The organism is Elusimicrobiota bacterium, assembly GCA_041660925.1.
Lineage (GTDB): Bacteria > Elusimicrobiota > Elusimicrobia > UBA1565 > UBA1565 > JBAZUV01.
In genome coordinates this window covers 457,155-513,563 of record JBAZVI010000002.1, presented here as the reverse complement: position 1 = coordinate 513,563, position 56,409 = coordinate 457,155, and the positions used below count along the sequence as shown (strand labels likewise).

The following is a 56,409-nucleotide window of genomic DNA, read 5'->3' as shown; positions in this document are numbered from 1 at the left end:
TCCTCCGATATCCTTCTCAGACGGCTTCAGTCGCAGGAGCGGGCCCGGCGACGCATCCAGAAAGCGGCCGCCGTTCCCAGCCCGATCGCCAGGGCTTTCGCCCAGCCCGAGCTCGCGAGACCCGCGAACTCGCTCAGGCGGTCGGTGGCTCCGCGCAGCCGCCCGAACTGGTCGCGGGCGGTGTAGGCGAGCGCCTCGACCGCCGCCGCCGCGCGCCGCACCTGCCAGAAGACGTACAGGGCGAAGCCCAGGAGGGCGAGGACGGCGAGGGTGATGACGCCGAGGCAGACGGCGATGAACGCCATGAGTATGTGTTCCACGGGTACGATGATAGCCGAAATCGGCGAGGAGCGGCAAGCCTTTTGTGGCGGGCCGCTCCCGCCGGGGGGGGCGCGGGAGGACTCTTCCGTCCCTTCGCTCCGCGGCGCCCGTCCAGGGCCCAGTCTCGTCCTGGGCCGGCGGCCCGGGTAGGTCCAAGGGCCTATAAAAGCGACTAGGCCCTTTGGCCCTTGATTGGGGACCCCCCGACCTACTATCCTGAAAGTGCCATGAAACCCTTCGGCCGCCGCAAGCACGGTCATGCCGCCGGGCCCGAGGCCTCCGTTCCCAAGGCCCCGGTTCCCGAGGCCCCGCCTCCCGCGGAGCCCGACATCCCCGTCCTCAAGAAGAAGGAGGAAGAGCGCAAGCGCGGCGGCGCGCTCTGGAGCGGCAGCGGCGCCTCCGGCGGCGCGTCGGGCCTGGGCGCGGCGGGCGTAGAGGTCGGAGCGGGCGCGGCGGCGCGCGCCGGCTTCCTCGGCTCCCGTGCCGTGGCGGCGGCCCTCTCGAAGCTCCTCGGCGGCCCCGGGACCGTGCTCGGCGGGCTCTTCGCGGCCAAATACGGCTCGAGCATCGTCCTCGGCGGCATGATGCTCTGGGCGGCCCTCGTCAGTCTCGCCGGCCTCGCCATGCTCGGCGGCGGTCGAGGAACCGTCGAGAGTCCGGCGGTCTCCCTCTCCATGGGGGGCTCCGGCATCGTCATCGATTCCGCCCGCGACAAGGCCCTGGGCATGGTCGCCAGGGCCAACGAGGGCGAGTTCGCCTGGGACGAGACCAAGCCCACAGCGCCCAAGGTCGAAGAGAAGAAGGATGCCGTCCAGGCCGATGGGGAGCAGACTCCTCCCATGCCGGACGTCAGCGAGATGATGAAGCAGCAGGGCATCCAGGGCGACAAGGGCGCCCTCGCCGACGGCTTCACCAAGCGCCTCGCGAAGGGCCTTCCCGAGGGCAGCATGCCGTCGATGATGGGTTCGGCCGGGCTCGCGGGCGGCAACAAAGGGCTCAAGCAGGGCGCGGGCGGCTTCAATCTCAAGTCGAACATCGGCGGCAAGCCGGCGCAGGGCAAGCTCGCGACCTTCGCCCGGGGCCTCTTGAAGCCCGCCGTCGGGAAGCTCAGCTCGCTGCGCGGGCGCTCGAACCGGGCGATGGGCCAGCTCAAGATGGCGCGCACGATGTCGAGCGCCGGCGCCGCCGCGGCTCCGGATTCGCAGGCGCACCAGTACGCGGCCAACGCCTTCGACCAGCAGGGGACGCAGGGCGGTCAGATCTCCGGCATCGACGACACCTCCGCGGTGGTCCCGCCGAGCGCCGGCACCGGTACCGGCACCGGGGTCGACAACACCCTCCCGACCGTCCCGGAGGTCCCGCCGGGCGGCAACGTGACGCCGTATCAGCCCACCCTGGACGCCGCCAAGGGCATGGGGAACATGGCTTCCATGCTCAAGCTCCTCAGCCTCGTCCTCATCGCCGCGGGCATCGCCATCATGGCCATGGCCTCCGGCCCGTGGGCGTTCATCCTCATCATGATCGGGCTGATGCTCGTCGCCCTCGGCATGATGATGCTCTCCATGGCCGGCGCCATGGCCGGCATGGCCAAGAACATGGGCAACATGATGAAGAACATGTACGGCCAGCAGGACCAGGGACAGATCGTCGACGAGTGCGCCGACCAGGCCTACTCGAAGGGCACCAAGATCGCCAACTGCAGCCCCGCGACGCAGCCGGAGGAGAACAAGCGCAACACCAGCGTCCAGCAGGCGGTGCAGGACGAGTCGAACGCGACCTATCAGATGGACGGCGGGACGCAGAAGGTCCAGACGAAGGGCAGCAACACTCAGTAAGCACGAGACGCAAAGAGGAGGGCCGCCCTTCGTCGAGGGCGGCCCTCCTCTTCGTTGGGGTTCAGGAGCGGGAGGCTTGCTTGACCGCCTTTCGGACGGCGCGGGCGTAGAGCCAGCGCACCGGGACGAGGAGGCTCAGCAGCTCGAGGGGGGCGCGGAACATCACCGCGAACACCTCGGCCTGCACGCGCGTCCCCTTCGCGGGCGCCTCCAGCAGCTCGAGCGAGCAGATGAACTCTCCCGCGTCGAAGAAGCCCTTCTCCTTGCGCACGGCGAGTTCCAGGCGGTACGGGGGCTCGCAGGTCCGGATGTCCCAGGAGAAGCTCTCGCGCCCTCCCCGTGCGTCGAGCACCGCGACCCGGGCCCCGGCGGCGAAGGCGGGGGGGGAGCCGGCGCCGTGGAGCTTGACGGACGCTCCGCCCCGGCAGGCGCGCAGGGCGTGCGAGAGGGTCAGGCAGAACTCGGGCCGCGCCAGGCGCTTCCAGAGCTCCGCGGGGGACTGGGACAGCAGGACCTCGGTCTTCACGGGTCGCATGCGTCTTGTATAACAGACCGCGCGCGGCTTGTCAACGCGATGAATCCCAGGTGCCTGCCATATAACGTTATACGACGTCGGACTTCGTCGAGTCTCGACATGACCGGCGAATCCGGCGATGTATAACGTCATATGGCAGGCACCCGCATCCACGCGCGACGGGAAGTCGCGAAACTGCTAGAATCGGCTTCCGATGAGCAAACCCGAAGGCAAGAGCTGGTCGCACACCGTCCACCTCCCGCAGACGCAGTTCCCCATGAAGGGGGACCTCCCCAAGCGCGAGCCGCCGACGCTCGCGTTCTGGGAGGAGAAGAAGGTCTTCGAGCGCATGCTGGAGGCCGCGAAGGACGGCTCCTTCGTGCTCCACGACGGTCCGCCCTACGCCAACGGCCACATCCACATGGGGACCGCCCTCAACAAGGTCCTCAAGGACCTCGTCGTGAAGTCCCAGTCCATGCTCGGCCGCCGCACGCCCTACGTGCCCGGCTGGGACTGCCACGGCCTGCCCATCGAGCACGCCCTCCTCAAGGAGAAGAAGGCGAGCAAGCGCGACGTCAAGGACCTCGTCGCCTTCCGGCACGAGGCCCAGGCCTTCGCCGAACGCTTCATCGGCGTCCAGCGCGCGGAGTTCAAGCGCCTCGGCGTGCTCGGCTCCTGGGACGCGCCTTACACGACGATGTCGCGCTCCTACGAGGCCGGCATCCTGCGCGCCTTCCGTCGTCTCTACCGCGACGGCTACATCTTCCGGGGCCTGAAGACCGTCTCCTGGTGCGTCTACTGCGAGACCGCCTTGGCCGAGGCCGAGGTCGAGTACAAGGACAAGACCTCCCCGTCGGTGTATGTCGCTCTGCCCATGAAGGGGCAGAGCGAGCGGTTCGGGAAGGACGCCTCGGTCCTCGTCTGGACGACGACCCCGTGGACGCTGCCCGCCAACCTCGCGGTGGCCTTCAACCCGACGATGTCGTACTCGCTCCTGCGCCTCAAGCTCCCGGGCGTCGACGCGCCCCGCGCCCTCCTCATGGCCGACTCCCGCGCCGAGGCCGTCTGCAAGGCCCTCCACGCGGAGGTCGTCGGCAAGGTCGGGACCTGGTCGGGCCGCGAGGTCGTCGACTCCGGGCTCGTCTGCGAGACGCCCTTCGGGCACCTCGCGGGCTTCCCGACCAAGGAGTCCCGCACGGTCCTCGCCGACTACGTGAGCGCGGAGGACGGCACGGGCATCGTGCACACCGCGCCCGGACACGGGCTCGACGACTTCCACACCGGGCTCAAGAACAAGCTCCCCATCCTCTGCCCCGTCGACGGCAACGGCCGCTTCACGGCCGAGGCCGGGCCGTTCCAGGGCCTGCAGATCTTCAAGGAGGGGAACCCGCAGGTCGTCGAGCGCCTGCTCGCCGACGGCCGGCTCCTCGCCCATGAGAGCATCGCGCACAGCTACCCGCACTGCTGGCGCTGCAAGAACCCCATCGCCTTCCGCGCCACCGAGCAGTGGTTCCTCGGAGTGGAGAAGAACGGCCTGCGCGAGCGCCTCCTCAAGGCGATCGACGAGGTCCAGTGGGTCCCCGCCGCCGGCAAGGAGCGCATCTCCGCGATGGTCACGAACCGTCCCGACTGGTGCATCTCGCGCCAGCGGCTGTGGGGCACGCCCATCCCCATCCTGCACTGCGCCGCCTGCGGCAAGCTCCACGACGACGAGGCGACCCTCGCCGCGATCGAGCAGCGCGTCGCCGAGGCCGGCTCCGACTTCTGGTTCGCGGAGCGCGAGGCCCCCGTGGCCCTGCCCGGGACGAAGGAGGTCCCCGCGGGCGCCCAGACCTGGAGCTTCCTGCCGGCGAAGCCCTGCGCCTGCGGCTCGACGCTCTTCCGCCGCGACGCCGACATCCTCGACGTCTGGGTGGACTCGGGCGCCTCCTGGCTGAGCGTGCTCGGCGAGAAGGCCGTCCCCTGCGACCTCTACCTCGAGGGCTCCGACCAGCACCGCGGCTGGTTCCAGAGCTCCCTGGTGATGGCCGTGGCCTGCACAGGGAAAGCGCCGTATAAGGCGGTGCTCACCCACGGCTTCCTCCTCGACGAGAAGGGTCATGCGATGCACAAGTCGGCCGGCAACACCGTGAGCCCGCAGGAGGTCATCGACAAGCTCGGCGCCGACGTCCTGCGTCTGTGGGTCGCGCTCGCCGACTTCACCGACGACGTCCGCATCTCGAGCAAGCTCCTCGAGGGGCCGACCGAGTCCTACCGGAAGCTCCGCAACACCTTCCGTTTCCTGCTCGGCAGCGTCTGCGACTTCGACCCGCTGAAGGACGCCGTTCCCTTCGCGAAGCTCCCCGAGCTCGAGCGCGCCATGCTCGCGCGGCTCTCGGCGCTCGAGGACGGGGTCCGCCGCGACTGCGCGGAGTACGCCTTCCGGCGCAGCGCCATCGCGCTGCAGGACTTCTGCAACCTCGACCTCTCGGCCTTCTACCTCGACGTCCGCAAGGACGCGCTCTACACCCTCGGGACCGACGACCCGGTCCGGCGCGGGGCGCAGACGGTCATGTGGGAGTGCCTCACGCGCCTGCTGCGTCTGGCCTCCCCGATCCTCTCGTTCACCTGCGAGGAGGGCTGGCAGGAGCTGCGCCGCCTCCTCGCCGAGAAGGGCTCGGCCTGGCCCGCGGCCGAGAGCGTCTTCCTCCAGCCGCTGCCTCCGTGCCCGAAGGAGTGGGCCGACGAGCAGCTCCAGCTGCGCTGGGCGGACCTCCTGCGCGTGCGCGAGGCCGCGCTCAAGGTCCTCGAGCGCATGCGCGGGGCCAAGGCCATCGGCTCCTCGCTGCAGGCGCGGGTCGTCGTCTCCGCCGGCGGAGACGCCTACGAGTTCCTGCGCACCCTGAGCCCCGAGGCCTGGGCCGAGCTCCTCATCGTCTCCGACGTCGAGCTCAAGCGCCTCACCGACGCCGCCGAGACCGAGGCGGCGGTCAAGACGGGCGAGGCGAGCAGCGAGAGCGCCGTGCTCTCCGTCGCTCCGGCCGAGGCCGTGCAGGTTCACGCCGAGCGCTCCGCGGGCACGAAGTGCCCTCGTTGCTGGCGCTACCGCAGCGACCTCGGACTCTCCAGCGAGGACCCCGCCCTGTGCGCACGCTGCGTCCAGCAGCTCTCGAAGCGCTGAGCGTCCTCGCCGTCTTCGGCGCGGACCGCGCCACGAAGGTCTGGGCGCTGCGCGCCCTGCCTTCCGACTCCTCGCTGCACGTACTGCCGCTGCTGCACTTCACCTACGTCGAGAACACCGGCGCCGCCTGGGGGATGCTGCGGGGGGGGAACACTCTCCTCATCGCGGTCTCGCTCGTACTGCTCGCCGCGCTCCTGCAGATGCGCCGGCGCTGGGCCGTCGAGCAGGTCGGGGTCCGCTACGGCGCGGCGCTCGTCGTCGGCGGCGCGCTCGGCAACCTCTACGACCGGCTGACCCTGCGCTTCGTCGTGGACTTCCTGGAGTTCACCGGCTTCCCCTTCCCCGTCTTCAACGTCGCCGACTCCGCCATCACCGTCGGAGCATGTCTTTTGGCCTGGGGACTCAAGGATGAGAAGGACGAGTCCGCCCCCGCGAACCCCTCGCCGAAGTAGTCCCGCCTCATGAACGGCCGGTCCCCCTCACCCCTGTCCCCTCTCCCCCCGGTGGGGGGAGAGGGATGAAGGGAGAGGGGGGCTCCAAAAAACGGACACCGGCGGAGGGGTAACTCGCCGGTGTCCTTTCAATCGTGCGGCGCCGACGGCGGTGCGCCGTCGGCTACTTGCCTATGGGGTTGTTGTTGAGGTGCGTCACCGCTCCCATGAGGCCGAAGCCGATCGCTCCGCCGATGAGGGCGCCGATGGGCCCGCCGAAGATGAAGCCGAGGATGCCGAAGCCGACCGCGCCGAAGGCGCCGGCGACGGCGTCCTTCTTGAGCTCGGTCATGAGCGCCTTGTTCTTGGCGTCCTTGTCGGCGGCGGAGGTGTCGCGCTTGTCGCCGGTGATGGCCGGCACCTCGGCGACGACGAGCCCTCCCGGGGTCCCGCCCGGCCGCTGGAGCTGGCTCGTGCCCTGGCGGAGGCGGTTGAGGTAGGGGGCGCAGATGTCGTCGGTCGGCGTCGCGGTCCCGTCGATGGCCTGGTCGGTCCCCGCGCGGGCGGCGTCGTCATCGCCCTCTTTGGCCGCCTTCTGCATCTTGCTCTTCGTGATGCCGAGGCGCTGCAGGAGAGACGGCTTCTCCTCCGTCGTCGCCGCGGCCGCTTTCGGGGCCTTGCGCGTGCAGTAGTAGTCCTCGAGTTTGACCTGGTCGACGCCGCGCGCGGCGAGACCGGGCGGCACGCCCTTCTTCTCCTTGAGGATGGCCTCGGCCTTCGCGAAGGCCTTCTGGGTCCATTTGACGGAGAACTCCTTCTTCGCCTTCTCGAACTCGGCCGTCGCCTTGGCCTTGTCCTCGGCGCTCAGGTCCTTCTTCTCCATGGCCGCCTTGAGCCCCTTGAGCTTGAGGAGGTCGGCGTCCATCTCCTTGGCGGTCTCGGGGTTGTCCTTGGCGTCGGCGAGGAAGAGCACGAGCGCGAACTCGGTCGCGTCGTTGCTCCCGAGATAGTCCTTGATCTCCTGGTCGCGGGGAGAGAGCTTGGTCTCGACCTTGGACGGCGGCTGGTCCTTGGCCGGGGGCTGATCCTTCGCCGGGGGCATGGTCTGTCCGCCAAGGATCGGGTCCTTGGCCGGGGGCTGATCCTTCGCCGGGGGCTGATCCTTGGCCGGCGGCTGCGTCTTGCCGGCGGGCTTGCCGGCGACGGGCTTGGTCGTCGGCTTCGCCGAGGGCTTCGCCGCCGGCTTTGCCGCAGCCTTGGTCTTCGTCACGTGGAGCACGGTCGAGGGGTCCCTGGCCGAGAGGGAGAGCTCGAAGCGCGCCGGCGAGGCCTTGTTGGTCTTCGTGTCGCGCGCGGAGAGGACTCCGTCCTTGCGCTCGAGGACGTAGGTCGTGGGGCTGGCCTTGACGTCGGTCTCGGGGGCTTTGCCGGCCTCGACCTTGCGGTTGGTCCGCTTGACGAACTTGTAGAGGGGGACGCCCGAGAAGTCCGGATGCGCGGGGTCGCGAGTCAACCCGACGGCGCCTTTGAACTTCTCTCCGGTCGTCGGCTTGTGGTACGCGCCGCACTTGGGGGCGTAGCAGAACAGCTCGCCGGCTTCGGTGGTGACCGACTGCCAGCTGCCCCAGCCGGTCGGGGAGTTGAACTCGTCCTTGGGGGCGGGCTTCGCCGGTTTCGCCGGCTTGTCTGGGATGGCGCTCACCTTGTGCTTCGGGTTTCGGGGGTCGGTCGAGCCGGAGGCGGTCGACTCGCCCGCGGCGAAGGCCGGCAGCGGGAGGCTGTTGCCCAGGAGGAGGATGGCCATCAGGACGCGCAGAGTGGTTTTCATGGTCGCACCTTTCCCATAAGGAATGGAGCCGGCTCCGTGATTATACACGCAGGACTATAGAGGAGTCAGCGTCCAAGGGCCCATTATACACTAGGACGAAAGGCCTAGATAGTCGGCGAGGCGGGGGCGTCGCGCTCGAAGACCCCGACGGTCTCGATGTGAGAGGTCTGCGGGAAGAGGTCCACCGGCTGCACGCGGCGCAGGCGCCAGCCGCCGCGGGCCAGCCGGGCCGCGTCGCGCGCGAAGGTCGCGGGGTTGCAGGAGATGTAGACGATGCGGCGCATCGCCGGGGAGTTGAGGGACTTGAGCACGGACTCCTCGCAGCCCGCGCGCGGCGGGTCGAGCAGCGCGGCGCAGGAGAGCGGGGGCTTCTTCTCGAAGGAGGCGTGCAGGCGGCCCAGCGCGGTCTCGACGCGGCCGGGGACGAACTCGCAGTTCTTGACCTCGTTGAAGCGCGCGTTGCGCCGCGCGTTCTCGACGGCGTCGCGGTTCTCCTCGATGCCGACGATGCGCTCGGCCGCGCCCGAGAGACAGAGCGCGATGGAGCCGACCCCGCTGTAGAGGTCGAAGAGGAGCTCGGGGCGGAAGCCGTCCGCGCACAGGAGCGCGCGGGCCGCCTCGTAGAGGACGAGGCTCGCGGGGGTGTTCACCTGCATGAAGGCCGCCGGGGCGGCGCGCAGGCGCAGGGTCCCCAGTCGCTCCTCGAGCTCCGATTCTCCCCAGAGGGTGCGCCAGGCCGAGCCGAGCGCGACGGAGGTGCGGTGGGGCTGCACGTTGTGGAGGATCGCGACGATCTCGGGGAAGCCGACGAGGATGCGCTTGAGGAACTCGTCCTTGCGGGGGAAGGTGGAGTCGTTGGTGACCAGCGCGATGAGGGCCTTGCCGTCCTCGTTGGTGCGCACGAGCAGGTGGCGCAGCCAGCCCTCGTGCGCGCGCACGTCGTAGGGGCGCCAGCCGAGCTCGGCGCAGAGCGCCTTGACCCTCAGCGCGATGCGCACGGAGAGCTCGGGCTGCACCGGGCAGTCCGTGAAGTCCACGATGGCGTTGGTCCCGGGGGAGAAGAAGCCGGCGACGACGCGGCCCTCGCGCGCGCCGAAGGGGATGAGCACCTTGTTGCGGTAGCGCAGGACCTTCGGGGAGGGGAGCGCGGGCTCGACCGGCGGCTCGGGGATGCGGCCGATGCGGCGCAGGCAGTCGACGACGATGTCGCGCTTGGCCTCGAGCTGGCCCTTCGCGGAGAGCTGCTGCCAGTTGCAGCCGCCACAGGGGAGGGGCCCCCCGGGACGGAAGTGGTGCGCGCAGACCGGCTCGACGCGCTCGGGGCCGGGGGAGAGCACCTCGAGGAGCTCGGCCTCGGCGAAGCCCTTCTCGACCTTGCGCAGGCGCACGCGCAGGCGGTCGCCCGGGGCGGCGTAGGGGACGAAGATGACGCGGCCCGCGGTCGTGCTCCCCTCGGGCCGTGCCGTGGGGGCTGAGCGGGGCCCCGCGGCGCTCCCGCCCGCCCCTTCCGCCGCGGGCGCCGCGCCGGGGACGGAGCGTGCGATACCCTGCCCTTCGGGGGCGGGGCGGTCCACGCGGACTTCGAGCTCTTCGAGCGCCGTTTCCATGGGGACAGTGTACCAATTTAGTAGAATCCCCGTCGGAATATGAGACATCTTCTCCTCGCCGCCCTGCCGCTCCTCGCGCTCGGGGCCGCTGCCTGCGTGGACCTCCCGCAGGCCGGGGGCGCCCCCGCGGGCTCCATCTCGCGCACGAGCTTCGCCGACCTCGACCCCGGCGCCAAGACCCAGATCTCGCTGCACTTCGAGGTCCGCGCCTACGCCGTCGACCGCGCCGCGGCCGTCTCCGAGCTCGCCGAGCGCTCCTACGAGGGGATCATGCGGGACACGGGGCTCATGTCCTTCATGCCCCGCGGCCTCTACCCCGTCGTCATCTACGGCTCGAAGGAGGAATACCTGCGCAAGACCGGCATGCCGTCCTGGTCGGGAGGCGCGGCCGCCGGAAACTCCATCTACACCTTCGAGGGCCCGCAGCTGCCGGCCGTGCTCGCGCACGAGATGACGCACCTCGTCTTCAACGAGTACATGGGCCGCGACCGGACGGACCTGCGCTGGGTCAACGAGGGCCTCGCGGTCTACGAGGAGCGGACCCTCGCCAACCTCTCCTACCCGCAGCTCGACGGGAGCCATCCCCCGCTGCCTTTCGACCGCATGTCCGACGTCGCCCCGCTCAGCGAGGGGGCCTTCGACGCCGGGGCCTGGTACGCGCAGGTCACGAGCGTCGTCCGCTTCATGATCGAGCGCGGCGGCCGCATCGGCTTCGGCCAGTTCCTCGCCTCCCTCAAGGACGGGCGCACGATGGAGGACTCCGTGCGCGTCGGCTTCCCCGGGATCTGGACGTCGACGGGCGCGCTCGAGGCGTCCTGGCGGCGGACCCTGCAGTGAAGCGGAAGATCGCGGCCGGCCTCGCGTTCCTGCTGGCCTTCGCGCTCGGCGGGCCGCTGGCCTTCTCTCCCTACACCGCCTGGCTGCTCTCCCTGCCCGTCCTGCTCTGGTGCGCGGGCGGCTTCCACGCCGGGCTCCTGCGCGGCCTGCGCGACCGCCGCTTCGGCGTGCACCTGCTGGCCTCGACGAGCGCCTGGGCGCTCTTTCTGCTGAGCACCGCCGCGGTCTTCGCCGGCGAGCACCTGCCCGCGAGCCTGCGCGAGCCGCGCTTCCTCTCGTTGACGGGGATGGTCACGCTCGTCAACCTGGGGCTCTGGTTCGAGGCGCAGTACCAGAAGAAGAGCCCGGGCGCGATCCTGCGCCTCTACGGCCGCATCCCCGCGGCGGCGCGGGTCCTGCGCGAGGGCCGAGAGGTCACCCTGCCGCTCGGCGAGACCTCCCGCGGCGACCGCTTCGTCGTGCGCCCGGGAGAGCCGATCCCCGTCGACGGCGTCATCCTCGAGGGGACGTCTCTCGTCGAGGAGGGCCTTCACACCGGCGTCACGGAGCCCGTCGAGAAGCGCCCGGGCGGCCGGGTGCGGGCGGGCTCCGTCAACAAGTCCGGGCGGCTCGTGCTGGCCGCGCGCGGTCCGGGCGCCTCGGCGCTGCGGCGCCTCACCGACGAGGTCAGCACCTCCGCCGCCGCGCGACAGACGAGCGCGCGCGCCGTCGACCCCGTGGCCCAGGTCTTCTTCGTCGTCGTGCTGGCGGCCGCGGGCGCCGCGGCGGCCGCCGGCGCGGCGCGCGGGCCGCACCCCCGCCTCTTCTTCGCCGCGGCGGCGTTCCTCTCCGTGCTCTCCTCCGCCTGCCCCTGGGCCGTCGGGCTCGCCTCACCGCTCGCGCTCTTCTTCGGCGCGCTGCGCGGCGCGCGCCTCGGCATCGGCATGCGCAACCCGCGCCTCCTCGAGTCCTTCCGCAAGCCCGACGCGGTGCTCTTCGACAAGACCGGCGTGCTCTCCGAGGGCCGTCCCTGCCGCGTCGAGACCCTGGCCTTCGCCGGCTGGAGCGAGGCCGAGGTCGTCTCCGTCCTCCTGAGGGCGGAGCTCCACGTCGAGCACCCCTTCCTCAGCGCCCTGCGCCGGGAGGCGCGCGTCGAGGGAGCGGCGCGCGACTCCTTCGAGTTCTTCCCGCGCCGCGGCGTCTGCGTCGACCTCGACGGCCGCCGGATCCTCGCCGGCAGCCTGGCCTGGATCCTGCAGCACGGCGTCGAGCCCACGGCCGAGGAGGCGATGCGGCTCAAGAGCCGCTCGGATTCCCTCATCGCGCTGGCGGCCGACGGCCGCCTCGTCGGCGCCGTCGCCTTCGCCGACGAGCTGCGTCCCGAGGCCCGCGCCGCCGTCGAGCGCCTGCACGCGCGCGGCATCGAGCCGATCCTCGTCTCCGGCGACGACAACGCGGCCGCCTTCCGCGCCGCCGAGCATGCGGGCGTCGCGAAGGTCTACGCGGAGGCGCAGGAGGACGAGAAGGCCGAGCTCGTCGAGCGCCTGCGCGCGAAGGGGCGGCGCGTCGCGGTGCTCGGCGAGGGCTTGAGCGACTGCCTCGCCCTCGTGCGAGCGGACCTCGCTCTCTGCGGGGCCGGCTGCCCGGCTCCGGCCGAAGCGGCCGCGGATTTCACGCTCGAGCGGCGCGACCTCGACGGCTTCCTCCAGGCGGTGCTGCTCGGCCAGGACGTGCGCCGCGCCATCCGCCGCAACGTCCTCATCATGTTCGCCGTCCACGCCCTGATGATCCCGGCCTCGGTCTGGGCGCTGCTGCGCGGAGTCCGCCTGGGGCCGTCGTCCTACGCGCTGACCGCCGCCGCCGCGACGGCCGCGGTCCTCGTGAACTCGGCGCGGCTGCTCAAGACGCAAAAGGAGAAGAGGGAACCCGCATGAAGAACCGAACGACGAGACTCGGATATTCCGAGGCGCAGGCCCGCTCCGGAACGCGCGGCGCGATGCCGGCCATCGAGGCCTTCCCCAACCAGTATCCGGGGCGCGGCTTCGTCATCCGCATCGAGTACCCCGAGTACACGGCGGTGTGCCCCAAGACCGGACTGCCGGACTTCGGGACCATCGTCATCGAGTACGTCCCGGCGAAGCTGTGCCTGGAGCTCAAGAGCCTGAAGCTCTACCTCCTCGCCTTCCGCGACAAGGGGATCTTCTACGAGAACGCGGTCAACCGCATCCTCGACGACGTCGTCGGCGCCTGCCGTCCCGTGCGCGTCACGGTGACGGGGAGCTTCACTCCCCGCGGCGGGATGAGCTCGAGCGTCGTCGCGGCCTGGCCTCGGCCGAAGCGCTGAATTGAGGTCCCTCGCCGACGCGCTGGGCGCCGCGTCCTGCGGCTTCGTCGCCGAGGCGCTCCCCGCGCCGCTGCCGGCGGGGCCGTGGGTCCGGGTCCGCGCCGGCGCCGCCGCCGAAGCGGCGTACGCGGCGCTCGGAGCCGGCTTCGCCGGGCTGCGCGCGGCCGCCGCGGTGGACGCCGCGGCCCTGCCGGCCGCGTTGGACGCCCTCGCGCTCGCGGCGGAGGCCGAGGTCCCGCTCGTCCTCCTCGTCCTCGGAAGCGCGCCCGACGCCCTGCGCCTCGAACCCGGCCCCGGCTGTCCGGCCCTCGTGCTCCCCGCCGGCTCGACGGACGCGCGCACCGCCTTCGTCCTCGCCGACGCCTGGCAGGCCCCGGTCGTGCTCCTCGGCGCCGAGCGCGCCGCGCCCGTGCCCTTCACTCCCGATCCGGGCCGCGGCTTCTGGATGCCGGAGCTCGCGCCGGGGACGGACTACGACCGCTACGCCGACCTCCCCGACGGGGTCTCCCCGCGCGCGGCCCCGGGCATGGCCGGCCGCGCGTTCGCCGCGCCGGACCCTTCCGTCGACCCCGCGCGCGCGACGATGCTCGCGGCCAAGCGCCGGCGCAAGGCGGCGAACGCCCTGCGCGCGCTCGCGCAGCGCAGCTACCCTTCCCGCCGCAACGCTCCGCCGCTGCCGCCCGAGACCGATCCTGTCGTCGACGCCGAGCTCCTCCCTCCGGACGCCTACCTGCGCGCCGGCGCTCCCGAGGAGCCCGCGTCGCGCGCGCTGGCCGGGGCGCTGGCCCGCGCCGGGACGCGGCCCAAGGACGTCCTCCTCGTCTGCGGCGGGGAGGCCCCCGCGGACTTCGCTCCGGCCCTCGGCGTCTACCGCCTCCACGCCCCGGGCGGCGCCCTCGCGGCCGCGGCCGGCGCCAAGCGCGCGAACCCGGGCCTGCGCGTCCTCGCGAGCGGCGCCGCGCAGGGCGCCGACCTTCGCGCATACGTCGAGTGCGCGCGCGACGCGGTGGACCTCCTCTATATCTCGCGCGGCCCGGCGGTCCCGCTCTCGTCGGTCTCCGTCGAGTCCTTCGCTCCGCGCGCGCCCGGGGCCGAGGAGTCCCTCGCGGGAGCGCTCGCGCGAAAGGGCTTCCGCGTGCTGGAGCATATGTGAGCGGGGAGTGGACGGAGGTGCCCTTCGACGTGCACCTCGAGCACGCGGGCATGCGCGTCGACGCCTTCCTCGCCGCGCGCCTGCACCGCTATTCCCGCATGGAGGTCCGCCGCCTCGTCTCGGAGGGGCGGGTGCTCCTGCGCGGCCGGGCCGTCAAGCCCGCCGCGCGGGTCGCCCAGGGAGAGACGGTGCTCGTGCGCTATCCGCGCCGCCGGGAGGAGCCCGCGCGCTACGCGTCCCTGCCGGTGATCCACCGGGACGCGGAGCTCCTGGCCGTCGCCAAGCCCGCCGACCTCATCTGCCATCCCACCGACCGGGTCGTCGCGAACACCGTGGTCTCCGTGCTCGCCGCGCAGTTCCCCGGAGAGCGTCTCCACCTCGTGCACCGGCTCGACCGCGAGACGAGCGGGACGCTGCTCCTGGCCCGCAGTCGCGAGGCCGCCCGGGCCCTCGTCGAGGCCTTCACGCGCGGAGAGGTCCGCAAGGAGTACCTCGCCCTCTGCGCCGGGCGCTTCCCGCTCCCGCGGCTGCGCGTCGAGCTCCCTCTCGGGAGGGAGGGCGGCGACATCAAGGTCAGGCAGACCGTCCGCCTGGATGCGGCGGACGGTCTGGAGCTTGGGGATGACGAGCCCATCCAGGAAGCCGTCACGGAGTTCGAACGGCTCGAGACTGACGGCCGCGCCTCCCTCGTGCTGGCGCGGCCGAAGACCGGACGCCTCCACCAGATCCGGGTCCACCTCGCGGCGCTCGGGTGCCCGGTGCTCGGGGACAAGCTCTATACGGGCGAAGGCGAGGGCTACCTCAAGGCCGTGCGCAAGGAACTCGTCGCGGAGGACCTCCGGGCTCTCGGGGCGCCGCGCCAGATGCTCCACGCCTTCCGACTCCGCCTCCGCCATCCGGCGGGGGGGAAAGAACTGACGCTCTCCGCCCCCCTGCCGGATGATTTCCGCGCATGCGCCGACTCCCTGGGTCTGAGAATCCCTAAGGGGGATTCTCAGGGGGAATAGGCAGACTCGGGCGGGAAACCCCAGCGGGGCTTCCCGCCGGATACTTTCCGTTTGTAATGTTGTAAGATAAGGGCATGCTGCGGCTGCAGTCGAACTCCTTCCGCATGCTCTGCGAGTTCACGCCCCATCCCATCTGGGTCGTGGACCCGGTGAGCCAGTACTTCCTCGAGGTCAACGAGGCCGCCCGCGAGAAGTACGGCTACAGCCGCGACGAGTTCCTCTCTCAGAAGGTCCAGGCCGTCCATCTTCCGGAGGACGCCGCGCGCCTGCAGGAATGCCTCTCCTCGGCGCAGGGCCCCAAGCAGCGCAGCGCGTCCTTCCGCCAGCGCACGAAGGACGGCCGGACCCTCGACATGGAAGTCATGTTCCGGCCCATGGAGTTCGACGGCCGCCGCGCCGTCATCTGCGTAGGCAGCGACGTGACCGACAAGGTCCGCTCGGAGAAGGACCTTCAGCGCCACGCCCTCGCCATGGAGAGCTCGCTCGACGGGATGGCCATCCTCGGTCCCGACGAGACCTACGAATACGTCAACACCGCCCACGCGAAGGTCTACGGCTACGACGCTCCCGGGGACCTGATCGGGAAGTCCTGGAAGATCCTCTACGACGCCGACGAGCTCAAGCGCTTCGAGACCGAGGTCATGCCGGCGCTCTACCGCGAGGGGCGCTGGATCGGCGAGGCGGTCGGCCTGCGTAAGGACGGGACGCGCTTCCGCCAGGAGCTCTCCCTCTCGAGCATCGCGGGCGGCGGCCTGGTCTGCGTCGTGCGCGACGTCGTCGAGCGCGTGCGCTCCGAGCGGCTGCTCCAGCGCCAGCGCGTCTCCATGGAGACGGCCGTCGACGGCGTGGGCATCCGCGAGGGCGAGCGCATCGTGTTCGCCAACGACTCCCTCGCCCGCATGCACGGCTACGGCAAAGGGGAGGAGCTCATCGGCCGGGCCTGGCAGGAACTCTATCCGGAGGCCGAGGTCCAGCGCCTCGCGCGCGACGTCGTCCCCTCCTTCCTGCGCGAGCGGCGCTGGCGCGGCGAGGCGGTCGGGCGCCGCCGCGACGGGACCACCTTCCTCCAGGACGTCTCCATCACGATGATCGAGGACGACGTCGTCGTGTCCGTCATGCGCGACGTCACCGAGCAGAAGCGCGCGGCCGAGCAGCTCTCGCGCTCGCTCTTGAGCGAGAAGGCGGCGCGCCTGGAGGCCGAGCAGGCCAGCCGCGCGAAGGACGAGTTCCTCGCCATCCTCTCGCACGAGATGCGCACGCCGATGACGGCGATGCTCGGCTGGACCTGGCTCATGAAGACGGGCGCGCTCGACGGAGAGGCCCGCGAGAAGGCCCTCGACACCGTCCACCGCAACATGCAGCAGCAGTCCCAGATCATCGAGGACCTCCTCGACGTCTCCCGCATCGTCACGGGGAAGCTCAAGCTCGAGACCTGCATGCTCGACCTGCGCGCGGCCGTCGAGGCCTCCCTCGACGCCGTGCGGCCCGCCGCGGAAGCCAAGTCCATCCGCCTCTCGCTCAGCGGCGAGGACGGGCTCCCGCCCGTGCTCGGCGACCCCGACCGGCTCCAGCAGGTCTTCTGGAACCTCCTCTCCAACGCGGTCAAGTTCACCCCGGAGGGCGGGGAGGTCCGCATCGAGCTCGGCCGGGCCGGTTCGCGCCTGCAGGTGCGGATCACGGACAACGGGCAGGGCATCGCCTCCGAGCACCTCGGCCTCGTCTTCGACCGCTTCCGCCAGGCGGAGGAGCCGCTCACCCGCAAGTACCGCGGTCTCGGCCTCGGCCTGGCCATCGTGAAGCTCCTCGTCGAGGCGCACGGCGGGGTCGTCGAGGCGGCGAGCGCCGGCGTCGGCCGCGGCTCCTCTTTCAGCGTGCAGCTCCCCGTCCCCGCCCTGCGCGTGGACGCCCTCCCGCCCCGCCCGCGGACGAGGGGCGAGGCCCGGGCGAAGCTTCCCCGGCTCGAGGGTCTGCGCGTGCTCGTCGTCGACGACGACGAGGGCTCGCGGGAGATCATCGCCGCCGTGCTGCGGCAGTGCGGCGCCGCGGCGAACCTGGCCGGCGGCGCGGAGGAGGCGTTCACGGCCTTCACCCGGGAGAAGCCCGACGTCCTCGTCACCGACGTCGGCCTCTCCGACGAGGACGGCTACGCCCTCATCCGCAAGGTCCGCGCGCTCGACGCCAAGAAGGGAGGGCAGGTCCCGGCGGTGGCCCTGACCGTTTCGAACCGCGGGGACGAGCACGCCCGCCTCCTCCTCTCCGGCTTCCAGCTCTACGTCCGCAAGCCCGTCGAACCCGTCGAGCTCGCCGCGGCCGTTGCGGCCCTCTCCGGCCGCTCCCTCACCGACTCCGCCAAGAAATAGCAGGGAGTCCCTGCGGGGATCCCTGAGGGCTTGAGCAAACCCCATGGCGTCCCGGGCATTTCGGGGCGCCATGCCTTTGTAACATCGCGCGCGTATAATGGAGATATCGCATGCGCGCGCTTGAAACGCACTCCTCGTTTTGTTATCCTTCTTCCACGATTTCTCCCCTGAAAAGCAGGGCAATTCGGCGGGGAGATCGCGACGCCGCGGCCGGTGGTGGCCGCGACACTATGAAGCGCGGCGGCATGGTCCGCCGCACCCTAGTGGAGGGTGACAGCCGTCCTGGCGCGCGAATGCGCGCCGACGGCGCCAGAGGGGGGAACCCCCCATGGGGAGCACCCGAGCGAGCAAGCTCCCTCTCTCGCGAGGGCATCAGTCCCGAGCGGAGCGAGGGATGCGACAGAGGCCCAGTTGGCGCAGTGGTAGCGCGCTCCCTTGACATGGGAGAGGTCATAGGTTCAAATCCTATACTGGGCACCATTTATCGTGAACGGGCCGGCGATGCCGGCTCGTCTTCTATGAGGCGGTTCTGCATCGTCCGCAACGGAGAGTGCACGTGAGCCCAGACGCGAAGACCTCCACCGCTCCCACCGAGACCCCCGCCGACCTCCACGCGCTCCGACACTCCTGCGCCCACGTCATGGCCCAGGCCGTCGTCGCGCTCTGGCCCGGGACGAAGCTCGGCATCGGTCCCGCCATCGAGCACGGCTTCTACTACGACTTCGAGAGCGAGCACCACTTCGTCCCCGAGGACCTCCCCGTCATCGAGGAGCGCATGCGCGCCATCGTCAAGGAGCGCCAGCGCTTCGTGCGCACCGAGCACCCCCGCGCCGAGGCGCTCAGCGACTTCGGCTCGAAGGGGGAGAAGCTCAAGGTCGAGCTCATCGAGGACCTCCCCGCCGGCGAGACCATCAGCTACTACACCAACGGGGACTTCACCGACCTCTGCCGAGGACCCCACGTGGACAACACGGGGAAGATCCGCCACTTCAAGCTCATGTCCATCGCCGGCGCGTACTGGCGCGGCGACGAGAAGCGGCCGATGCTCCAGCGCATCTACGGGCTCGCCTTCAAGACCAAGGAGGAGCTCGACGCCCACCTCGTGCAGATCGAGGAGTCCGCCAAGCGCGACCACCGCAAGCTCGGCAAGGAGCTGCGCATCTTCACCTTCGACGACGAGGTCGGCCCGGGCCTGCCGCTCTGGCTGCCCAACGGCGGAGTCCTCATCGAGCAGCTCGAGACCTTCGCCAAGGAGACCGAGGCGGCCGCCGGCTACCTGCGGGTGAAGACCCCGCACATCGCCAAGGAAGCCATCTACCTGCGCAGCGGGCACCTGCCCTACTACAAGGACAGCATGTTCCCGCCCATGGAGCTCGACGGCGTGAAGTACTGCCTCAAGCCCATGAACTGCCCGCACCACCACAAGATCTACGGCTCCGAGCTGCGCTCCTACCGCGACCTGCCCGTGCGCCTGGCCGAGTACGGCACCTGCTACCGCTACGAGCAGTCCGGCGAGCTCTTCGGCCTCATGCGCGTGCGCTCCATGCAGATGAACGACGCGCACATCTACTGCACCCTCGAGCAGTTCGAGGAGGAGTTCCTCGCGGTCTGCCGCATGTACCTCGAGTACTTCCGCGTCTTCGGCATCGAGAAGTACGTCATGCGCTTCAGCACCCACGCCGCCGAGGGCCTCGGCAAGAAGTACGTGGACCAGCCCGAACTCTGGCTCAAGACCGAGGAGCTCGTCGAGCGCGCCCTCATCAACGGCAAGATCAACTACGTCCGCGTCCCCAACGAGGCCGCCTTCTACGGCCCCAAGATGGACGTCCAGGTCTGGAGCGCCATCGGCAAGGAGTTCACCCTCGCCACCAACCAGGTGGACTTCGCCGTCCCCGCCCGCTTCGACCTCTCCTACAAGAACCGCGAGGGCAGGTCGGAGACCCCGCTCTGCATCCACCGCGCCCCGCTCGGGACCCACGAGCGCTTCATCGGCTTCCTCATCGAGCACTACGCCGGCCGCTTCCCGCTCTGGCTCGCCCCGACCCAGCTCAAGATCCTGACCCTCACGGAGAACGAGGCCCCCGCCGCCCGGGCCCTCGCCGCGCGCCTGCGCGCGGCCGGCCTGCGCGTCGCGCTCGACGAGAGCAACGAGAAGCTGGGGCACAAGGTCCGGGAGTCCTCGATGGAGAAGGTCCCGTACATGGCGGTGCTCGGGCCGCGCGACGCGGCCGCGGACTCCGTGATGCTCCGTCTGCTCGACGGCAAGCAGGGCGCCGTTTCCTACGACGCCCTCGCCGAAAAACTCGTCCGAGAGGTCCGGGAGAAGCACCCGGCCCCCACCCTCCCATGAAAAGATCCCTCATCGCCGTCCTCATCCTCGCCGCGTCGGCCGCCTCCGTGCGCGCCGCCGACTACGGCCGAAAGGAGTTCGCCGGCTCCGGCCTCGACGAGGAGGAGATGTTCCAATCCGCCTCCTCGCTCTACTCGGACGCCGGGCGCGCAAAGAACGCGTCCGTCGACGCCTTCCAGCGCTTCATCTCCCGCTTCCCCGACAGCCCCCGCGCCGCCGACGCCCAGTTCATGGCCGGCGAGGCGTACATGGAGGACGCGCTCACCATCCTCAAGGCCGAGGCCGTCTCGAAGAAGCAGTCGGCCGCGCGCCTCCTCGCCCCCAAGAACGTCACGGCCGTCGACCTTCTGACCCGCGCCCGCGAGGCCTTCACGCAGGTCGTCTCGCGCCACCGCAAGAAGCAGTCGGGACTCAGCGCCTCCGCGCAGTACCGGCTCGGCGAGAGCGCCTATAACGCCAAGGACTGGGGCGTCGCCATCGAGGAGTGGCGCAAGGTCGAGAAGGACTACAACAAGAGCTACATCGTCCCCGAGTCCTGGATGGGCATCGTCTTCGCGAACCTCGCGCTCGAGCAGTTCAGCCAGGCCGAGGCCAACCTCTTCCTCCTCGGCGAGACCTACCCGAACTACCTGAAGGTCCCCGAGGTCCTCTACGCGCAGGGCATCGTGAGCCTGCACAAGGGGGACTACGCGAACGCCGAGAAGGCCCTCAAGAGCGTCAACAGCCCCGAGGCCCTCTTCTACCTCGGCAAGACCTATCTCCTCTCCAAGCGCCCCTTCCTCGCCGCCGCCACCTTCGAGAAGCTCATCCGCGACTTCCCGGAGTCCGTGCTCAAGGAGGAGACCGAGTTCTTCATCGGCGACTCCTTCTTCCTCGCCAAGGACTTCGACGGCGCCATCACCAAGTACGAGCGCTTCCTCTCGCAGTACCCGGACTCGAGCCTCAAGGTCTCGGCGCTCTTCCGCATCGGCTCGGCCCAGTTCCAGAAGAAGAACTACGTCGAGGCGCGCGCCCACTTCCAGTCCGTCATCGACCGCTACGCGCGCGACTTCTTCGCGCCGCTGGCCCAGTACTTCATCGCCGAGAGCTACCTCGTCGACGAGCAGTACCGCGAGGCGCTCTTCGCCTACACCCGCGTCATCACCCAGTATCCCGACACCATCAAGATCTCCCCGCTGGCCTACTACAAGCTCGCCTGGTCGCAGTACCAGGTCGGCGACTGGGGCCAGACCGCGCAGACCTGCCGGAACTTCCTGCAGCTCTACCCGACGAACTCGCTGGCGAAGAACGTCTACCTCCTGCTGGGCAACGCCCTGCTCCAGCTCAAGCAGACCAACGAGGCCATCACCGCGCTCCAGCGCATCATCGACCTCGCGCCGACCTCGGACGTGGCCGAGCAGTCCCTGCTGACCATCCTCAAGACGCAGTACCAGCAGAAGGCCTTCAACTCGATCTTGACCTCGTATCAGTTCATCTTCCGGCACCTGCCGCCCTCGCAGTCGAAGTGGCGCCCGCTGAGCTACCTCTACGCGGCCGAGGCCTACCTCGCGATGAACCGCGTCGACGAGGCCAAGGCCATCTATGAGATGGTGCTCAAGGTCTATCCCAACGACTTCGCGTCCTTCTACGCGCTCGACGGCCTCGCCTGGACCCACACCTTCCTCAACGACGACGCCGCCGCGCTGGAGGACCGCCGAAAGCTCAAGGACATGCTCCAGCTCGCCAAGTCCTCGGAGACCTTCACGGGACTCAACGAGCTCGGCATCGCCGACAGCATGTTCAACCAGAAGGAGTACGAAGAGGCGCAGGAGCTCTACGCGAAGTTCGCGCGCGAGAACCCGAAGGCCGCCGAGGCGCCCCAGGCGCTCTACCGCGCGGGCATGAGCCTCTACCACCTGCGCTACTACACCGACGCCATCGAGAAGTGGAAGCTCCTGCGCGAGAAGTACCCCGAGGCCCCGGAGACCCCGAAGGCCGAGTACCAGATGGCCGACACGCTCTTCCGCGCGCAGAAGTACGCCGAGGCCGTCGCCGCCTACCGGCGCATCCTCGAGGCCTACCCCGATTCCAAGGAGCTCCCGCTCGCCCAGCTGCGCATCGCCCAGGCCGCCTTCAACTCGAAGGACGACGCGGGCGCCGTGCGCGAGTGCCAGGCCCTGCTCTCCCGCTTCCCGGCCGCCCCCGAGTCGACCGACGCGCTCGACCTCATGGAGGCCGTCTTCGACCGCGCCCCGGGCCTCGACTTCAAGGCCGCGCTCGACGCCGTGGGCAAGGCCGCGCCGCGCACCGCCGTCGCCGGCGACGCGCAGTACCGCATCGCGCGCCGCTTCTTCGAGGCGAAGAAGTTCGGCGACGCCGCCGTCGAGTTCCAGCGCTTCAGCGTCGATTACACCGGCAGCGCCCAGCTGCGCAAGGCGCAGTTCATGCTCGCCGAGTCCTACTTCAACGCCGGGCGTCACGGGGACTCCGTCTTCGCCTTCCGCCGCTTCCTCGACAACTTCCCGCGCAACGACGACACCGCGCTCGCCCTCTTCCACCTCGGCAGCGCGTACTACGGCCAGCAGGACTTCGAGAACGCCGCCCAGCAGTACCAGCGGCTCATCGACGAATATCCGGACTCCGAGTACGTGCGCCCCGCTCAGTACAACCTCGCGCTGGCCTACAAGGCCATCGGCAAGCTCGACCGCGCCCAGGAGGCCTACGCCCGCTACGCGAACCAGGTCGGCCTCAAGGACGAGGCGGGCAAGACCGCGCTCTGGGAGGTCTACGCGCTCCAGAAGGACCGCAAGGACTACTCCGGCGCGATGGGCACGCTCGAGCGCATCCTCTCCAACGCCGCCGACCCCGCGACGGCGATGCAGGCGACCTACGGCCGCGGAGAGATCCTCCTGCTCATGAGCCAGAAGGACGAGGCCGCGCGGACCCTCGAGAGCCTGCTCGCGATGAGCCCCAAGAACAACGGGTACCGGCTCCAGGGCCTCATCCAGCTCGGGGAGCTCTACGAGGGCCAGCAGGAGTACGCGAAGGCCGCCGGCGTCTACGACGACATCGGTCGCAACGCGCCCGCCGCTCAGACCGCCCAGGCCGCGCGCGCGCGCGCCGAAGGCCTGCGCAAGATGGCGCCCCGGGGCGGCTCCGCCGCCCCCCGCAAGGCCGGCGCGCCGCAGACGGAGAGCCCCGACGACATCAACCGCACGCAGGTCATGCCGACCGAAGGGGCCCCGAAGGCCGCGCCGAAGCCCGCGCCCAAGAAGAAAGCCCAGCCCAATCTGCCCGGCACCAACTAGACGGGAGGAGAACCCCACATGACGGACATCGACTACGTATCCATCCTCAAGGACAGCTTCACCCTCATCATCCTCTTCTTCTGCTCCGTGATCTCCATCGCCTTCGCCCTCGAGCGCTGGTGGTTCTTCCGCAAGGCCGAGGTCGACGCCGACGCCCTCCTCGCCTCCGTGCGCAAGCTCCTGGAGGGGGGGAAGGCGGAGCAGGCCCAGGCCTCCCTGCAGAAGACTTTCGCCCCGGTCGCCCAGGTGCTCGCCTACGCGCTTCTCCACCGCTCGCACTCGAAGGCGGACCTCGAGGAGCTGCTCGCGACCAAGCGCCTCGAGGAGCGCATCCGCATGGAGCGCTATCTCGGCATCCTCGGCACGATGGGCAACACCGCGCCCTTCATCGGCCTCTTCGGCACGGTCGTCGGCATCATCAAGGCCTTCCGGGACCTCGCGCTCTCGGGCATCGGCGGCCCCACGGTCGTCGCCAAGGGCATCGCCGAGGCCCTCGTTGCGACCGCAGCCGGAATGGCGGTAGCCATTCCGGCCGTGATCCTTTACAACTACTTCATGCGCAAGGTGAAGACGACGTCCGTGACGATGGAAGTCGCCTCCGCGCGCTTCCTCATCATGCTCGGAGCGAAGTAAGCCGCACCGGAGACGAAGAATGGGCGCCGCACCGGGTCAGCGCGACGACGAGCCGATCACCAGCATCAACATCACGCCGCTGGTGGACGTGAGCCTCGTGCTCGTCATCATCTTCATGGCCATCGCGCCTTTCGCGCTCTCCGCGGGCATCAAGGTCCTCGAGTCGCGCGCGAGCGCGGCGGTGGGCAAGGTCTCCGCCGCCGAGAACGTCTCCCTGCGGCTCTTCAAGGACGGCAAGGTGACCTTGAACGGCCAGACCGTGGACCCGCTGCTCCTCGGCGCGCGGCTCGCGCAGGCCCTGGCCGCGAGCAGGGACAAGATGGTCCTCCTCAGCGCCGACGACGAGAACAAGGTCGGCGAGGTCGTCGAGGTCCTCGACCTCGCCAAGCAGTCCGGCGCCGAGAAGCTCGCGATCATGCGGGAAGCCAAGCCGGGCGAGAAGCCCGCGGACGGGGCGAAAGGATGAAGAGCGACGCCGAGCGCTTCGCCGACTTCGAGGAAGAGCTGATGACCGGCATCAACGTGACGCCGCTCGTCGACGTCTGCCTCGTGCTCGTCATCATCTTCATGGTCACCACCCCGCTGCTCTCGCGCCCCGCCTTCGACGTGAAGCTCCCCGTCGCGACCACCCAGGAAGGCGAGGAGAAGGACAAGGTCACGATCTCGCTCGGGAAGGGCGACCGCCTCGCCATCGACGCCCAGGAGGCGAAGACGGTCGCGGAGCTCAAGGTCATGCTCGAGCTCAAGCTGCAGCTCTCGGAGTCGCGCATCGTCGTCCTGCGCGCCGACCGCGAGGCGACGCACGGCCGGCTCACCGAACTCATGTCGCTCGCCAAGGAGGCGGGCGCCAAGTCCATCTCGATCGCCACGGAGCAGAAGAAATAAGTGGAAGCAAGGCTCCCGTTCTCGGTGACGGCTTCTCTGGCCCTGCATGTGGGAGGGCTGGCGGGCTACATCCTGCTCTCGACGGTGACGGAGAAGGCCCAGCTCAAGGTCATCTCGAACGTCGACCTCCTCATCGCGACGCCCGCGGCGCAGAAGGCGGCCGCCGCCGTGAAGCCGCCCACGATGAAGGACTTCCTGAAGCTGGCCCTGCCCGCCCTGCCCAAGCCGTCGATGAGCACCCCGCTCGAGGTGAAGGCGCCCGAGATCCAGCGCAAGCTCATGGAGCTCGCGAACCCCAAGCTCGACGACCGGGGGAAGCTCCAGCGCGCCGAGAAGCTCGCGGCGCTCGACCTCGGACAGAGGCGCCAGGACCTCGCCCGCATCGAGGCCCTGCCCCAGAACCGCGCGTCCCGCGCCCCCGTCGAGCTCCCCAAGCTCGAGGAGGTCGGCACGCGCCAGGCCGCGCGCAAGGTCCTCGAGCTGGCCGCGCTCCAGGAGGAGCGCCGGCCCGAGCCGCAGGCGCTGGCCGCCCTTCCGACGGCGGGGCTCGAGCGCCGCGGCGTGCCGCAGACGGCGCCGCTGCTCGCGCCCGAGGCCTCCGGACGGAAGCCGACCGCCCTCGAGCGGCTCGCCGCCGCCCTGCCGAGCGCCCCCGCTCCGCTCCAGGACGCGCGGCCTCAGAGCGTCCTGCCGCGGCGGAACATCGAGCCCATCGCGCCCGCCCCGCTGCCGCGCCCGCAGGGCCTGCAGGCCGTCCAGCGCAAGGCCGTCGAGATCGAAGGGCCCCTTTCCAACCGCCGCGTCGTGTCGGCCGCCGTGCCCGCCTTCCCGCAGTGGGCGAAGGACCAGGGCATCGTGGAGGCCGACGTCGCCATCCGCTTCTCCGTGGACCCCGAGGGACGCGTGCTCGAGGGCATGCGCATCGAGAAGACCTCCGGCTTCGGCCGCCTCGACCGCCTCGCGATGGAGAGTCTCAAGGGCTGGATCTTCGCGCCCGTCGCAGAGAGCGCCGGAAACCAATGGGGCGTCATCACCTTCCGTTTCATCCTGGAGTAGACCATGATCACGAGAAATTCAGGCGCCGACAATACGACGGGAAGGAAGGCGGGGTCTCACGCGCCCGAATTTCTCGTGGGGGGTAGGAGCATGCTCGTCGGCGCCGCGTTCCTGTTCGCGGTGCTGAACGCGGCGCCGGCCTTCGCCCTCTTCGGCTCGGGCCAGAAGAAGGAGCCCGAGCACATCCAGGCCCCCAAGGGCGGCGCGCTGCCCGGGCTCGAAGGGACCGGCGTCTCCCCGGAGGCCCCGCCGAGCATGGCCGTCGAGGCCGCGCAGGCGACCCCGGCCGCTCCGGCCCCGAGCGCCTCCAACTACGGGGCCGAGGCCCCCGTCTCCGAGAACGAGACCTCCGTCGGCACCTCCGCGAGCGGCGAGATGCCCCAGGAGGTCGTCATCCGCGGGGAGGGGGACAACAAGCTCAAGAACGTGAAGCCGCCGCTGCAGATCACGACCGACCCCTTCGAGTCCATCCGCGACACCCTCAAGCCCGACGAGAACCTCCTCCTCGCCGAGTCCCCGCTCGCCGTCGTCTGGCGCCGCACGCACCCCGAGTTCCTGCGCAACCCCCGCGTCGTCCAGCCGTGGAGGACCCTCTTCAGCGAGCGCCCCGGGATGATCTTCCGCCCCCGCGACCTCCTCGCCGAGGTGCTCGGGCGCAAGCTCGACCCCAAGGAAGTGAAGGGCTACCAGTGGTCGCTCACCATCGCGGACGAGGAAGGCAAGGTCTTCCACCACTACGAGGGCTCGAGCAACCCGCCCGAGGAGATCGTCTGGGCCGGGCAGAACGACCAGGACGAGTGGATCAAAGCCGGCAAGGCCTATTCGCCGGTCTACATGTTCACCGACCCCGCCGGCACGCCCTACACCCGCGCGGACAAGCCCATCAAGTACAAGGGCGTCGTCCACCAGGAGCGCACCGGCATGCACATGACGCTGGACTCGACCGCGCTCTTCGGCTCGATGAAGGACGCCTCGGGCACCGTGGGGGAGGGGGAGGCCGTCCTGCGCTCCGCCGCCGACCTCATCAAGCGGCGCTACCCCGGCGTGCCCCTGCGCGTCGAGGCCTACTCCGGGACCAAGGAGCTCGCCGAGAAGCAGGCGCGCACCGTCCAGGACTACCTCCAGCGCGAGCTCATGCTGATGCCTCAGGATGTGTCCACCGATTCCGATCGGGCGACGTTCTCGGATCAGCGAGTGGAGATTATTCTCCTGAATCGATAGGATGGGATAGAAGACGCTGGGAAGACGATACCCGTTTCCTTAACTCCCCTTCCTGCGGGAGGGGGCTGGGGGAGGGGGAGCAGAAAAGAAGAAGGCCCGCGATGAGCGGGCCTTCTTCTTTATTCCCTTCGTCTTTGGAGACCCTTTAGGGGTTCCCCCTACCCCTTCACCCCTTCCCGCAGGAAGGGGAGTTAAGGAAGGGGTTTAAGCGGGTGTTTTTTCCTTATGTCCGTTCCCATTCCCGTTCCCGGGAGGGGTCGCAATCGTCGTCCCTTCGCTCAGCCTGGGCAGTTCGCCGCGGTGTCTGGAGGGGACCGCGGTCTCCATGTCGATGTAGGTGTACTGCTGCATGACGGAGTCGTAGAGGTTCATCAGGTCCACGCCCTCGCGCGGCTTGATGGCGCCGGCCTTCACCTGGCTCTCGAGCGCGAGCTTGATCATCTTCAGGAGCTCGAAGGTGCTGTACTGGATGCCGCAGAGCACGTCGCGCACCGTCTGGCCGTGGATGATCTCTTCGAGGTAGTAGCCGCCCGGCTCCTCTTCGTCCTGGAAGACGTGGACCTCGTTGACGCGGCCGAAGAGGTTGTGGATGTCGCCCATCGTCGCCTGGTAGGCGCCCATGAGGAAGATGCCCATGTAGTAGGGCTGGCCGTCGAGGGTGTGGAGCGGCAGGAGCGAGCCCGCCTTGCGGTGAGCGACGAAGCGGTCGACCTTCCCGTCCGAGTCGCAGGTGATGTCGACGAGCGAGCAGCGGCGCACCGGCTCCTCGTGCAGGCGATGGAGCGGCATGATGGGGAAGAGGTGCCCCACCGCCCAGCTGTCGGGCAGGGACTGGAAGAGGGAGAAGTTGCAGAGCGCCTGGTCGCCCAAGGCGCGCGTCATCTCCAGCACGTCGTCGGGGACGTCCTTGACCTTCGGGACGATCTTCCCGATCTCGAGGCGGAGCTTCCAGAAGAGGTTCTCGACCTTCGCCTTGTCCTCGAGACTGAGATAGCCGAACTTGAAGAGCGACTGGGCCTCGGCCTTCGTCTGGAGGCCGTCGTGGTAGGCCTCGGCGAGGTCGGTGGGGTCGATGGAGCGGATGATCTCGCGCATCTCGCTGACGACCTTGTGCTCGTCGGGGGTCTCGTTGAGCTCGATGGGCGAGCAGCCGGCCTCGATGCTGCCGAAGACGTCCATGCAGAGCATCGAGTGGTGCGCCACCAGCGACCGGCCGGACTCGGTGACGATGTTGGGCTCCGGGACCTGCTCCTGGCGGCAGACGTCCTGGATGGTGAAGACGAGGTCGTCGACGTACTCGCGCAGGGTGTAGTTGACCGAGGCGTCGCTGGCCGTGTGCGTGCCGTCGTAGTCCACGCCGAGGCCGCCGCCGCAGTCGAGGTAGTTCAAGGGGACGCCGGCCTTGCGCAGCTTCGCGTAGATGCGGGCCGCTTCCTTCACCGCGTCCTTGATGGTGCGGATGTCGGTGACCTGGGAGCCGTTGTGGAAGTGCAGGAGGTTCACGCGCTCGAGCATCCCGGCGGCCTTGAACTGCTGGCAGGCGCAGATGATCTCGGCGGTCGTGAGGCCGAACTTGGCGTTCTCGCCCGAGGAGGTCTTCCACTTGCCGGTGCTCTCGGTCTGGAGCTTCGCGCGCAGGCCGATCATGGGCTGCACGCCGAGCTCCTTGCTCGCGGCGATGAGGAGGTCGATCTCGGCGATCTTCTCGATGACGACGATGACCTTCTTGCCGAGCTTCGTGCCGAGCGCGGCCAGGCGCATCATCGACTCGTCCTTGTAGCCGTTGACGATGGTGAGGGCCTCGTTCGAGTTCATCGCGACGACCGCGAGGAGCTCGCCCTTGCTGCCGGCCTCGAGGCCGAACTGGTAGGGCTCGCCGGCGTCGAGGATCTCCTCGACGACCTCGCGCAGCTGGTTGACCTTGATGGGGTAGACGCCGTAGTAGCGGGCGCCGTACTTGTGGTCCTTGATGGACTTCTGGAAGGTCTCGTTGATCTGCTTGACGCGGTGGCGGAGGATGTCCTGGAAGCGGAAGAGGACGGGGAGCTTGATGCCGCGGGCGAGTACGTCCTCGACGATGCGCTTGACCTCGATGTCGTGGTTGGGGTCGCGGTCGAGCTGGACGACGAGGTTGCCCGCCTTGTTGATGTCGAAGTAGCGCTGGCCCCACCCCTTCAGGTTGTAGAGCTTTTCCGCGTCCTCGATCGTCCAGGGTCTATCCATCGCAAATGCTTCCACCCGCTCCCGGCTCGGCGCAGCTCCGGCGAACATGGAGATAATACCGCAAAGCAGCTCCCGCGCCAATAGGTAATTGGACCTAACGGCGCGGGAGGGCGATGGGATTTTTCCTTAACTCCCCTTCCTGCGGGAGGGGGCGCAGGGGGAGGGGGAACCCGGTGAAAATATTTTGACAACGGCGGAGCCACCTTCCCCTGCCCCTTCCCGCAGGAAGGGGAGATAGGGAAGAGCGGCTGTTATTGGGGCGCGGCGGGACGGGGAGGCAACATCCATTTGATCATCATCAGCACCCGATCCATCTCGCGCAACACTTCTTCGTTCCAAAACCTCACCACTCGAAATCCTTTCTCACTCAAGAACGCAGTCCTCTCGCGGTCTTCTGTGATGCTGTACGCGTGCTTCTCTCCATCGATCTCGATGATGAGTCGTTCCTTGATGCAGCAGAAGTCGACGATGAAAGGGCCGATGCGGTGTTGGCGTCGGAAGTGACGGCCGTGGAAACGATTGGCACGGAGCATCCTCCAGAGGATGGATTCGGGGAGAGTGGGGGAACGACGCATATGGGGGAGGAGTTGGAAGTGGAGGGGGTTCATATAGGTGTTACGGATGAGAACGGAGGCAAGTTCCCGTGGGCATGTAATCCTAGGGGCTTCCCCTACCCCAGCCCCTTCCCGCGGGGAAGGGGAGTTAAGGAAACTGAGGTCGCAGGAGGGCCCTTTTTGGTAGAATCACATCGTCAGGGGGCGTTCATGCTCCCAGACACCAGGAGGAAGCACACACAATGGCGATTAAAGTAGGCGTCAACGGGTTCGGCCGCATCGGGCGTCTCGCGATCCGCGCCGGGATCAAGAATCCCGACATCCAGTTCGTCGCGGTCAACGACCTGACCGACGCCGTCACCAACGCGCACCTCTTCAAGTACGATTCCACCTTCGGCATCTACCCGGGGACCGTCGAGGTCCAGGGCGGAGCCATCGTCATCGACGGCAAGCGCCTCGAGGTCGTCGCCGAGAAGGACCCGGCGAACCTCCCGTGGAAGAAGCTCGGCGTGGACATCGTCATCGAGTCCACCGGCAAGTTCACCGAAGCCGAGAAGGCGAAGGCCCACCTCGCCGCCGGCGCCAAGAAGGTGCTCATCTCCGCTCCCGCGAAGGGCGAGGACATCACCATCTGCATGGGCATCAACGAGGACCTCTACAACCCCGAGAAGCACCACATCATCTCGAACGCCTCGTGCACCACGAACTGCCTGGCGCCCATCGCGCAGGTGCTCAATGCGAAGTACGGCATCAAGAACGGCATCATGACCACCATCCACGCCTACACCAACGACCAGAAGGTGCTGGACTTCGCGCATAAGGACCTGCGTCGGGCCCGCGCGGCGGGACTGAGCATGATCCCGAGCTCCACGGGAGCGGCGAAGGCCATCGGCCTCGTCATCCCCGCGCTCAAGGGCAAGATGGCCGGCATCGCCGTGCGCGTGCCGACCCCGGACGTCTCGCTCGTCGACCTCGCGGTCGTCGTCGAGAACCCGCCCAAGACGAAGGACGAGGTCAACGCCGTCTTCAAGGAAGCCGCCGCCTCGGGCCGCCTGAAGGGCATCCTCCAGTACCTCGACATCCCGCTCGTCTCCAAGGACTTCACGGGGAACCCGGCGTCGTCGATCTTCGACTCGTCGCTGACGGACGTCAGCGGCTCGCTGATCAAGGCGTTCGGCTGGTACGACAACGAGTGGGGCTACTCGCAGCGCATCATCGACCTCACCGTGCTCGTCGGCAAGAAGCTGAAGGTCGCTGCCTGAAACGCGAATCATCCGCTCGGCGGCTCAAGCCGCCGAGCGGATGATCCCGGTTTGGAGGACACATGGAAGACAAGGCCCTGAAGCTCACCCGCCTGCAGGAGATGGACGTCAAGAACAAGCGCGTCCTGATGCGCGTGGACTACAACTGTCCCATCAAGGACGGCAAGGTCACCGACCCGACCCGCATCCGCGAGACCCTGCCGACCCTCAAGCATCTCCTCGCCGCCAAGTCGAAGATCGTCCTCATCGCGCACCTGGGGCGCCCGAAGGGGAAGGTCGAGCCGAAGTACTCGCTCAAGCCCTGCGTCGTCGAGCTCGAGAAGCTCGCCGGCGTGAAGGTCCATTTCGCGACCGACTGCGTGGGACCCGAGGCGGACAAGGTCGTCGCGGCGCTGGGCCCCGGCGAGATCGCGCTGCTCGAGAACCTGCGCTATCATCCGGAGGAGGAGAAGAACGACGACGGCTTCTCCAAGCTCCTGGCCAAGCACGGCGACGTCTTCGTCCAGGAGGCCTTCGGCGCCATCCACCGCGCGCACGCCTCCACGGCCGGCGTCACCAAGTATCTCAAGGGCGGCATCGGCCTGCTCGTGCAGAAGGAGCTCGAGTTCCTCGACCGCGTCATCGGCAACCCCCAGCGGCCGTTTTTGGCCATCCTGGGCGGCGCGAAGGTCTCCGACAAGCTCGCCGTGACCCTGCGCCTGCTCGACCGCGTCGACGGGATGCTCATCGGCGGCGCCATGAGCTACACCTTCCTGCAGGCCCAGGGCGTCTCCATCGGCAAGTCCCTGCTCGAGAAGGAGCGCATCCCGGACGCGCAGAAGATCATCGAGAAGGCCTACGCGAAGAGTGTCGAGCTCCTCCTGCCGGCCGACCATCTGGCCGTCCAGGAAGTGAAGGAAGACTCCCCTTCGCAGGTCAGCCAGGGGATGGCGGTGCCGGAGGGCTGGTCGGGCGTGGACATCGGCCCGCGCAGCATCGAGATCTTCGAGGAGAAGATCAAGACCGCGAAGACCATCTTCTGGAACGGCCCGATGGGCATCTTCGAGATGAAGCCCTTCTCCAAGGGCAGCTTCGCCGTGGCCCAGGCGATGGCCGAGGCGACGGCGAACGGCGCCACCACCATCGTGGGCGGCGGCGACTCCCTGGCCGTGCTCTCCGCCCTCGGGCTCAACGGGAAGATGTCCCACTGCTCGACGGGAGGGGGGGCGAGCCTCGAACTGCTCGAGGGAAAGATCCTCCCCGGCCTGGCGGCCCTGGCGCAGAGCAAGTAATCAGGAATCCCTTCGGGATTCCTGCTCGTCTAATTCGCTAAACAGAGAGCCGCGAGGTCAAAGACCTCGCGGCTCTCTGTTTATTATGTCCCGCGCAGTCGGACCCCGCGTCCATAGAAGAGCCGCGCCCTGCCTCGTGCGCGGTTTCCTTCCACTATACCCCCTCGATCCGTTTCATCAGCCCCGCGCAGTCAGACACCGCGCGAAGGAGCAAATATTGCTGCGCGGGTCCTTAATGGGGGATCGGCTGTGGCGGAGCCTCTCCGGCGAACCGGATGAGCCCTGGAGCCGTTGTCTCCCCTCTCTCCGTTGTCCGGCGGGTGCCGGCGGGTGGGCGGCCCATCGCCGAGGAGCGCAATGTCCGTCGCCGTCTGAGCACCGCAGGCGATGGGAGGGACCCGCAGGCAGGCCCCGCCGGACTATAAAAGAGAACCGGGGAACCTTTCGGCTCCCCGGCTTCTCATCCGTCGTTACAAACTTGCGCGGGGGGGGACTTGAACCCCCACGGGTTTCCCCATACGCCCCTCAAACGTACGCGTCTGCCAGTTCCGCCACCCGCGCGTCTTTACTGCTGGTCCGGCCTACTTCTTTTCCGTCGGCACTTCCGTCTTCGCCGGAGCCGGCGCGGCTTTTGAGGGAGCCGCCGCCTTCTCCAGCTTCGCTTCCGGCACCTTCGGCGCTTCCGCCGGAGGCGTCGCGGGCTGCGAGGCCAACGGAACCTCGAACTTGCCGCGCGTCACGCTGGTGCTTCCGACGCGGCCCGAGAGCAGCGTCAGCATCAAAGAGGTCACCGCGAACGTTCCCGCCAGCACTGCCGTGAACTTCTTGAGGAAGGAGGAGCCGCTGGGGCTCGAAAGGGCGTCGCCGCCGCCGCCGAACACCGCGAGGCCCGCTCCGCGTCCCGCCTGAAGCAGGACGATGAGGATGAGGAGCAGGCACACGAGGAAGTGCAGGCCGATCAGGAAGTGGTACATGTCGGGGGCTATTATACTGCATATCCGGGGAATCCTCAACCGGTGAGTCCAACGCGCGGGCCTGGTGGGCGGCGAGCCTGCTAGAAAAAGGAAACCGCGCCGGACGCGGCGCGGTTCCTTCGGGGGGACGCGGGACGGATTCGACTATTTCTGGTAGGCGGGGGGGAGGACGGCGAACTCGGCGTCCTTGAGGAAAGGAAGGACCGAATTGTCCTTGTAGTCACCCCCCTCGGGATGGTTCATCATGGCGAACTTCGCGGTCCGCGCCCAGTGGATGATCTCCATGATTTCCGGGTTCGGCGGGTTGGTTCGGGCGTAGGCGATGACCTCGCGGGCGAAATCCAGCCGCCGTTGGAGGAACTCGGCCTGTTTCTCGGCATAATTCTGCCACGCCCAATGAATGATCACGCCGTACGCTTTCTCGTTGCGTCCCCGGACCTCATAGGGCTGCGAGGTCGCGATTGCCATCATGCTGTTCTTCCGGATGATCACTTGCTCGAGCGCCGTCGGATCCGCAGGTGTTTGCACCGTCTGGACCTGGGCGACGGCGATGATGTTCGAGGGTTGCGTTGGTCCTCGGAGCACCATGTCCGAGGCGGCGATGAAACTCGCGGCAAGGTCCGTCTCAGGTGAATTCTGCGACGGGGCCGCGAGTCCGAGCGAAGTCGAAAGTCCCACGACGGCGACTGCAAACATGACGCTTTTCAAGGTGAGCCTCCAGATCATAAGCTGAAACTAGTTTATCAGCGGTCTGGCAACGGGGACAGGGCCGAATGCTCCACCAACCGTCGGATATTCGGCCCAAAACCGGGGGCCGGAAGACCTACGCGCGTAGACGTCTGGGGGCCCAACTTGAAGTGCCGGATCGGCACTTAAAGTCATGGAGTTTCCCCTCTATTCGCTGCGGACTTGGGGGTGAGGGGAGGGAGTTTTGAATTGGTGGGATGAAAGGAATGAACGATTAATGTATGATTGCGAAGTCGCTTCAATATTCTGAGTGATATCGTTTTCTAGTATTAGGATTTGGGTGAAAACTGCCTATGAAAAAGAACTCTAACTTAAAAGCGCAAAACCTAGACGCCGCCCAGTGGATTGGCTATTTGCGCTATTCAGGGAAAGGAGTAGAAGGCGGATTGATGGATGCTCGGAAATCAGCTCATGCATTGATAGGTTTCGATGGAGCACTGCGGCATTTCCTTTCGCAAGAGGCCCCTGCCTTACGAAACGTAGAATACGAAATCCCAGTGGTCATCCGCCCGGGATCGTGGGAGGCAATGCTTCCTGCCAATGCGCCTTCTTGGATGATGACTGCACTTGGTGTTGCCGGAACTGCCTATATGGGGAAGGCCGCTGCCAAAATGGCAGAACATGACTTCAAGGGCGTTGGGGTGACCACCATATTTAGGCGATCACTAAAGTGTCTTCAGTCGGTGATTCGACTCGGAAAACATTTGGGGACACTCCACACGAAGCAGTTTCCCAAGGTCAAATGGAATAAAGAGAAGGACCTAATTGGGATCCCGAATGAGAAGGGCGAACATCTTTATGTGCCAAAGAGTGTTCTCGACTCGTTTGCGTGCTGTCCTCCGGGACTTTTCTCTGATATGGCCGCAATTATTCAAAATGACAGGGAACTCCAGATTGGTGAGATTGGGCCGGAAGGAGTTCTGGATGTTGAGATTACAGAGGCGGACCGGCATATTTTTTATGTGCCGGAAACGGAAGATGAAATTCTGTTTCCAGAACTTCAACATGGCCAAGCTGTTGAATTGGAAGGGGTTGTAACAAGAGGGAACGAGAACAGCAATTCTATAGGATTCCAATACCAGGGACATATCCTGGCCTGCTATCCCACGGTTGGGAGTATAGTCCGTTTCAAATCTGCGTTGTTCCTGAAGTGTCGTATTAAGGGCGTTATTAATAGAGCGGATGATATTGGCGGAACTTCAAGTCGGTGTCCAAAAATATTTTTTGAGGGCTTAGTGCCTATCGAAAAGGAACCGCATATCTCGGACCTATTCGCAGAACGGGGATAAGCGTCGTTCGAATGGCAGTCGATAAGAATGGGGCGGCGATTGGGGGAATCACATTCAAGCTGCCCTTTGCGTTAAGAGAGGGCAAGCTTATCCATATCTCGGAAGTCGCGAGTGGGAAGCAGCCTGACTGTAAATGCCCTGGTTGTGGCGAGCCGCTAGTCGCGCGTAAGGGAAATATTGTCCGTCACCACTTCAGTCATGAATCGGGCGGATCGCGATGCGGAGAGGGAGCAATTCATGCGGCAGCTAAACTCCTGCTGCATCAGGGAATCAATAAGGCAATCCAGCAGAATCGAGCTATCGGTTTGACCTGGGTATGCAAGACATGTCTCGAAGTCCATCAGGGGCAATTACTTAAGAAGGCAGTACGAGTCGTTCTGGAAGCTGCAATTGATAAGTTTAGGCCGGACATCGCGCTCATAGATGCTGCCGGGAAGCCTGTCGCTGTCATCGAGGTGATTGTGAGTCATCCTCCGGAGGATGAGGCGAAGGCATTTTGGGTGGGCCGCAATATCGCGTTGATTGAATATAGGATAGAGAGTGATTTCGATCTTGAAAATCTGCGAGACCTAAACACCCTTAGGGTGACATCTGTTAATCGGTGTCTTGCCCCAAGATGTAACTGCGGAGGGATATTGGTTCCTCGCAACCGGCGATTGTACGTAGCAGATGTTCCCTGCTGGGAATGCAATCGGTCAATGAAGATCGCATGTGGCGAAGATAGAGATTTTTCGATTGGGCCGCATGACTTTGCGGATGCGGATGTGGAGCTTTGTCGGCAGAAAGGGGTGATTTTCCAGTTTAAATATAGCCGCACGTTGCACGGGAAATATCGGGCGTGTGTGTGCGAGCATTGTGAGAGCTTCATTGGCCGATATCATCTGCATAAGTATCGGTATGCTCTGCTTTCTGGTGAAGCTATCGACGGTGGCAGAATTTGCACAAAGTGCAAACGCATTGTGCTGCCAGTCATCTAACTATTCGAGACGGTAATGGCAACAAATCGAAATATTCTCCAATGTGCGGTGTGTGGCACATTATCATGTGTCCGAACCCTAATTGGTTACCTGGATCAGCATCCGATCCGGATTTATTGCGGGAAATGTGGCATCGAAATACAGGGGAAAGTCTTTATTGACCAGAAGAGGGCTACATATCGCTTCGAGTTTGCGAATGCCGTTGATGTCGGCAAGGGGGACCTCGAAAGCGCCGACTACTATATGGAGGCCTCTGGGGAGCTTCTTACTCTGAAGCTACAAAGGACACCACAAGGGAAAGTCCCTCCCTTCGTGTCTCCCTTTTTTCGCGCACAAGCGCAGATGGGGGTCGAAGGTGTTGAAGATTTTAAGAAGAAAGTTCTTCCTTTTATTGAGACGGCCCGCAATCAGTGGCCTGCGATAAAGCGCATAAATGATCTGTGGGCGAGAGGGAATAATGAATTTCTAAGGAGTGAGTTGCGCAAACTCCTGCCGGAAAAAATATATCCACTAACAAATAGATTGGAGCTCCTTAAGGGGGTGCGGCACACGACGATTGCTGTTCTCTATCCACTTCTTGATTGGAGACGTTTCGCCCCTCGAGTGGAGTATATTCACAAGCACGTTAAGCGTTCTGCAAGCATCCAGCCCCAGAAGGCAATCGAACTAGCAAAGGAGTTCTCTCGGAAGGGCCTTTTGGAGAGGTATCGTTCAATGTTGCTGGCGCGAATTGATGCATTTATGGAGGTATTCCCATATCTGATACCGGTCTTTTCACAACCGTTCTTCCGGCGGGGATTCACGAGGGAAGTATATGCGGAGTACGGGCTAAGTACTTGCAGCCTAGAAGACATCAAGAATTTCTATTCGGATACTTATGAAGATGTCTTGCTAATGAGTAGGCTGGCGGTGGCGTTCAATAACCTGTCGACTCGCGGCGATCATCGCGTCATGGCGCCCCGACGAAAGGATGTGTCAACGCTAGATGATTTCGATAATCTTTCTAAAGGTAGTCGTCTTGTGTTTCTTTCAGGACACGAGCAGTTTGATCTATTGCTCAATGGCGCTCTAAATGTCGGAGTTCGGAATGCCATTGCTCATAACTCCATTACCTATGATGGCCGAACGCAAGAAGTCGTTTACTATCCGGATGGCAACAAGACTGGGGTAAAGCAGGAAAGAATGTATCTTCTGCAGTTCGGTGAACTCTGCCGCGAGAGTCTGTACGCGTTAGTCAACTTGTCTGAACTTGCGCTTTGGACAGAGCGGCTAAACTTTATGGCAGAGGGAGAATCTCCGGACTATTCTGCATTTCTGGCCATGAGTGGCGGTGCCAGCACTTAACTAATTGGAATCACGGCGCCTGGCACTCAACTTATTGAACTTATTGGGTGATGGGGTCAGGGGGCGGGGTATGCGGAAAATATTACTAGCAAAGAGAATGAGCCCGATTTGGATAAGCGCATTCGCGGCATTACTCCTGATTATAAATGTGTCGGGCGTGCTGGCTGATGGACTGATTGTCTATGGAGATACATGGGCGATGACAATCGCTGAGCCCCCGGGGTGGATTGGCGATACGGAGGCGGGCGCCTCCCTAGGCCTTAACATTGTGCTGTATCCCGAAGGATCTCGCTGGACCGACGGGAACGCCTACATATATGGCATGGCCCTCGCGATAAAGCCCGCGGATATCAAACGACAAAGGAAGGAAGACCGCCGGCTCAATGAAGAGCATTTTGGAAAGGATATCCGATGGCACGACATAGACATTCAGAAGCCATATAGTGCGGGACAAGTCTATGCCGCGGCGGAGATGTATGCTAAGAGCTACGAGAAAATGGTTTGGATAGGCGACGAGAAATCCAAAGGCGTTGCTCTATTTGTTCTGAATGCCCGCGATGGCAAACGGCCCAATAAGAATGTTCTTGATGCATTCGAAAAGGTTCTTAAGAGCGTAGTTCTAATGCAGAAGATGTAGCTGACAGGGCCAGGTAACGGTGCCTGGTACTCGACTTATTGAACTTATTGCGGTGCAGGGGGGGAGGGGGAATGGCTGGGGGGCTAGGGGGATGAGGGGCGCATGAATCCGGTGACGCACTTTTTGGCCGGGTGGGCGGTGGGGCTGCCGGTGGATTTGAGCCGGCGGGACCGTGGGGTGGTTGTCCTAGCATCCATTTCTCCCGACATTGACGCTCTCCCGATCGTCATCGACCTCGTACAGGGACGGCAAAGGGACTCTCTTGAGCTTTGGAGCCGCTTTCATCATTCGGCCCACAACCTGGCTTTCGCGGTGGCGGTCAGCGTCGCCTGCATGGCGGTCGCGGAGCGGCGCTATGCGACCGCGGCGACGGCGTTCGTCGCGCTTCAGCTCCATTATGCCTGCGATATCGTGGGCTCCCGGGGTCCAGACGGGTATCAGTGGCCCATCCCGTACCTCGCGCCATTTTCGGATGCCTGGCAATTGACCGTCCCTTGGCAATGGGCGCTGAACGCCTGGCCGAACGTCCTTTTTACGATCATTCTCATGGGGATCATGTTTCACTCGGCATGGGCGCGTGGGTTCTCGCCGGTCGGCTTGTTCTCGTTGAGAGCCGACCAGGCGCTTATTGATACACTCCGGGTGCGATTCGGAACTCCACGCTGATTGGCTCGCAGGGCCGAGGGCGGGGGGAGTGGATAGAAGTTTTGACTTGAGAGAAAACCATGGAACAACAGGCAGCGACGCCGCAGACGAAAATCACGTCGGGAGCCGGGTTCTTTCATAGACTTCTTGCTCGAGCGGTCGACATGGCCTTCGGACACGCTCTTGGGTTCGGTTCCGCCTTTTTTGCGGGGATAATCCTTTCGATCTTGGAAGTCGCCGGGCTCGCCTCTCCGGGATGGGAACAACGAATGGGAATCACGGGCATTCGTGGTGTCTTACTGGGAATCGTCGGGTTTACCCTCTACCACACCGTCATGGAGGGGATGCATGGTTCCTCTGTCGGAAAAATGATTTGCAGGCTTCAAGTCGTGACATCCGATGGGCAGCGCTGCGGGATGAAAGGAGCTGCGCTCAGGAACTTGGCTTTCTGGATGGATTCCTTGTTCTTTGGTGCGGTGGGATATGGCGCCATGCACTTGTCTCCGTTGAATCTTAGGTTCGGCGACTATTGGGCGAAGACTGTAGTGGTCAAAGCTCGAGATGTCCCTGAAGATGCGAGGGCGTCTATGGGAACGTTCATCCTGAGTTTATTCCTCGCCGTCTCGGGATGGGGACTTATAACTCTGATTGCGCTGATTCTCCGAGCTGTTTGAAGAGCTAACGGTGCCGGGCACTTAAGTTACTGAACTTATTGGGCTCACGGTGCCTGGCACTCAACTTATTGAACTTATTGGGTGATGGGGCCAGGGGGCGGGGGATTGGAATCGGTGCGGCGGATGGGGGGAGGGGAGTGCGATGGGACCAAGTGAGGGATTGATGGACAGCAAAGTTCTTATTGCGATTGTCACGTCGGGAGTATCGATCATCGTCGCCGGGATCAGTCTGGTGGCCTCCATAATCAATACCAAGCAGATGGGCCGGTCGAATCTCGAGGTCGAGAAGTTAAGGCATGAGCTGTCGAAGCAGGAACGCCGCGAGGCAGCTGCGGACGCGCATGCCGATGCCTCGTTGACCTCCTTGCAGTCTGCGATTCGGGCCATTCAGATCTTCAAGGATGAGATGCAGGTGATTCTGGCGGCCGTTGAGAAGAGCCTGGATTCCGAAACGGCGATATCCCATGTCCTTCAGGCGAGGGAGAAAGTCTTTTCACTCTACGAGGAAGTCCTTCCGAATCTTGAGAAGCAGGATGCAGATATCTTTCATGGGGCCAAGAACAGATGCCTCAGCGTGCAGAACCTCCTGCAGAAGCGCTTGAAGGAGATGAGATTCGTCTCTGAACTATCCAACGATGATCGGCAGCAGCTCTACGAATATCGGTCCCTGCTGACGGATGCACAGCAGACATTGCGCGACAGCCGAGCCGATAAGTTGGCCCAACGGATGACTGCGGCCTGATGAAACAGATCCTTTTCATAGACGACGAGCCGAGGAACGTCGAGGGCATCCGAACTGTCTTGGGTTGGAAGCCGGAGCTTCGATGCGCTATCGCATCGGGCCCGGATGCGGCCCTGAAGATGCTCAAGGAAGAGCGGTTCGATCTCATCGTCACGGATGTGTTGATGCCAGGGACCGACGGAATCACTTTCGCCATGAAGATGCGTGCGGGTGAGTACGGCGAGAATCTTAAGGATATGCCGATCATGTTCCTCACAAGCGACCCGAAGAAGGTTCTCCGCTCCGGGATGTCGCAATATGGGAATTGGGAGGTTATTCAAGATCTCCGCGATTCTGCGGTGATAGAGGCCATCCAGAAGAGGGTGAGTCTCCTCTAGCCTAGATTCAAGGTGTGACAGGCACTTAACTAATGGAACTAACTAAAGAGCGAACGGGAATTTTGAGAGGGATGGCGTTAGGGCTTCTGCTGGCGGCGGGGGTGGGGGCCTGTTCTCTTGGGGCCGGGGAGAGGGCGCAACTGGGGGTGGCGGTCTCGAGGGACGGGACGCCGATTTCGTATGAGGTCAGGGGGAAGGGAGAGCCGGCGTTGGTGTTCGTGCATGGGTGGAGCTGCGATGCGCGGTACTGGCGGGAGCAGATCCCATATTTTTCGAAGACGCACAGGACCATCACGCTGGACCTGGCGGGGCACGGGCACTCGGGGGCGGGGCGCAAGCGCTACACGCAGAAGGCCTACGGCGAAGACGTCGCCGCGGTGGTGGAGGCGGCGGCGGCGGGGGCTAGGGGGACGTCTTTACCCCCCGTGCCCGACGTCTCCGCTGTCCGGACGGCGGGCGGAGGGAAGGTGATCCTCGTGGGGCATTCGATGGGCGGGCCGATCGCGGCGGAGGCGGCGCGGCTGCTGCCGGGCCGGGTGCTGGGGATCGTGGGCGTGGACACCTTCGACTCCATCGCCTATCCGCTCAAGCGCGCGGAGATGGAGGCGATGCTGGCTCCGATGCGCAAGGACTTCCGGGCGGGGTGCCGGACCTTCGTCGAGCCGATGCTCTCGACGCGGACGGACGCGCGCCTGCGCGACTGGATCCTGGCGGACATGGAGTCGGCGCCGCCGAGGGTCGGGATCAGCACGCTCGAGGAGACCTTCTCGCTCTATCTGCGGCGGGAGTCGGCGAAGGTCTTCGACGGCCTGGGCGTGCCGATCCGCTCGGTCAACGCGGACCTCTGGCCGATCGACTACGAGGCGAACCGGAAGCACATGGGCTCCTTCGAGGCCTCCATCCTCAAGGGCGCCGACCACTTCCTGATGCTGGCTCGTCCGAAGGAGTTCAACGGGGAACTCGAGAAGGCGATCGTCGCGCTGACGGCGAAACGGACCGTCCCATGAGACTTGCGGGATGGAGATTTTCAGGGAGGCGGGAAGAATGAAGAGCATGGCGAAGGCGCTGGTGCTGGCGATCGGGGTGGGGGGGTGCGCGAGCGTATCGAGGAACGAGTACGGGGTCGCAAAGAGCAATGCGGTGACGGAGGTCTCGCAGGCTTTCGTCGCCAAGCCGAAGTGGAAGATCGCGGTCCTGCCGTTCAAGAACAGCGGGAAGAATGGGACCGCTTCGGACATCGCGGACACGCTTTCGACGCACCTGATGGGGATGGGCTTCCGCGTCGTCGAGAGGACGCAGCTGGAAGCGGTCTTCTCGGAGCTGAAGCTGAACATGAGCGGGGCGATCAGCGCTTCGGAGCTCAAACGCGCGGGGGAGATGGCGGGAGTCGACCTGCTGGTCTTCGGGACGGCCTCCTACGAGTATGTCCCGGAACATACCTATATGGCGCCGAAGATCAATTCCTACACGGGCAAATATTCCGGACAGGTCGGGGAGGCGACGGGAGCGTACCACACCCTCGACGGGGAGACCGCCAAGTTCGTCGACGTGGAAAGCGGCGAGATCCTGATCAACTCCTTCTGCAACGAGAAGCCGCGCTCGAAATCGTTCTCTCTGGACATCGCGAACAGCATCCAGTCGAAGTTGATCTCGCTCGGAGTGCTCAAGAAGCCGGCACGATAACCTCCTGATGCTGGGCACTCAGAAGGCGGTACGACGAGAAATCGTGTGTGATAAATCTCTCTGAGCGGGAAGCTCCCCCTTCCCCTGCCCCTTCCCGCAGGAAGGGGAGTTATGGAACTGTAGCGGGCGTGATCCTATTTGGGTTGGCGGGGATGTTCCTGGTGACGGGAGGGTGGACCATCCTCCGGCTGGGGCTGATCCTGAGCGGGGCGGTGACGCTGACGCCCCAGCTCAAGGCGCTCTTCGAGCGGGTGACGGCGCTGGAGTACGCGGTCATCCTGGGGGTCGCGGGGGCGAAGGTCGCGGGGGCGGTCCTCCTGTTCTTCATGCGGCGGGCGGCGTTCTGGACCTTCCTGGCGGTGTTCCTCTTCGGTTTGACGATGGTGTTCTGGCACGGCCTCGTGGACGGGGCCTTCGCGGCGGCGGATGCGCGGACGCTGCTCAACGTGGCGGCCTCGCAGGCGATGTTTGCGGGGATCTGCGGGTACCTCGGCTATCTCGTGAAGAAGGGCGTGCTGATTTAGAATGCCCCTACCCCTGCCCCTTCCCGTGGGGAAGGGGAATAGGGAACTGTAGTGGGTGTGATCCTAAAGGAGTGATCCTGATGAAATGGTGGGACCGGGAGTTCACGCACGAAGAGCTGATGAAGGAGTCTCGGCGGGTGCTGTATCTGCTCGGGGGGGTCTGCCTCCTGCTGGCGACCCTGCAGGTCCTTTCCGGGGCGGGCAGGAGGGCGACGGGGTTCGCCATCGTCGGGGCGCTGTACTGCTCCGCGGGGCTGGCGAGGTCGTTCTGGTTCCGATTCGCCTGCCTGACTTTGTGGACCGTCGACCTTTTCTTCACGAACGTCGTATCCGGGCGGCCCAAGGTGCTCGGGCTCGTGCTCATGGGCATCGGAGGCGCGTTCGTCTATAAAATGCTGAAGTACCGGGGACGGACCGAAGCGCCCGGGGCGGCCGGGCCCATATCTGACGGAACGAACTGAGGGGATGCCATGAGCGATCTTCTTGCGCGCAACATCTGGGTCATACAGCAGAAGAAGGAGTGGACGGAGATTTTGACGGGGTTCGAGACGCGGAACCGCTACGAGATCCTCTCCGACAAGGCGGAGGGGATAGGGTTCGTGGCGGAGGAGGGGGAGGGGTTCCTGAAATGGATCACGCGCGTGTTCCTGCGGGGGCACCGGCCCTTCGTCATCGCCATCCTGGACGCGAGCAAGAACGTCGTCCTGCGGGTCCGGCGGCCGTGGTTCTGGATCTGGTCCTCGACCTTCGTCGAGGACGCGGCGGGCAAGCCGCTGGGGGCCATCCACCGGAAGTTCCGGCTCTTCGGCCGGCGCTTCGAGGTGCACGACGCGGCGGGTCAGCTCACGGGGCGGGTGGACGCGGGGTTCTTCCGCATCTGGACCTTCGACCTTATGGACGCGATGGGCGCGAAGACGGGCACCATCACGAAGAAGTGGGGCGGGCTCCTGAAGGAGGCGTTCACGGACTCCGACCGCTTCGTGGTCGCCCTCGAGGGCCCTGCGGCCCCGCAGAACGCGGACGCGAAGGCGGTCCTGCTGGGCGCGGCGCTCGCGCTCGACTTCGACTATTTTGAAGACAATAACCGACGGTAAGCCCCGAGGATCCGCCCTCCCCTGCCCCTCCCGAGGGAGGGGCAGTATGGAACTGTCATGGGTGTGATCCTAATGTGAAAAGGTTCCTCGACTACCTCACGGACTCCTCGGCCCGGTGGCTGGTCGCATCCAACGCGGCGACCCTGATCCTGGCGCTGCTGCTGCGCTGGGATCTGATGTACCTGCTCGTCGTCTATTGGTGTCAGAGCGTCATCATCGGGTACTACAACTGGCGGAGGATGAGGGCGCTCAAAAGCTTCAGCACGGCGGGCTTCACCTCGAACGGGCGCGCGGTCCCGGAGAACGAGAAGGGGAAGCTCGAGACGGCCCGGTTCTTCGCCATCCACTACGGGTTCTTCCACTTCGTGTACGCGGCCTTCCTGCTCAAGATGAGCAAGGCCTTCGGGCCCGAGGACTGGGCGGGCCTGGCCGTCGCGGTGCTGGCCTTCCAGCGCAACCACGGCTACTCCTTCCAGTACCATGTCGTGCAGGACCTCAAACGAAGGATGAACATCGGGAGCCTTCTGTTCTTCCCGTACCTGCGCGTGCTCCCGATGCACGTCATGATCCTCGCGGGGGCCGTCCTCGGTGGGACGTCGGTGAAGGCGATGCTCATGTTCGCGGCGCTCAAGACGGGGTCGGACCTGCTGATGCACGCCATCGAGCATCATTGGGATGGGGAAGCGTTGGGAGAAGATTCATGAACAGACTGACGGTCGTCGCCCTGCTGGCCGCCCTCGCGCTGGGGGCCTCCGCCGAGATGTACCTGCGCCCCATGGCGGGCGGGGAGCCGGTGGAGGTCACCATGGAGCGCTTCAGCGTGGGCGCGGCCCTGAAGGCCCTGGGGACGATGAACACCGGCATGGAGCGTCTCGCGAAGCTCGAGAAACCGGGGAAGGGCAAGGACGCCCAGGCGAAGGCCATCATGCGGGAGCGGGAGGCCTATGACGCGCCGCGGGTCCTCAAGGGCACCCTGCTCAAGCAGGACTACCTCATTAAGAAGCTGCGCTACGAGCTGGCTCTCGAGCAGTACAAGAAGGGGGAGCTGGGCGCCGAGCGCTTCGCGGTACTCAACACGGAGTACCAGGGGGCGGAGACGGCGTTCAAGGATTTCTGGAACACCTTCGGCGGCTTCGCCGACTGACGGGGGAGATGAAGGGGAATGGGGAGGGCGGAGAGGCCCTCCCTTCCTGTTTATAGCGGGGGACCGGGACCCAGGGAGCGGGTAGGACCCATGCCATGCGTGCAAGTAGATCAATCTCATACTTGGGATAGGCCTTCGCGAGTATATTGTGGGCATACTTCCGGCCGCTCCTCCTCCGAGTAGAGCTTTGTTAGTCGACTTTTTTGATTTGTGAAATGGAGTCGAAATGGAAATGCTTGTATCTCCTCATATGAAGAAGATCATCTGCGCATTCACCGTCCTCGTATCTGCTTGGGGGATCTCCTGGGCGGATGCTAAGTCCAACCCGGATGACGATGGAGCGGCTCAAGTCGATCGATACATCGCGGATTCGAAAGGAGTCCCGGTGCAGTATCGCGCGGGCCCGGACAGCGAACCGCAGAACGTTTTCGTAGGCCGCTACGGCGAGATCCTCGTCTGTCCCTATGCTTGGAAGGTCGATGCGAGGATGCAGGGGGCTGTCGAGGTCGTGCGTTTCCAGGATCGAAGGCCTCGCGGCAGCCTGCTCGTTGGCGGGGATTATGACGACCTCTCCGCGTATACGCCCAAACGCCTGCTCCAACTTCTGGTGATCCCGAGGAACGCGCCCGGTGGATTCATATCCCTGGAAGAGATGAGGAAGGCCAAAGAGAGAGACCTCGCCATAGGCAAGACCACGCATGAGATCCTCGCCGAAACAGGCTGGCCGAGCAGTGATGCATTCCGCGCGGTCATCACGAAGCCCTACAGCGTGCTCCAGCATTACTCGCAGTCGGGCGAGCATTATTTCATTCTGACCGCAGGATACGACCCGAAGGATAATCTCCTTACGGACGACGTAAGCGCCATCCTCGCGAGCCTGCGGCGCTATCAGGAAAGATCGACGAGGCCGCTCGAGACCCCAAAGACGGTCGACCTCCTCGCGTTGTTCACCCGGCGCAGTTCGCTCTATCTCGAACTTCTCCTCAGCATACCTTGCATCCTCCTGGCGTTGGTGCCGGTGAGGCGGCTGCGCTGGAGCTCTCTTGGGGCCCTTGCCTATGCCCATGCCTTCGGATTCTACGGGTGGGCGGTTGCGGCCCTGTATGTGGTGTCCGGGAAACCACGGATCCTTGCGGAACCCGCCGTTCTCTTGTTTCTCGCTGTCCCGTGGATCAGCGAAGCTATTTCAAAACGTCTGGGAGGGCGTAAGCCGAAGAGGGTTTTCTGGTGGAGCTTCGTATTCGGACTTCCGGCGGCACTGTTCTCATTCGTGACGGCCGATGTGTCAGGCAGTGCGCGAGCCTACGGCGAAGGCTCAATGATCGTATATTCCGCGCAGTTTATGTTCATGATTGGAGCGCTCTTCGGTCTATGTCTCGGGCTCACACATGGGTTTGAAGCCGACGCAGACGTCGTCTCGGGAGGCGGTGGGGAGTGACCGGAGCTTTTCTCCTCTCCGCCGCGCTCACTCTCGGGGCCCATGCGTACGCTGCGGAGGTCCCGGAGAACACCGTCTCAGTCGCCGAGGGGGAGGAAGTTCCATCCGAACCCCCTACCCGTTCACCTGTAGAGGTCGAGGCAGAGGATCTTCGAAAGGCACAGAACGTCCTGAGCAAGTCGATCAGGCAAAATGCTCACGATATCCTGCGCGACGAGCGCGGCGACGCATACAACCTCCGAGAGGAGGCGGTCCGTGATTTGAAGAACCGAAGAGTGCCGCTCTTCGATCTGCATCGCGTCGAAATGAGCGGTGTGAGCTCGACTGCGAAGACGCGCTTCGGAGGATTCTTCGATAGGCGCATCCAGTCATCCAATATGACGAGGAGGGATGTGCAGCCGGCGTGGAACGTTCCGCAAGAGGATTCATCCGGGGCTGTCGTCCAATATCTGAGGTCTTTGAAGGGAACGATTATCGAAGGGTATCGGTTCACGCTCGACTGCAAAGACGCCACCAACGAGACTCTGGCTGGTGCGTTGACAACGCGCGGGCATGACGTGATACGGGAGCTCAAGGACAAGAAGATTGAAGAGATCTACGCACATAGTTGGGGTTCCGAACTCATCTATAACGGAATATTGACGGGAGACATCGAGCCGCCGAAGAAGCTCGTGGTCGTGGGCGTTCCCGATAGGGACTATAAGAAGTGGGAGTTGCTGCAGAAATACGCCGGGACGGAAGTCGTCTTCGCGAAAGCTCCGGATATGGTCCAGATGGGAGGGGAAGCCCTCCGAGTCGGGGGTAACGCTGCCACATCCGTGAGGGAGTGGAAAGAGAACCTTGCAGGATTGGTGGGCGTACTGCCGAAGTCGTCATACAGTCTCGAACGCATGTGGGCACAGAGATATGGGGGGAGAGGCCCGGTCCGTGCGGATAAGCTGAGAGTCTTGGACTTCGACGGGAAGAATCATGACATGGGTTTCTGGCTTGGTCACAATAAGGATGGCTACTACGGCTATCTGATCGAGAAAAAAGTCCTGGTAGAACCTATCAAGACGATGCGTGCACGGCAGGAAGGGAAGATCAGATCAGAGATGGATTCGATCTGGGGGGACGCGACCTCTCAGGCGAAGGACCTCGTAGAACAAGCCGCTCAGACGCAGGAGGATATCCTCGCTAAACGGGCAGATGCACGCGCCGAGGCGCAGAGAAAGGCTCAGGCGGAGGCGCGCAAGCGCGAAGGGGCGCGCATTGTCGAGGAAGAACTACAAAAGCAGAAGCAGAGCGACGAGACGATGCAGCGGGTTTTTCAAGAACAACTTGCGATCCTCGACGGTCTGGAGAGTGATTACAAGAAGGCGCAGGGGCTCCTACGGCAGCAGGAGGAAGAGAAGCGAAAACGAGACGCCGAGAAGGAGCGCGAAGCGGAACGGAAACAACGGTCTGAAGAGAACTGGAATAATTTCTTCAAGGCATTGGACGGGATGCGGGCGATGGCGAGGGAGCTCTGCAGCAACCCGAAGTCGCAGAGCGACTTTTCTGAGGCTATTGCCAAGGCGAATCAGTATGGGAAGACGTACTACGACGGGTTGATGAGCAGATTGCAGCAGGGATATAGTGATGCGCTCGATCATTGCGCGTACGACACTTTGTATCGGACTTTCTCTGACTATTCTCCGAATGGTTCGAAGATGTTGACGGTGGAGGATTTTCGGCAGAATGCCATGCAATTGGCTCCGAAGTTGGAAGTCCCCTCTCAGAGCCCCGGGGGAGACCCTGTGGGCGGCGAAAACCCTAAGCCAGAGCCTACGCACCCCTGTCTTAAAGAAGGAGAGCGCTGTATCAAGTGGTAACACATAGCCCCTAGGAGTCCGTCCGAGTAATAGCGTATTCCCCGGAGGCCCAAGCCTGAGCCGTGCGCAAGGCGCGACGAGCGAGCATAGCCCCGCTATGTGAGCGAGGAGCAACGCGGCGCACGGCCGGGATGGGGCCTCCCGCTCTTCCTCAGAAGTCATGGGAGGAGCGGGTCGCGCGCTATCGGGCTGCGACGGCGTCGCTCGTCGCTTACATAGCCGCAGCTATGCGCGCTCCTCGCTCCTTGTCTCGCTCCAATAGCGCGCGACCGGAGAACATGCTATTACTCGGACGGACTCCTAGAGGGGACTGGCGAGAGAATAAAGCCCACTGGCGTGGGTTTTTATTTGAGGGGACCCCCTCCCCCTTCACCCCCTCCCGCGGGAAGGGGAGTTATGGAAGGGTAATCTCCTAACTCAACCTCAGAACGTCTTCTACGCCAATTTTTTCGAGGAATGTCCTGTCATGGGACACCACGATGAGGGCGCCCTGGTAGCGGGAGAGGGCTCCTTCGAGGAACTCGAGGTTCACGATGTCGAGGTTGTTGGTGGGCTCGTCGAGCACGAGGAGTCGGGGGGCGGGCTCGGCGAGGAGGAGCTTCGCGAGCGAGGCGCGCAGGCGCTCGCCGCCGCTCAGGGTGGCGACCTTCTGGTCGGCCCGGGCGCCCTGGAAGAGGAACTGGGCGAGGAGGTTGCGGACCTCGACGGGGCCGCGGCGGTTCCCGGCGGAGGCGTTCTCGAAGACGCTCCGTCCCTCGTCGAGCAGGTCGGAGCGCTGGTCGAGCATGCCGTACGCGAGCCCGCCCAGCTTGAGTTCGCCGGTGAGCGTCCCCTTCGGCTTGCGGAAGCCGGTCAGGAGGTCGAGGAAGGTCGTCTTCCCTGAGCCGTTCTTCCCGGACAGGGCGAGGCGCGCGGGACCGTGCATGGCATGGGTGACGCCTTTGCTCCAGAGTTCCCGGGGGGCCCCGGCGAAGCGGAAGTTGAGCCCCCGGGCCTCGAAGACGAGCTTGGAGGCGGGCACCTTCGTGTCGGGGAAGTCGGCGTAGATGACGGGGTCGGTCTTCTGGCGCTCGTAGGCCCCGCGGGCGGAGAGGGCCTTCTCGTCATAGGCGGCGTCGGCCTCCTGGCGGATCTTCCCCAGCGTCTTCTGCGCCCGCCGCTTCTTCATCCCGAGGAGGATCTTGGGCAGGCCCTGCTTGGGCGCGGCCTTCTCTCCCTGGCGCATGCGCTTCTCCTGCATCTGGAGCTTGTCGGCGCGTTCGCGCCGGGCCTTGTTCTTCTCCTTGCCCGCCCGTTCGAGGTCTCCGGCGAGGCGTGCGCGCTCCTTCGAGCGCTCTCCGGCGTAGAAGCTCCAGTTCCCGCCGAAGACGGAGAGCCCCTGGTTGGAGAGCTCGAGGATGCTGTCCACCTCCTCGAGCAGCTCGCGGTCGTGGGAGATGACGAGGAGACCTCGGCCCGTCGTGCGGGCGAAGGCGAGGACGCCGTCGCGGGCGTCGCGGTCGAGGTTGTTGGTGGGCTCATCGAGGATGATGAAGTCCGCGCCCGTGCCGAGCTGGCGCAGCAGGCGCACGCGGGTCCATTCCCCGCCGCTCAGGCGGCTGCAGGGCGCGTCTTGGTCGATGTCCTTGACCAGCGCCGCGATGCTGTGCAGGTCGGAGCGGCCGGCGTTGATCCAGAGCTCCGCGAGGACCTCCTCCACCGTGGCGTCCGGCGGCCGCTCGAACTGCGTGAAGTACGAGACGCGGACGTCGCTGCGTACCCGACCGCAGAGGGGGACGGGGTCGCCCAGGATGAGGCCGGCCAGTGTGGACTTCCCTATGCCGTTGGGGCCGATGAGGCCGTAGCGGCGGCGGGGGTCCAGGGAGAGGGAGAAGTCCTTGAAGAGCTGCTGGCCGCCGGGCCACTCGAAGGCGACATCCTCGAGGACGATGCTCATCGCGGGCTACTTCAACCTCGGGGCGATGACCCGGGTCCAGAGGCGGTAGCCCTCAGGACTGAGGTGCAGGCCGTCGGCCGCGTAGAGCCCGGGCAGCGGCTGGCCGTCGGCGCCGAGCATGGGGGTGAAGACGTCGAAGTACTCGAGGCCTTTCGCGGTCTTCGCGTAGGCCGCGACGAGCGCGTTGGCTTCCTGGACCTGCGCGAGGAAGCTCCAGCGCGCGGGGCAGGGCTTGATGGCGACGAAGGCGATGCGGATGCCGGGGAGCGCCTTGCGGAGCTTTTTGACGAGCGCCTTGAAGTCCGAGAGGACCTGCGCGGGCGTGCGGCCGGAGGCGATGTCGTTGTCTCCGGCGTAGAAGACGATGCGGCTCGGGCGGTACGGGATGACGATGCGCTCGGCGAAGCGGGTGCTGTCGGCGACCTGGGAGCCGCCGAAGCCGCGGTTGACGACGGGCACTCCCTTGAAGTCCTCGGCGAGCGTCGTCCAGAGCCGGATGCTGGAGCTGCCGAGGAACATGACCGCACCTTTCTCCGGAGGATGGGCCTTGTCGGCGGCCTCCATGGCCGCGATCTCGGGCTCGAAGGGGGACGGCGCGGGCGCCGGGGCGGCGGCGGCGAGGACGAGGGCGAGCGCGGCGATGAGGGGAAGACGCATGGGTTCGGGACCTCCGTTGGCTGCGAGGGCCCTACGATACCATTTCGCTATCAGAGACCGCAGGAGGCGGGCGGTGCGGAGACGCCGAGGGAGCGTAGAAGCTCGGCGTTGCCGCCGAGGATGCGGTCGATGCGGTAGCGGCCGGAGGGGTGCTCGGCGGAGACGAGGTGGCCGAGGAGGGAGTCGGCACCCTCTCCAGATGTGCCGCAGACGATCTCGAAGGACTTTCCGAGCTCGGCGGCGCCGGCGTTCGGGAGGCCCGAGAGGGCTTCGGCGGCCCAGTAGTCGGCGAGGACCTCGTCCCACGCCTTGAAGTCCGCCCCGTGCGCCGTTTTCATGCAGCCGATGAAATCCTTGTAGAGCCCGGGGAAGCGGCCGGAGTCGATGGAGTGGGCGGTTTCGTGGGCGAGCACATAGTCGAGGTGCGAGGAGCCGTCTCCGCGGTCCTCGGCGAGCAGGAAGCCCGGGTAGAGGATGATGAGGCTCATGTCCGGGGTGAGTTCGGGGACGGCGGCGCCGCCGAGGTCGTCGTAGGAGGCGTTCCAGGCCTGGTCGGCGAAGAGCTGGGGGACGACGGGCCATAGCTCGTCGGTGGTCGTCAGATACTCGCGGATGTAGCGGGAGGGGAGCGCCATCTCCGTGACCTGGACGCGGTGCACGAGCTTCGCCTTGTCCTCGGAGCTCAGCGTCGTCTTGGACTCGATGCGGGCGATGAGCGCGGCCTTGATGCGGGCGTAGTCGGGCGCCCGGACGCGGGCGAGGACGGCCTCCTCGATGGCCTCGGCGAAGTCGGCGAGCGCGGCCTTGGCCTTCGCGGAGCTGTGCGGGTAGGTGTAGGTGATGCTCGTCAGGGTCGACGCAAGGTAATCCTTGCCCTCCATGACGGGCAGTCCGTGCTTGGAGGCGATGACGGCAAAGCGGATGCGCAGGGCGGGCTCGATGGCTTGGAGGCCGGCCTTGAGACGCCCCTCGCGCTCGGCGGCGAGTGCGTCGCCGTCGCCGCGGCAGACCGCGGCGTAGGAGATGGGGCTCTCCCCAGGGGCGGCGGACTCGGCGGCGGCGAGACGGCCGGTCCTGAGCTTCCGGGCCGTCTGGACGAGCGTACTCAGCGGCTCGGAGGCGGCGTCGAGCCCGGCGAACTCGGAGGAGGAGGCGGGCGCGGCGAGCGCCAGGAGGAGTCCGAGGAGGAGTCCTGTGCGTAGGGCCATACCCCAGTATGGAGCGTACGCACGCGCATATGGAGGGCCTCCCGGGGCGGGCCCGGCCAGGTCTAAAGGCCTATCCGCCGAGGAGGGGGGCGAGGTCGTTGGCGCGCAGCCAGGTCGTGACGGCGGGGGGCAGCTGCGCGGGCAGCGCGGAGTCGTGGAGGAGGAAGGCCGAAAGCTCGGCGAAGTACTCCTCGACCTCGGTCATGGAGTAGAGCGAGGGGAAGCCGAGGGAGCGCGCGTAGCCGAGGTCGACTTCGACGGAGTCGGCGTACTTCCCTTCGGCGACGAGCGCGTTGCGGAGCTTGAGCTTCGCGAGGTACTCCTCGCGCGGGACGGCCTGGTGGCGCTTCTTGGGATAGCCCCAGGCGAGGGCCTCGGTCAGCGTGCTGTAGAAGGGGGAGCTGAAGACGCCCTGGGTCGCGTGGAGTCGCGCGTAGTCGTGGAAGAACTCGTGGGCGAGCACGTGGCTCTGCTGGCTCCAGGAGCCGTAGACGACTTTCTCGGCGAAGAAGGGCGGGTAGAGATAGACGAGGACCTGGTCCTCGAAGATGATGCTGGCCGCGGTGTCCTCGCCGGAGGCCATGCGGATGAAGTGGACTCCCTTGATCCCATGCTCGGCGAACGCTCCCTCGAGCACGACGGAGCCGGGGGCTTCCCCGATGGGCGAGAGGGCGCGCAGGACGAGGGTCCGGGAGGCCTCGTCCCAGGGGGCGTACGACTCGTTCTTGAGCTTGCAGAAGGGATGCGCGTCGGGGTTCCCCGAGCAGGCGGTGAGGTCGGTGAAGGCCGCCTGGACGCCGGCCGCGGTGTCCCGGGCGGCGGACGCGGGGGCCGCGAGAGCCAGGGCGAGGAAAGGGGCGAGAAGCGCACCGTTCATGCTCACAGGATGCCGTAAAAGGTGGAAAGCTGGGAGGGCAGTTCGACCTTCCCGCGGCCAGTCGATGGCCCTATGCGCGCAGGTGAAGGGAGGGGGGCTTTCCGTAACCGGGCGGTTTCCCTGGATTCCCTGTGGGAATCCAGGGAGCATCTTCCTGAAAGGAGGCCATTTCGGATAGAATCACTCACGATGCGGACGAACTCGATGGCGTTGCCGGTCTCGCTGCTTCTGGCGGTCCTTCTCTCGGGCTGCGGCGGCGCCAAGCCCGTGCGCGTGAGGGAGACGACGGAGAAGGCCGTTCTCACCCGGATGCTCGAGCTGCGCCCGCAGGGACGCGGCGATGACCTGCAGAAGTACCTCGACCTGCTGGAGACCTCGCTCAAGGAGCGGGTCTACACGGACCTCAAGTGGCGTTCAGCGAGCGGCGAGCTGAACTCCTCCGAAAGATCCCTCCTGGATTGGCTTAGAGAGTCACGCTTCGATTTCAAGTGAATTCACCTTCCGACCCTCCTCTCCCTTCGGGGGGAGGTCGGAGGGGGGAGAACCCCAAAAGGCAGAGGGCCCGCGTTAGCGGGCCCTTTGCGTTCATACTCCCCCTCCCCCTGGCCCCCTCGCCGGCACCCCGACCTATAGTGCCGGGATCGCACGCGGTGAGGAAACTGATAGTGCGAACTCGCAGGAAGGGGAGATAGGGAACTCCAGTCCTATCGAGGCGCCTCCAGAGGTTTATCGCCATCGACTTCCAAGTCCGCATCGGGAATCCTCATCGGGGCGCCGCGCTTGGGATGCTTGGGCAAAATGGCCTGGGCCTGGTCCTGGAGGTCGTCGCCGGGGAGCGGGGCCTCCTGGCGGATGTCGGTCGGGATGGGCGCGGCTTCGAGGAGGCCTTCGGCGTCGGCGACGAGGCGCTGGCCGGCGCTGAGCTCGGCGCTCTTGCCCTTGTCGTCCGAGACCGAGAGCTGGCCCGTGAAGAGGTCGATGGTCGTGCGGCCGGACTTGCGGACCGACACGTTGAACTCGGTGCCGCGCACGCAGGCCACCGCGCGCGGGGTGCGCACGTAGAGACGGCGGGAGGAGGCCTTCACGATGCTCGCCTTGAGCCGGCCCAGGGCCAGCTTGAAGGAGGGCTCCTCTCCCGCGGCTCTCTCGACGGTGAAGTCGCTGCGCGGGCCCAGCTCGAAGCGGGAGCCGTCGGGGAACACGATGGCCGCGCGGCCGTCCTGGTCCGTGGTGATGCGGCCGCCGTCGGCGAGTTCGCTGCCGGAGGAGAGGCGCGTCGCGAGCCCGTCGGGCCCGGTCTGATAGCGCACGGTGCCGCTCGCGTCGGCGATGACGAGCGGGGGCTGAGACTTCTTCGCGCAGGCGGCGGCGAGGAGCAGCGGCAGGACGAGGAAAGGGAGCTTTCTCATGGAAGAAGTCTACCGCCCTCGCGGGCGGAGAGCAACTACTTTTTCGCCGGGGCGGCGGGCGGCGGGAGGAGGGCGTTCTCGAGGCCGGGAAGCTCGAGCGCGGACGCGGCGGCCCCGGTCGCGGCCGGAGCGAGCGGCAGGAGCCCGGGGAGGTCGGGAGGGGGAAGCTGGCCGGTCGCGGGGGAGGCGAGGGGCTTCGGCGCGTCGGCGCGCCAGCCGGCGGCGAGCAGGTAGCCCTGGAGGTAGGCGACGGGGACGCGGAGGTCGATGGAGTCGCCCTTGGGGGTGGTCATGCGTACGCTGAGTCCTCCGGCATAGCGCTCCCTGAGGACCGTCGTGGAGAGGGGGACCGCGAAGATCTCGCGGTAGCGGCAGAGCTCCTGGGTGGCGCAGGCCTCGACCGAGCGGTCGATGCTCTTGAGCGGCTGGGTCGCCGCGTCGAGCGCGTAGGCCCCGTAGTGCCGCCACTCGAGGCTGCCGTAGACGAGGTCGACGCGGAGCTCGTGGCGGTCGGCTCCCGTCTTGCGGTCGCGCCAGCCGCGCAGGTCCCAGGCGAGCTCCCCGCCTCCCGGCAGGTCCCGGCGCACCCCGGGGCCTTCGTACTGTATGTAGGAGTCGAAGCCGGCATCGTGGACCCGGACGGCCTGGGTGACCTGCGCCGAGGTGGCTCGGCCGTAGTCGGAGACCCGGGCCGTGGAGCAGGCGGCGAGAAGGAGGACGAGGAGGGCGAGCCGGCGGGTCACTGCGGGGTCGGCGGCCCGATGAGCTTGAGGACCTTCTCCTGGAGGCGGGGGAAGGCGATGGGCTTGGGGATGTAGTCGTTGGCGCCGCAGGCGAGGCCGCGCTCGACGTCGGTGACGCGGTCCTGGGAGGTGCACATGAGGATCGGGATGGCCTTCGTCTCGGGGTGGCTCTTGAGGTTGCGGGTCGTGTCGAAGCCGTCCATCTTGGGCATCATGACGTCGGTCATGATGAGGTCGGGCTTCTCCTTGAGCGCGAGACGGATGCCCTCGACGCCGTCGCCGGCCGTGAGCGCCGCGTAGCCGAAGCCCTCGAGCACGTCCTTGAGCAGCGAGGCGATGGAGAAGTCGTCCTCGATGACGAGGATGAGCTTCTTCGCCCTTTTGGAGCCGCCGAAGAACGGGAGTCCCACGGCGTGATTATGCTCCTTCGCGGGAGGAGCGTCAATGACTGCGCCCGTCTCGAAAAAGTATGATGCCCCCGGAGGCGCCCATGAACCGAACTCTCGTATTCGTCGTCATCTCCGCCGTTCTCGCCCTGCCCGTCCGAGGGCTCGAGCGGGAGAAGGTCTCCGGCCCTCTCGAAGAGCGGGAGGTCGTCGAGGCCGCGAAGCGCTTCGTCGGCGCCCAGAAAGCCGAGACTCTTCGCGGCATCGGGCTCGCGGGCTCCGGCGAACTTCGCTACGGAAAGCCCGTCGAGCTCTACGAGCTCTCGATGGAGAAGGTGCAGGCCTGGAAGAAGGGGCCGCTGACGCCGCATCTCGCGAAGACGGGGAGCTGGTACGTCCCCGTCGAGGATGCGAACGGCGTCGCGGTGCTCGCTCAGGTGGGCTGCTGCAGCAAGGAGGTCGAGGGCCGGCTCGTCGGCCAGAGCGTCGGCTCGTCGACGCTCGCGACGAAGTGGCTCGAGGTGAAGGGACGCTGGCCGGACGCGCGGCTCGTCTCCTGCCCGCCGGGCCCGGCGACGTACTACGTCGTGCCTTCGCTCAAGAAGGCGAACCTCACGCCCATGACGAGCTTCGAGAAGGGAGTGGACCTCCTCGTCCCGGCGGATGCCGCGAAGACGCTCGCGCCGCTCAAGGCGGGCCGCTATCCCGGACTCGGCGCGGCCCCGCAGGAGTGAGCGCCCCCGCGGTCGCGACCTCCGTCCTCGACAGCGGCGCCGTCGCCGAGGGCTGCCTCGACTGGGTGCGCCGCGAGCGCGCCGCCCTGCCCTTCGCCCCGCGCCTGGCGACCCTGCTCTACCGGCCGAGCGCGGACGCGGGCTCGGCGCAGTACCGCGACCTCATGCTCAAGGACGCCGCCCGCCTGGGCATGGAGGC

General features: G+C 65.9%; 53 protein-coding genes and 2 tRNA genes (1 of these 55 cut by a window edge). 39 read left to right on the top strand and 16 right to left on the bottom strand.

Features of this window, described 5'->3' with window-relative positions; genetic code table 11:
* Positions 1 to 26 precede the first annotated feature (26 nt).
* The gene (locus WC969_04930; protein ID MFA6029181.1) at positions 27 to 320 is read right to left on the bottom strand and encodes a hypothetical protein; all 294 of its coding nucleotides are present in this window, start codon (positions 318 to 320) and stop codon (positions 27 to 29) included.
* A 228-nt stretch (positions 321 to 548) separates the two neighbouring features.
* On the opposite strand from WC969_04930, the gene WC969_04925 reads away from it, so the two are divergent.
* Positions 549 to 2,156, top strand: a complete 1,608-nt coding sequence (locus tag WC969_04925) for a hypothetical protein (GenBank protein MFA6029180.1) — start codon at positions 549 to 551, stop codon at positions 2,154 to 2,156.
* Between the two features lie 61 nt (positions 2,157 to 2,217).
* On the opposite strand, the gene WC969_04920 is transcribed toward WC969_04925, so the two are convergent.
* Positions 2,218 to 2,691, bottom strand: coding sequence for a hypothetical protein (locus WC969_04920; GenBank protein ID MFA6029179.1), 474 nt, complete (start codon positions 2,689 to 2,691; stop codon positions 2,218 to 2,220).
* Between the two features lie 193 nt (positions 2,692 to 2,884).
* Here WC969_04920 and ileS point away from each other — a divergent pair, with 193 nt between their 5' ends.
* Both ileS and lspA read left to right on the top strand, forming a co-directional pair.
* A complete protein-coding gene (gene ileS / locus WC969_04915; GenBank protein MFA6029178.1) occupies positions 2,885 to 5,830 on the top strand; it encodes an isoleucine--tRNA ligase in 2,946 nt (981 codons plus the stop codon).
* Positions 5,794 to 6,282: a signal peptidase II gene (gene lspA, locus WC969_04910; GenBank protein ID MFA6029177.1), complete on the top strand. Its 489-nt coding sequence runs from the start codon at positions 5,794 to 5,796 to the stop codon at positions 6,280 to 6,282. The genes ileS and lspA overlap by 37 nt, the downstream gene beginning before the upstream one ends.
* A gap of 163 nt (positions 6,283 to 6,445) precedes the next feature.
* Here the strand turns inward: lspA and WC969_04905 are convergent, their stop codons facing one another.
* Entirely contained in the window at positions 6,446 to 8,089 is a 1,644-nt protein-coding gene (locus WC969_04905; GenBank protein ID MFA6029176.1) for a DUF456 domain-containing protein, read from the bottom strand.
* Positions 8,090 to 8,193: 104 nt separating this feature from the next.
* Positions 8,194 to 9,696 carry a 23S rRNA (uracil(1939)-C(5))-methyltransferase RlmD gene (gene rlmD / locus WC969_04900; GenBank protein MFA6029175.1) on the bottom strand — a complete coding sequence of 501 codons (1,503 nt, stop codon included), beginning with the start codon at positions 9,694 to 9,696 and terminating at the stop codon, positions 8,194 to 8,196.
* Between the two features lie 39 nt (positions 9,697 to 9,735).
* On the opposite strand from rlmD, the gene WC969_04895 reads away from it, so the two are divergent.
* The 14 genes from WC969_04895 (at position 9,736) to WC969_04830 (ending at position 26,808) form a co-directional block, all read left to right on the top strand.
* Positions 9,736 to 10,533 carry a hypothetical protein gene (locus WC969_04895; protein MFA6029174.1) on the top strand — a complete coding sequence of 266 codons (798 nt, stop codon included), beginning with the start codon at positions 9,736 to 9,738 and terminating at the stop codon, positions 10,531 to 10,533.
* Positions 10,530 to 12,446, top strand: a complete 1,917-nt coding sequence (locus tag WC969_04890; protein MFA6029173.1) for an HAD-IC family P-type ATPase — start codon at positions 10,530 to 10,532, stop codon at positions 12,444 to 12,446. The genes WC969_04895 and WC969_04890 overlap by 4 nt, the downstream gene beginning before the upstream one ends.
* Entirely contained in the window at positions 12,443 to 12,856 is a 414-nt protein-coding gene (gene queF, locus WC969_04885; protein ID MFA6029172.1) for a preQ(1) synthase, read from the top strand. Before WC969_04890 ends, queF begins: the two co-directional genes overlap by 4 nt.
* A gap of 1 nt (position 12,857) precedes the next feature.
* The gene (locus tag WC969_04880; protein ID MFA6029171.1) at positions 12,858 to 14,009 is read left to right on the top strand and encodes a hypothetical protein; all 1,152 of its coding nucleotides are present in this window, start codon (positions 12,858 to 12,860) and stop codon (positions 14,007 to 14,009) included.
* Positions 14,006 to 15,016 carry an RluA family pseudouridine synthase gene (locus WC969_04875; GenBank protein ID MFA6029170.1) on the top strand — a complete coding sequence of 337 codons (1,011 nt, stop codon included), beginning with the start codon at positions 14,006 to 14,008 and terminating at the stop codon, positions 15,014 to 15,016. Before WC969_04880 ends, WC969_04875 begins: the two co-directional genes overlap by 4 nt.
* A gap of 74 nt (positions 15,017 to 15,090) precedes the next feature.
* Positions 15,091 to 17,376 (top strand): PAS domain S-box protein, encoded by a 2,286-nt coding sequence (locus WC969_04870; protein ID MFA6029169.1) that lies wholly within the window; start codon positions 15,091 to 15,093, stop codon positions 17,374 to 17,376.
* A 405-nt stretch (positions 17,377 to 17,781) separates the two neighbouring features.
* Positions 17,782 to 17,856 (top strand) — tRNA-Val (locus tag WC969_04865).
* Positions 17,857 to 17,932: 76 nt separating this feature from the next.
* The gene (gene thrS / locus WC969_04860) at positions 17,933 to 19,726 is read left to right on the top strand and encodes a threonine--tRNA ligase (GenBank protein MFA6029168.1); all 1,794 of its coding nucleotides are present in this window, start codon (positions 17,933 to 17,935) and stop codon (positions 19,724 to 19,726) included.
* Entirely contained in the window at positions 19,723 to 23,013 is a 3,291-nt protein-coding gene (locus tag WC969_04855) for a tetratricopeptide repeat protein (GenBank protein ID MFA6029167.1), read from the top strand. The genes thrS and WC969_04855 overlap by 4 nt, the downstream gene beginning before the upstream one ends.
* Positions 23,014 to 23,031: 18 nt before the next feature.
* On the top strand, positions 23,032 to 23,646 hold the full coding sequence (locus WC969_04850; GenBank protein ID MFA6029166.1) for a MotA/TolQ/ExbB proton channel family protein: 615 nt from the start codon (positions 23,032 to 23,034) through the stop codon (positions 23,644 to 23,646).
* Positions 23,647 to 23,665: 19 nt separating this feature from the next.
* Positions 23,666 to 24,112, top strand: a complete 447-nt coding sequence (locus WC969_04845) for a biopolymer transporter ExbD (protein ID MFA6029165.1) — start codon at positions 23,666 to 23,668, stop codon at positions 24,110 to 24,112.
* Positions 24,109 to 24,531, top strand: coding sequence for a biopolymer transporter ExbD (locus WC969_04840; protein ID MFA6029164.1), 423 nt, complete (start codon positions 24,109 to 24,111; stop codon positions 24,529 to 24,531). Before WC969_04845 ends, WC969_04840 begins: the two co-directional genes overlap by 4 nt.
* A complete protein-coding gene (locus tag WC969_04835) occupies positions 24,532 to 25,587 on the top strand; it encodes a TonB family protein (protein ID MFA6029163.1) in 1,056 nt (351 codons plus the stop codon).
* 90 nt (positions 25,588 to 25,677) lie between these two features.
* Positions 25,678 to 26,808 (top strand): hypothetical protein, encoded by a 1,131-nt coding sequence (locus WC969_04830; GenBank protein MFA6029162.1) that lies wholly within the window; start codon positions 25,678 to 25,680, stop codon positions 26,806 to 26,808.
* Between the two features lie 204 nt (positions 26,809 to 27,012).
* On the opposite strand, the gene speA is transcribed toward WC969_04830, so the two are convergent.
* The gene (speA, locus tag WC969_04825; GenBank protein ID MFA6029161.1) at positions 27,013 to 29,031 is read right to left on the bottom strand and encodes a biosynthetic arginine decarboxylase; all 2,019 of its coding nucleotides are present in this window, start codon (positions 29,029 to 29,031) and stop codon (positions 27,013 to 27,015) included.
* Positions 29,032 to 29,282: 251 nt separating this feature from the next.
* Entirely contained in the window at positions 29,283 to 29,564 is a 282-nt protein-coding gene (locus WC969_04820; GenBank protein ID MFA6029160.1) for a DUF559 domain-containing protein, read from the bottom strand.
* Positions 29,565 to 29,827: 263 nt separating this feature from the next.
* Here WC969_04820 and gap point away from each other — a divergent pair, with 263 nt between their 5' ends.
* Positions 29,828 to 30,847, top strand: coding sequence for a type I glyceraldehyde-3-phosphate dehydrogenase (gene gap, locus WC969_04815; GenBank protein ID MFA6029159.1), 1,020 nt, complete (start codon positions 29,828 to 29,830; stop codon positions 30,845 to 30,847).
* A 62-nt stretch (positions 30,848 to 30,909) separates the two neighbouring features.
* The gene (locus WC969_04810) at positions 30,910 to 32,118 is read left to right on the top strand and encodes a phosphoglycerate kinase (GenBank protein MFA6029158.1); all 1,209 of its coding nucleotides are present in this window, start codon (positions 30,910 to 30,912) and stop codon (positions 32,116 to 32,118) included.
* Positions 32,119 to 32,597: 479 nt separating this feature from the next.
* On the opposite strand, the gene WC969_04805 is transcribed toward WC969_04810, so the two are convergent.
* From WC969_04805 to WC969_04795, 3 genes are all read right to left on the bottom strand, one after another.
* Positions 32,598 to 32,679 (bottom strand) — tRNA-Leu (locus tag WC969_04805).
* A gap of 20 nt (positions 32,680 to 32,699) precedes the next feature.
* Complete coding sequence (secG, locus tag WC969_04800; protein ID MFA6029157.1) at positions 32,700 to 33,092, bottom strand: preprotein translocase subunit SecG; 393 nt, start codon at positions 33,090 to 33,092, stop codon at positions 32,700 to 32,702.
* A gap of 144 nt (positions 33,093 to 33,236) precedes the next feature.
* A complete protein-coding gene (locus WC969_04795) occupies positions 33,237 to 33,818 on the bottom strand; it encodes a hypothetical protein (GenBank protein ID MFA6029156.1) in 582 nt (193 codons plus the stop codon).
* 314 nt (positions 33,819 to 34,132) lie between these two features.
* Here WC969_04795 and WC969_04790 point away from each other — a divergent pair, with 314 nt between their 5' ends.
* The 17 genes from WC969_04790 (at position 34,133) to WC969_04710 (ending at position 48,260) form a co-directional block, all read left to right on the top strand.
* The gene (locus WC969_04790) at positions 34,133 to 35,128 is read left to right on the top strand and encodes a hypothetical protein (protein MFA6029155.1); all 996 of its coding nucleotides are present in this window, start codon (positions 34,133 to 34,135) and stop codon (positions 35,126 to 35,128) included.
* Positions 35,129 to 35,139: 11 nt separating this feature from the next.
* On the top strand, positions 35,140 to 36,105 hold the full coding sequence (locus WC969_04785; protein MFA6029154.1) for a competence protein CoiA family protein: 966 nt from the start codon (positions 35,140 to 35,142) through the stop codon (positions 36,103 to 36,105).
* Between the two features lie 15 nt (positions 36,106 to 36,120).
* Positions 36,121 to 37,449: a hypothetical protein gene (locus tag WC969_04780; GenBank protein ID MFA6029153.1), complete on the top strand. Its 1,329-nt coding sequence runs from the start codon at positions 36,121 to 36,123 to the stop codon at positions 37,447 to 37,449.
* A 97-nt stretch (positions 37,450 to 37,546) separates the two neighbouring features.
* Positions 37,547 to 38,086 carry a hypothetical protein gene (locus WC969_04775; GenBank protein MFA6029152.1) on the top strand — a complete coding sequence of 180 codons (540 nt, stop codon included), beginning with the start codon at positions 37,547 to 37,549 and terminating at the stop codon, positions 38,084 to 38,086.
* 102 nt (positions 38,087 to 38,188) lie between these two features.
* A complete protein-coding gene (locus tag WC969_04770; GenBank protein ID MFA6029151.1) occupies positions 38,189 to 38,752 on the top strand; it encodes a metal-dependent hydrolase in 564 nt (187 codons plus the stop codon).
* 59 nt (positions 38,753 to 38,811) lie between these two features.
* Positions 38,812 to 39,405, top strand: coding sequence for an RDD family protein (locus WC969_04765; protein MFA6029150.1), 594 nt, complete (start codon positions 38,812 to 38,814; stop codon positions 39,403 to 39,405).
* Between the two features lie 163 nt (positions 39,406 to 39,568).
* Entirely contained in the window at positions 39,569 to 40,147 is a 579-nt protein-coding gene (locus tag WC969_04760) for a hypothetical protein (protein MFA6029149.1), read from the top strand.
* Positions 40,147 to 40,524, top strand: a complete 378-nt coding sequence (locus WC969_04755) for a response regulator (protein ID MFA6029148.1) — start codon at positions 40,147 to 40,149, stop codon at positions 40,522 to 40,524. The genes WC969_04760 and WC969_04755 overlap by 1 nt, the downstream gene beginning before the upstream one ends.
* 212 nt (positions 40,525 to 40,736) lie before the next feature.
* A complete protein-coding gene (locus WC969_04750; GenBank protein ID MFA6029147.1) occupies positions 40,737 to 41,531 on the top strand; it encodes an alpha/beta hydrolase in 795 nt (264 codons plus the stop codon).
* Between the two features lie 37 nt (positions 41,532 to 41,568).
* Positions 41,569 to 42,207, top strand: coding sequence for a CsgG/HfaB family protein (locus WC969_04745; protein MFA6029146.1), 639 nt, complete (start codon positions 41,569 to 41,571; stop codon positions 42,205 to 42,207).
* Between the two features lie 143 nt (positions 42,208 to 42,350).
* Positions 42,351 to 42,731 carry a hypothetical protein gene (locus WC969_04740; GenBank protein ID MFA6029145.1) on the top strand — a complete coding sequence of 127 codons (381 nt, stop codon included), beginning with the start codon at positions 42,351 to 42,353 and terminating at the stop codon, positions 42,729 to 42,731.
* A gap of 71 nt (positions 42,732 to 42,802) precedes the next feature.
* On the top strand, positions 42,803 to 43,192 hold the full coding sequence (locus WC969_04735) for a hypothetical protein (GenBank protein ID MFA6029144.1): 390 nt from the start codon (positions 42,803 to 42,805) through the stop codon (positions 43,190 to 43,192).
* A gap of 9 nt (positions 43,193 to 43,201) precedes the next feature.
* Positions 43,202 to 43,825 (top strand): phospholipid scramblase-related protein, encoded by a 624-nt coding sequence (locus tag WC969_04730; GenBank protein MFA6029143.1) that lies wholly within the window; start codon positions 43,202 to 43,204, stop codon positions 43,823 to 43,825.
* A gap of 74 nt (positions 43,826 to 43,899) precedes the next feature.
* Positions 43,900 to 44,529: a DUF6498-containing protein gene (locus WC969_04725; GenBank protein ID MFA6029142.1), complete on the top strand. Its 630-nt coding sequence runs from the start codon at positions 43,900 to 43,902 to the stop codon at positions 44,527 to 44,529.
* Entirely contained in the window at positions 44,526 to 44,969 is a 444-nt protein-coding gene (locus WC969_04720; protein ID MFA6029141.1) for a hypothetical protein, read from the top strand. Before WC969_04725 ends, WC969_04720 begins: the two co-directional genes overlap by 4 nt.
* A 250-nt stretch (positions 44,970 to 45,219) precedes the next feature.
* Positions 45,220 to 46,407, top strand: a complete 1,188-nt coding sequence (locus WC969_04715; GenBank protein MFA6029140.1) for a hypothetical protein — start codon at positions 45,220 to 45,222, stop codon at positions 46,405 to 46,407.
* Entirely contained in the window at positions 46,404 to 48,260 is a 1,857-nt protein-coding gene (locus tag WC969_04710) for a hypothetical protein (protein ID MFA6029139.1), read from the top strand. The genes WC969_04715 and WC969_04710 overlap by 4 nt, the downstream gene beginning before the upstream one ends.
* Positions 48,261 to 48,672: 412 nt before the next feature.
* Here WC969_04710 and WC969_04705 read toward each other — a convergent pair whose 3' ends face one another.
* The 4 genes from WC969_04705 to WC969_04690 all read right to left on the bottom strand — a co-directional run bounded on the left by WC969_04705 (position 48,673) and on the right by WC969_04690 (position 52,938).
* Positions 48,673 to 50,196, bottom strand: coding sequence for an ATP-binding cassette domain-containing protein (locus tag WC969_04705; GenBank protein ID MFA6029138.1), 1,524 nt, complete (start codon positions 50,194 to 50,196; stop codon positions 48,673 to 48,675).
* 6 nt (positions 50,197 to 50,202) lie between these two features.
* The gene (locus tag WC969_04700; protein MFA6029137.1) at positions 50,203 to 50,853 is read right to left on the bottom strand and encodes an SGNH/GDSL hydrolase family protein; all 651 of its coding nucleotides are present in this window, start codon (positions 50,851 to 50,853) and stop codon (positions 50,203 to 50,205) included.
* Between the two features lie 50 nt (positions 50,854 to 50,903).
* A complete protein-coding gene (locus tag WC969_04695) occupies positions 50,904 to 52,061 on the bottom strand; it encodes a hypothetical protein (GenBank protein ID MFA6029136.1) in 1,158 nt (385 codons plus the stop codon).
* 70 nt (positions 52,062 to 52,131) lie between these two features.
* Complete coding sequence (locus WC969_04690; protein ID MFA6029135.1) at positions 52,132 to 52,938, bottom strand: hypothetical protein; 807 nt, start codon at positions 52,936 to 52,938, stop codon at positions 52,132 to 52,134.
* Positions 52,939 to 53,127: 189 nt separating this feature from the next.
* Between WC969_04690 and WC969_04685 the strand changes: the two genes are divergently transcribed.
* Complete coding sequence (locus WC969_04685) at positions 53,128 to 53,430, top strand: hypothetical protein (GenBank protein ID MFA6029134.1); 303 nt, start codon at positions 53,128 to 53,130, stop codon at positions 53,428 to 53,430.
* A gap of 212 nt (positions 53,431 to 53,642) precedes the next feature.
* Here the strand turns inward: WC969_04685 and WC969_04680 are convergent, their stop codons facing one another.
* From WC969_04680 to WC969_04670, 3 genes are read right to left on the bottom strand one after another with little or no spacing between them, the layout of a single operon-like run.
* A complete protein-coding gene (locus tag WC969_04680; protein ID MFA6029133.1) occupies positions 53,643 to 54,347 on the bottom strand; it encodes a FecR family protein in 705 nt (234 codons plus the stop codon).
* Between the two features lie 35 nt (positions 54,348 to 54,382).
* A complete protein-coding gene (locus WC969_04675) occupies positions 54,383 to 55,090 on the bottom strand; it encodes a hypothetical protein (protein ID MFA6029132.1) in 708 nt (235 codons plus the stop codon).
* Positions 55,087 to 55,500 carry a response regulator gene (locus WC969_04670; GenBank protein MFA6029131.1) on the bottom strand — a complete coding sequence of 138 codons (414 nt, stop codon included), beginning with the start codon at positions 55,498 to 55,500 and terminating at the stop codon, positions 55,087 to 55,089. The genes WC969_04675 and WC969_04670 overlap by 4 nt, the downstream gene beginning before the upstream one ends.
* A gap of 80 nt (positions 55,501 to 55,580) precedes the next feature.
* Between WC969_04670 and WC969_04665 the strand changes: the two genes are divergently transcribed.
* Positions 55,581 to 56,210 (top strand): hypothetical protein, encoded by a 630-nt coding sequence (locus tag WC969_04665; protein ID MFA6029130.1) that lies wholly within the window; start codon positions 55,581 to 55,583, stop codon positions 56,208 to 56,210.
* Positions 56,207 to 56,409, top strand: the beginning of a protein-coding gene (locus WC969_04660; GenBank protein MFA6029129.1) for a bifunctional 5,10-methylenetetrahydrofolate dehydrogenase/5,10-methenyltetrahydrofolate cyclohydrolase. The gene runs 673 nt beyond the window's last position; the window shows 203 of its 876 coding nt (coding positions 1–203); its start codon is at positions 56,207 to 56,209; its stop codon lies beyond the right edge, outside the window. The genes WC969_04665 and WC969_04660 overlap by 4 nt, the downstream gene beginning before the upstream one ends.

Excerpts from the sequence above, each read along its gene's own strand:
- WC969_04905 (MFA6029176.1), bottom strand. The coding sequence starts at position 8,089 with ATGAAAACCACTCTGCGCGTCCTGATGGCCATCCTCCTCCTGGGCAAC.
- WC969_04755 (MFA6029148.1), top strand. The coding sequence starts at position 40,147 with ATGAAACAGATCCTTTTCATAGACGACGAGCCGAGGAACGTCGAGGGC.
- WC969_04840 (MFA6029164.1), top strand. The coding sequence starts at position 24,109 with ATGAAGAGCGACGCCGAGCGCTTCGCCGACTTCGAGGAAGAGCTGATG.
- WC969_04820 (MFA6029160.1), bottom strand. The coding sequence starts at position 29,564 with ATGCTCCGTGCCAATCGTTTCCACGGCCGTCACTTCCGACGCCAACAC.
- WC969_04775 (MFA6029152.1), top strand. The coding sequence starts at position 37,547 with ATGAGCCCGATTTGGATAAGCGCATTCGCGGCATTACTCCTGATTATA.
- WC969_04685 (MFA6029134.1), top strand. The coding sequence starts at position 53,128 with ATGCGGACGAACTCGATGGCGTTGCCGGTCTCGCTGCTTCTGGCGGTC.
- WC969_04765 (MFA6029150.1), top strand. The coding sequence starts at position 38,812 with ATGGAACAACAGGCAGCGACGCCGCAGACGAAAATCACGTCGGGAGCC.
- WC969_04850 (MFA6029166.1), top strand. The coding sequence starts at position 23,032 with ATGACGGACATCGACTACGTATCCATCCTCAAGGACAGCTTCACCCTC.
- gap (MFA6029159.1), top strand. The coding sequence starts at position 29,828 with ATGGCGATTAAAGTAGGCGTCAACGGGTTCGGCCGCATCGGGCGTCTC.
- WC969_04790 (MFA6029155.1), top strand. The coding sequence starts at position 34,133 with ATGAAAAAGAACTCTAACTTAAAAGCGCAAAACCTAGACGCCGCCCAG.
- speA (MFA6029161.1), bottom strand. The coding sequence starts at position 29,031 with ATGGATAGACCCTGGACGATCGAGGACGCGGAAAAGCTCTACAACCTG.
- WC969_04715 (MFA6029140.1), top strand. The coding sequence starts at position 45,220 with ATGAAGAAGATCATCTGCGCATTCACCGTCCTCGTATCTGCTTGGGGG.
- WC969_04785 (MFA6029154.1), top strand. The coding sequence starts at position 35,140 with ATGGCAGTCGATAAGAATGGGGCGGCGATTGGGGGAATCACATTCAAG.
- WC969_04845 (MFA6029165.1), top strand. The coding sequence starts at position 23,666 with ATGGGCGCCGCACCGGGTCAGCGCGACGACGAGCCGATCACCAGCATC.
- queF (MFA6029172.1), top strand. The coding sequence starts at position 12,443 with ATGAAGAACCGAACGACGAGACTCGGATATTCCGAGGCGCAGGCCCGC.
- WC969_04795 (MFA6029156.1), bottom strand. The coding sequence starts at position 33,818 with ATGATCTGGAGGCTCACCTTGAAAAGCGTCATGTTTGCAGTCGCCGTC.
- WC969_04810 (MFA6029158.1), top strand. The coding sequence starts at position 30,910 with ATGGAAGACAAGGCCCTGAAGCTCACCCGCCTGCAGGAGATGGACGTC.
- WC969_04770 (MFA6029151.1), top strand. The coding sequence starts at position 38,189 with ATGAATCCGGTGACGCACTTTTTGGCCGGGTGGGCGGTGGGGCTGCCG.
- WC969_04895 (MFA6029174.1), top strand. The coding sequence starts at position 9,736 with ATGAGACATCTTCTCCTCGCCGCCCTGCCGCTCCTCGCGCTCGGGGCC.
- WC969_04780 (MFA6029153.1), top strand. The coding sequence starts at position 36,121 with ATGGCAACAAATCGAAATATTCTCCAATGTGCGGTGTGTGGCACATTA.
- WC969_04690 (MFA6029135.1), bottom strand. The coding sequence starts at position 52,938 with ATGAACGGTGCGCTTCTCGCCCCTTTCCTCGCCCTGGCTCTCGCGGCC.
- WC969_04925 (MFA6029180.1), top strand. The coding sequence starts at position 549 with ATGAAACCCTTCGGCCGCCGCAAGCACGGTCATGCCGCCGGGCCCGAG.
- ileS (MFA6029178.1), top strand. The coding sequence starts at position 2,885 with ATGAGCAAACCCGAAGGCAAGAGCTGGTCGCACACCGTCCACCTCCCG.
- WC969_04870 (MFA6029169.1), top strand. The coding sequence starts at position 15,091 with ATGCTGCGGCTGCAGTCGAACTCCTTCCGCATGCTCTGCGAGTTCACG.
- WC969_04830 (MFA6029162.1), top strand. The coding sequence starts at position 25,678 with ATGCTCGTCGGCGCCGCGTTCCTGTTCGCGGTGCTGAACGCGGCGCCG.
- WC969_04920 (MFA6029179.1), bottom strand. The coding sequence starts at position 2,691 with ATGCGACCCGTGAAGACCGAGGTCCTGCTGTCCCAGTCCCCCGCGGAG.
- WC969_04705 (MFA6029138.1), bottom strand. The coding sequence starts at position 50,196 with ATGAGCATCGTCCTCGAGGATGTCGCCTTCGAGTGGCCCGGCGGCCAG.
- WC969_04745 (MFA6029146.1), top strand. The coding sequence starts at position 41,569 with ATGAAGAGCATGGCGAAGGCGCTGGTGCTGGCGATCGGGGTGGGGGGG.
- WC969_04695 (MFA6029136.1), bottom strand. The coding sequence starts at position 52,061 with ATGGCCCTACGCACAGGACTCCTCCTCGGACTCCTCCTGGCGCTCGCC.
- WC969_04760 (MFA6029149.1), top strand. The coding sequence starts at position 39,569 with ATGGACAGCAAAGTTCTTATTGCGATTGTCACGTCGGGAGTATCGATC.
- WC969_04730 (MFA6029143.1), top strand. The coding sequence starts at position 43,202 with ATGAGCGATCTTCTTGCGCGCAACATCTGGGTCATACAGCAGAAGAAG.
- rlmD (MFA6029175.1), bottom strand. The coding sequence starts at position 9,696 with ATGGAAACGGCGCTCGAAGAGCTCGAAGTCCGCGTGGACCGCCCCGCC.
- WC969_04680 (MFA6029133.1), bottom strand. The coding sequence starts at position 54,347 with ATGAGAAAGCTCCCTTTCCTCGTCCTGCCGCTGCTCCTCGCCGCCGCC.
- WC969_04720 (MFA6029141.1), top strand. The coding sequence starts at position 44,526 with ATGAACAGACTGACGGTCGTCGCCCTGCTGGCCGCCCTCGCGCTGGGG.
- WC969_04855 (MFA6029167.1), top strand. The coding sequence starts at position 19,723 with ATGAAAAGATCCCTCATCGCCGTCCTCATCCTCGCCGCGTCGGCCGCC.
- WC969_04665 (MFA6029130.1), top strand. The coding sequence starts at position 55,581 with ATGAACCGAACTCTCGTATTCGTCGTCATCTCCGCCGTTCTCGCCCTG.
- secG (MFA6029157.1), bottom strand. The coding sequence starts at position 33,092 with ATGTACCACTTCCTGATCGGCCTGCACTTCCTCGTGTGCCTGCTCCTC.
- WC969_04700 (MFA6029137.1), bottom strand. The coding sequence starts at position 50,853 with ATGCGTCTTCCCCTCATCGCCGCGCTCGCCCTCGTCCTCGCCGCCGCC.